Raw genomic sequence first — 48,947 nt, forward strand, 5'->3', positions numbered from 1 at the left:
CGTGGTTGTGTCAGGATCAGGAATCATGAACTTCCCGCTCTTTCACGATCCCTTCCAGGGCGCCGTCGCTGTTGACGCGCAGCCCGTTCGGGACCCCCAAATTCGCCGCCAATCGCACAACTCCAGCCGCGCGGAGCGTCCGGCAGTCCACGGATCAAAGCCGATCCGCAGTGCCCGCCAACGTGAGGTCGCCAAAGTCGCAGAGGACCTCCGGGCCCTCATGGCCAGTACCGCAGCGAAGCAGTAGCGGCTCGCGTTAGCAGGCATCCGACGCGGGTACATTTCCAGCATGGGTATCCACATAGGTACATCCGGCTGGAGTTATGACCATTGGGAGAACGTTCTCTATCCGCCCGGCCTTCCGACTGCCAAGCGTTTAGCTCACTACGTGGCGCGGTTCAACACCGTGGAACTGAATGCCAGCTTCTACCGTTGGCCCCGCGACACCTCGTTTGCCAGCTGGCGGAACCGGCTGCCTCCCGGTTTTGCCATGTCGGTCAAGGCCCCGCGAGGCCTCACGCACGCCAAGAAACTGTACAGCCCGGAAGTCTGGGTGGAGCGGATAGAGCGCTGCTGGCACGAACTGGGCGACAAGAGGGCCGTGCTGCTGGTCCAACTCCCGCCCGGTTTCGCCCGTGACGACGCCCGGCTCGACTACTTCCTGGCCGCCCTGCCCCACTGGATCCGCGTCGCCGTCGAATTCCGGCACGACAGCTGGGACCACCCCGAGGTGTATGCGCTGCTGGAACGCCATGAGGCCGCGTACTGCATCATGAGCGGAGCCAACCTCCCCTGCATACTCCGGGCCACTGCGCCGTTCGTCTATCTGCGGCTGCACGGCCCGGACCACCAGCATCTCTACGGTGGCTCGTACTCCGATGACGACCTCCGGTGGTGGGCCGACCGGATCCGGGAGTGGGGCGACGCCGGCAAGGACGTGTACGCCTACTTCAACAACGACGGCGGTGGTAACGCCGTGCGGAACGCTGAAACTTTGCGGTGGCTGCTTGAGGCGGGATGACGCTCGCTTCCGCTGCTAGCCCAGGCGGCCGCGCACGATCTCGCTGACGGTTTTACCGTCGAAGCGTCCTGCCACCTTGGCGGTAACGGGCTTCATCACGGCTCCGATGGACCGCATGGAAAGCTCCTGGCCGTCCGCTTTCAGGTCAGCAATGGCCTCATCGACGATTGTTTCCACCTCTTCGCGGGTGAGGGCCTGAGGCAGGTAGGCCTCGATGATCTCCGCTTCAGCCACCTCTGCAGCGGCACGGTCGGTTTCGCCGGCCTCAGTGTAGATGCGGGCGGTGTCGCGGCGCTTGGCAGCTTCCTTCTGCAGCAGCGAGGTGACCTGGGCGTCGTCGAGCTCCACCGGCGTTTTGCCGGACTTCTCGCGGGTGGTGATTTCGCCCAGGACGTTGCGCACGGTGGTAAGCGCGACCTTGTTGCCGGCCTTCATGTGGTCCACGACGTCGGCCTTCAAGCGTTCTTTGAGTGACATGATGCTCCTTGTTTGGGTGTCCTCCTGCTATCTTCCCAGTTCGGCGCCCAGCGGTGCACTCAGGTGTTCAGGCAGTCCCGGGTGGAGCCTGCTCAGGTGGGTCCTTCTCGACCGGTCCGCTCACCACAACCTGGGCCGGGCTATGCAGCAGGTAGCCGTTGAGCCAGGAGAACAACGCACGCGCCTTCTGCTGGAGTCCGGACAGCAGGGCGAGGTGCACCAGCAGCCAGGACAGGAAAGCGAAAGGCCCCTGCAACTGGTGGCGTTTGCGTCCGAGCTCGGCCACGGCCGCGCCGCGGCCCACCATCGCCATATACCCCTTGTCGAAGTAACTGAAGGGCTTTCGCGTGCCTCCCTGCAGGTCAGCGACGATGTTGTTGGCCGCCCACTTGCCCGCTTGTTGGGCGACGGATCCCAATTGGGGCAGCTTGGCTCCGGTGGAATCGGTGATGTTGGCGGCATCCCCCAGGACATAGACCCCGTCAACGTCGGGCGCGGTCAGGTCGGGATTAACATCGATGCGCCCTCCCCTCCCCTGGGTGAGGCCGGAGTTGGCGATCAGGTCCCCGGCTTTCAGGCCGCCGGCCCACACAACAATCTGTGCAGGCACGGTGCTGCCGTCCGCCAACGTCACACCATCCTTGCGAACTTCAGTGACCCCGACGCCCATGTGCAACTGGACCCCGATCTTGGCCAGGTGTTCCGTGGCGTAGCTTTGGGATTTGGTGGAGAACATGTTCAGGACACTCGGAACCATGTCCACCAAATGCACTTTGCACCGCGCAGCAAGGCCTGGCGAGAAGTACTTGCTGACAACGTATTTGACGTTCTCTGCCATGGCCCCGGCGGTCTCTACCCCGGTAGGGCCACCGCCCACCACTACAACGTCCACGGATCCGTCGGGGCTCCTGTCGGCCTGGTCCAGTAACCGGGTGAGGCCTGTACCGAGTCGGGTGGCATCGGTGACCGAGTACAAGGGATATGCGAACTCCTCCGCGCCGGGCGTATTGAAGAAGTTGGGGACGGCTCCGACGGCGATGACCAGGACCTCTGCGCGCAGGGTTCGGCCCTCCGCTGTGGTGACGGACCGCTCTGCCGCATCCACGGATTCCACCTTTGCTGTCAGGACCCGGACGGACTTGAAGCGTCGGAAGACCGAGCGGAGGGGCCGGGCAATGGCCGAGACTCCGATTTGCGAGGTCGCCAGCTGGTAAAGGAGCGGCTGGAACTGGTGGTAGTTGTTCGAATCGATGAGCAGGACGCGAATGCCCTTTCGGCCAAGCTCCTTGGCTGCTGCAACGCCTGCGAATCCGGCACCGACCACAATGACTTGGTATGAGTCCTCCATGCGAGCAACTTACTTCACAGGTGGCCCATGCGACAGGGGTCGACGGCGGACACCTCACGTTTAGTCTCTGGTCCGGTGGGTACGCAGTGGGTAGGGTTCTGAATTCGGCAAAGCACGCGGAAAGGTGATCTTTAGTGAAAGAGGACGGACTGACAGACGCTGTGCAGGAGGCCGGGGCTGTTGAGTTGCTGCTGATAAGGCACGGTGAGAGCGAAGGCAACGTGGCCGCAACCGAGGCGCACCTGGCCGGAGCGGAAATCATTGATGTACCTGCGAGGGACCCCGATGTGAACCTGTCCGGGACCGGGCAAGAGCAGGCCAAAGCCCTGGGTACGGCGTTGGCCAGGATCGCAGAGGAGCTGCGGCCCGATGCCGTGGTGTCCTCCCCCTACGCACGCGCCCGGCAGACAGCGGAAATTGCGGTCGAAACGGCGGGTTGGCCCGTGAAAGTGCTCACGGACGAGCGCCTGCGTGACCGTGAACTGGGAATCCTGGACAGGCTGACACGTCGTGGAGTGGAGAGCCGGTACCCGGATGAGGCCGAGCGGCGGCTCTGGCTCGGCAAGCTGTACTACCGGCCGCCGGGCGGCGAATCGTGGGCGGACGTTGCCCTGCGGCTGCGCTCGGTCTTAGACGAACTCAACACCCTCGCGGCAGGCCACCGGGTGATGTTGGTCTGCCATGACGCCGTGATCCTGCTGATCCGCTACGTCTTGGAGGGCATGTCCGAGGACGAAATCCTGGACCTTGCGGCGAGTACATCGGTACTCAATGCCTCGATCACACGCTATGTCCGTCCCAGTGGTGCGGGCCGTTGGGAATTGGAAAGCTTTAACGTGGCCGACCACCTGGCCGAGCAAGGCGTGACGGTCACAGAGCACTCCGGAGACGCCAGTGTCCACCCACAATGACCACAAAGAGCCCACTCTGGTAACCCCCTCCCTGCTGCGTGACTGGCCATTGCCGGCACCGGGCGACAGCAAGTATTCACGGGGAGCAGTGCTGGTCATAGGTGGGGCACGTGCCACCCCGGGCGCGGCTCTGCTTGCCGGCACCGCCGCCCTTCGCGCGGGTGCAGGAAAAATATCGTTGGCGGTCGCTGAATCCGTGGCTGTGCAGGTGGGCGTTGCTTTCCCGGAGTGCGGGGCGCTGGGCCTGTCGGAAACAGATGACGGATCCTTGACCGGTGAAGGCCTGGACCGGATATCTTCCTATCTGGACGGTTCGGACGCGGTTCTGATCGGTCCTGGCCTGGACGATCTCGAGCTGGCTGAGACGATGCTGCGGGCGCTGCTGGAGCGGGAGGAACTTAGCGGTGACCCGGACGGCGACGGCGGCCCCGCCGTCGTTCTTGACGCTTATGCGCTGGGGGCGCTGACCAAGCTCGAAGACCACATCGGGCCGTGGCGTGGCCGGCTGATCCTCACACCCAATCCCACGGAAGCCGGGATCCTGCTGGGCCGGGACGTGGACACTCTGGAAGGGGCCATTGTGGAGATCGCCCAACGCTTTGACGCCGTGGTCAGCTGCCAGGGCTACATTGCGGGTCCATCCACCCCGGACGCGGACACGCCCGGACTCTGGAAAATCACCACAGGCTACGGCGGGTTGGGGACATCGGGCAGCGGGGACGTCCTTGCCGGTGCCATTACCGGGTTGCGGGCCCGCGGAACCAGCGACGCTCAGGCTGCGTGCTGGGGCACGCACCTCCACGCGGCTGCGGCCGATCGCCTGGCCAGCAAGCTCGGTCCCTTGGGCTTCCTGGCCCGCGAGCTCAGCGACCAACTCCCTGCCCTCATGCTGGAGCTGAACACCTGACGCCGGTCCCGCCCCAGCCAAACTACGCCAGTCTCAGCAGCTCGTGCTCCACCACCGCAGTGCGGGACAGGGTCTTGTAGCCCTCCTGCTCGAACAGGACTGTGATGACGTCATCCTCGTGGCGCATCACCAGGCCCTGCCCCCACTCTTTGTGGATCACCGTTGATTGAAGCGGAAACGGCTCATCAGATGCGGTGGACACGTGGTCCGTACCAGCCGGAGGCTCGGCGCGGCCTGCCGCCTCGGTGCACGCATCACAATTGCCGCACGGCTGGGGCAGGTCCTCGCCGAAATATCCCAGGAGGAACTGGCGCCTGCATCCGTCCGTCTCAGCGTACGCACGCATCATGGTGAGCCGGGATTGGTCTACGCGCTGCCGGGCTTCGGCCAACTCCACCGCCCGCTCCACGAAAGCGGGCAGCTTGGCTTTGGACGTGAGCCGGACGCCACGTTTTCCGGGGGTTACGGCACTGGCCTCCTCGAGCTGGCTTACCAGCGCGGTGACTCGCCGCGGCGGGAAGCCGGTGAGCTCTGCAATGGCGCTCTTGGGAGCTGGCGACTTGGCGTTCTTCACCACGGTTAACACCGCGAGAAGAGCCTCGGGGTCCGGCGAATGGGTGCCGAAGAACTTCCGCAGCCCCAAGTCCTCCTCCCGGTAATGGAGGATGGCTGAGGCGGGCTCCCCGTCCCTGCCAGCACGTCCGATTTCCTGATAGTAAGCATCCAAGGACTCCGGGATGTCCGCGTGTACGACGAACCTAACGTTTGCCTTGTCGATGCCCATTCCAAACGCTGTCGTGGCCACCACAACGTCCAGTTCGTCATCCAGAAACTGCTGGTGGATGCGTTCGCGTTCGGAGGCATTCCTGCCCGCGTGATAGGCCTCTGCACGGAGCCCGGCCTCGGCTAGCTTGCTGCTGTACTTTTCCGTGTCCTTGCGTGTTGCGGCGTAAAGCAGCCCCAAACCGTCGGTCTTGGCCAATGCGGCGACCTGTTCCACCACGGCCTTACGCTTGCCTTTGTCGTCCTGGTGGCGGACGACGTCGAGGCTGATGTTGGGGCGGTCGAAACCGCGGACCAGGATCAGTGGGTCCGTCATGCCCAGGCGCTCCACGATCTCGTCGCGCACCGGCGGGGATGCTGTGGCGGTCAATGCCAGCACTGGCGGGTTGCCCAAGCGTTTGCGGACATTTCCAAGGTCCAGGTAGTCGGGCCGGAAATCGTGGCCCCAGGACGAAACACAATGCGCCTCATCAACGACGAACATGGTGACGTCCATCGCGGCAATCCGGTCCACCGTCTCCTGCTTGGCCAGTTGCTCCGGCGCGAGGAAGAGGAATGTGGCACGGCCTGAACCCGCCGCCTCCCATGCGGCCTCGACGTCGGCATCACTGTGGGACGAGTTGACCGCGACCGCGGCGCCCTCCCCCAGGTCCTCGGCCAGGCCGTCGAGCTGGTCCTCCTGCAAGGCAATGAGGGGAGAAATCACGACGGCGGGTCGTCCCGTTTTGTTGTGAAGGTACTGGGCCGCCACCTGGTAGGTGGCGGACTTGCCGTACCCGGTGGGCATGACGGCCAGGACATCACGGCCCTCGACCAGGGCACTCATGCCGGCCAGTTGGCCGTCGCGCAAAGTTGGGAGGGAAAAGGAAGACGCCGCAAGGGCGGCGAGGGCAAGGTCATCGGACATTAAGAGGAAAGCTCCGCATAGGTGGTTCCTGCGGCCACTTGCATCAGCCGAGGTAACCAGCCTAGCGCGAGGCGAGGGCCGCCGTCGTCCGCGTCCTTGCGTTTGTGGATAACGACGTAACCCTCGCCCCGCCGCTCCGCTAGATGGGATTCCCGAACTCGCGGATGGTTATTCCGGTGAAGGTGGCTGGGCCACCGTCGGCGTACAGCGAAACGCCGGTGTCACCTTCAGCGAAATGCACCTGCTGCGACACCACTGTGTGCCCGGAATTGACGAAGACCTCCACGCTTTGGGTGTCGACAAAAATCCGCAGGTGCACTGACCGCGCGCCGGCGTCGATGGGCGCGGCAGCACGCGTGTAAGGCGTCAACGCGTATCCGCCCTGGTCTGACGGCGCACGGTCCACGTAGAGGTCCCCACCGTATTTGCCAATATTGGTGTGCCGGGAACCGTCGGCGGAACGCCCCACGGACACCCCAACATTCGCTGCGGCATCCCAGGAAATGTCGAGCTCCAACTCGTACGCCCGGCCCGACCACGGAAGCACTGCGCTTCCGTTCACCGTGCGATCAGGAAGTTGAACGGTGGCTGTCGCGTAGGACTCGAGAGCGGCAATGGGGGCGCTCAACAGGCTGTACCAGCCACCGGACTGGCGCTCCAGCCGAAGCTCCCGGACTACCGAGTTCTGCCCGTTGTAGCCATCCGTTGCATCGGTAGGGACGTCGCGGGCAGCGTACTTCCAGTGTTCATCCAGGCGACGGCGAGCCGCTTTGTTTCGGGCGCTTCCACGGCCGGCCACGTCACCGCGGCGTACCAATCCCACCCCCAATCGAGCCACTGGGGCGTCAGGTTATCGGCTGTGAACATCGTGCCGTTCCAGGAACCAGTCCAGTAGGCGTAGGTCATGGGCCGGCCAATGCTGTAGGCATCCATGCTCGCGCCGAAGATCCAATGCCGGGTGCCGTCGTCGGCGGTCATCTCGTACAGATCGGGGCATTCGATCCCGCCGAGCGCGTGGTTCGGGTAGTCGAAGTTGGAGGTCCACTGCCAGTCGCGCAGGTTGGATGAGGTGTAGAAGGCTGCGTAGCGTGCCCGCCCGATGACACACACCCATTCGTTCCGTGCGGTGTCCCAGTGGATCTTCGGGTCACGGAACCACTCGGCATTTTCGATCTCCGCGGGCGTCGTGGCGGCGCGACCGTCGGTATTCACGATCACCGGGTCCGGCAGCGCTGTGAAGGTAAAGCCGCCATCCGTGGACCAATAGAGGTATTGCTCCTGGTACTTGCGGATCCCGTCCGTGGGCTTGGTCGCGAGGGCGATCACCGCCCCCGCGCCAAAGCCCGCCGTGTTCGCTGTATCCACCACCGCCGATCCTGACCACACAGGAAAATCGGGCTGGAGCGGCATCACCACACCGTGGTGGGTGAACGAGACGCCGTCATTGGTGGTCGCGTGGTCCCATCCGCCCTGGCCGTTGTTGATGCTGGAGTGCAGGTAATAGAGCTGGTAGGCACCGTTGGTGTGGACCGGCCGTTGGGGATCACACAGCCAACCAGACGGCGGTGTCATGTGGTAGACCGCCCTGAGGGAGGGCGCCGCTTGGGCTGTTCCGGCGGCGACGCCTCCCATGAGCAGCGCCAAAGCGCCCGCTCCCGTCCCTTGCAGGACTGTTCGGCGTGAAAATTCGAGCGTCATGAAGTGGTTCCTCTCAAGCATTCAGTGGCATGAGGGCGTGACAAAGGGTCCGGCCAGGGTGTGGCCGGGCGCGCAAAAGCTACGCAGTCATAGGGCTGGAGAACATGTTTCGATGACGGTGACCAGGTCAGCCCGCTCGGCGTCGAGGGAGCGCGGTTTGTCATCGGTAGCTAGGACCATAGTGGCTTCTCGAGGCAACGGTCAAGCGTTTTAGCATCGGAAGAATATTTTGCTAAAACGCTTGATCAATCGATGTGACCTGCGCTACCTTCATGGTGATCAAACGCTTTAGCAGAATGGACATCAGCGCAGATGAAACGCTCAGTCTTCTTCCAGCCCGCCGACGGATGGGTTGGGGACCTCATCCCCTTCGAGAAGGACGGGGAGTTCTGGCTCTTCTACCTTCATGAAGAACGCTCCCACCCCAAGCCCGGAACGGCATGGAACCTGGTCACCACCAAAGACCTCACCCAGTTCGAAAACCACGGTGTCGCCCTGCCGCACGGAACCGAGGATGAACCGGACTTCAATGCCTACACAGGCAGCGTGACAGTCGACGGTGACGGCACCCACCACCTGTTCTACACCGGCCAAAATCCACGAAACCTGGGCCCTGACGGCGCTCCCCTCCAACTGGTCATGCACGCCACCAGTACTGACGGGATGCGGAGCTGGACCAAGCACCCGGAGCTCACCTTCGGCGCACCGGAGGGGTACGAGACCGGCGACTGGCGCGACCCCTTCGTCTTTTACGATCAGGAAAGCGGACTCTGGCGCATGCTCATCGCAGCCCGGCACTCCAAGGGCCCCGAACGCCGCCGGGGTGTCATCGCCCAGTGCGTCTCCCGGGATTTGACGACCTGGGATTATGCGGATCCGTTCTGGGACCCGCGACGCTACATCACCCACGAGTGCCCGGACGTTTTCCAGTGGGGCGACTGGTGGTACATGGTGTACTCCGAGTTCTCCGAATCATTCACCACCAGGTACCGCATGGCCAAAAGTCCCACCGGTCCATGGTCGGTACCCGAGCTGGACAGCATCGACGGCCGCGCCTTCTACGCTTCGAAGAGCGCCGCCCGCGACGATCGTCGTTTCTTCTTCGGCTGGATAGCCAGCAAGGAAGGCAACGCCGACGACGGTTCGTGGCAGTGGGCGGGCACCATGTCCGTCCTGGAAGCCCGCCAGAACCCGGACGGGACACTCGGCTTCGGTTTTGCCGACGAACTCGTGGAGAGCTTCTGGGAGGACGTGCCCGTAACGCTGCCCGTTCCACTTCCGGCCACCCTGGACGTGCCCGACAACTACTCCGCCATGGTCTCGAACGAGGAACTGCCCAGCCAGTTCTACGCGAAGGCCGTGTTCGACATAGCGCCCAACACCACCGAATGCGGACTGCTGCTCCGGTCAAGCCACGACGGCGACCAGTCCTACGTGCTGCGCCTCGAACCCAAACGGGGCCGGCTGGTCCTCGATCGTTGGCCCCGTGAAGTGACCGGCGATGCCCAATGGCAGGTGTCAGGCGATGTGCCCTTCGACATCGCCTTGGAACGACCCTGCCACCTCGCCGCAGGCAAGCACACGCTCGAGGTGATGGTCGACGGCGACACGTGCGTCGCCGTCGTCGACCGCCAAGTGGCGCTGAGCGCAAGGATCTACGACCGCCCCACCGGACGGATCGGCGTCTTCGCCGGCGAAGGCGCGGTCACCGTGGCCGAACTTGAGATACGCCAACGCACCGACAACTGAATAACCCCAACCCATCATTCCGACCAATCAAGGGAGATTGTCCCCATGAAGAAACTTTTCCGAGCCGCAGCCGTTGCGGCTGCCTGCGCGCTGGCGCTGACGGCGTGTGGTGGCGGCGGCACCGCGGGCAACCCAACTGACGTGAGTCCTACCGGCGAGATCAAGCCCCGCGAAATTTCCTGGCTGCTGTCCCGGCCCGCCGACGGCGCCGTCATCAACATCATGAAGAAGCTCGCCGATGACTACGCCAAGGACCACCCTGGCTTCGCGCTGAACCTCATCACCACCCCGGACCGCCCCTCTTACATCCAAAAGCTCGAAACGTTGGCCGCCGCGAACAAGCTCCCTGAACTGTTCGACACGGACGCCACCCCCTTCGCCCAGCAGCTGGCCAAGCAGGGCAAGATGGTTGACGCCGACAAACTGCTCAAATCCTTGGGGGTCTACGACGACTACCGCCCCGGGGCCCTGGACTACCAGCGCTTCGACGACGGCTCCCTGTACATGATTCCGTTCCAGTTCGAGCTCGAATTCATGTGGTACAACAAGGCACTGCTGCAAAAGGCCGGCGTTTCCGTTCCGAAGTCCCTCGATGACATCCCTGCCATGTGCACGGCGTTGAGGAAGGCCGGCATCACCCCCATTGCTCTGGACGGACAGGACCAGTGGCCGTTGGAACGCTACGTCGCCTACCAGCCGTTCCGTGAAGCCGGGCCGGAGTTCGTGCAGAAACTGAAGAAGGGCGAGGCCTCATTCGCCGACTCGGCCGGGAAAAAGACGGTGGGGTGGCTGGCCGAACTTGGCAAGGCCAACTGCTTCCAGGACGGATTCTCGGCCCAAGGCTATTCGGACGCCCAGAACCAGTTCACCTCCGGCCAAGCAGCCATGTACAACATCGGAACCTGGGAACTCCCCAGCCTTGCCACCGACAAACTGAACCCTGCCGTGCGGAACGACATCGACTTCTTCACCCTCCCCACCACAGAAGGAGCGGTAACGGCCGCGAACGAGTACGTCTCACCGTCGGGAATCGGCATGGCCGTGAACTCCAAGACCTACGATCCGCTGGTCAGCGACTTCCTGAAGTTCGCCCTGGGGAAGTATCCGGCGGAATACGCCGCAACCGGCGCCCTGTCCCCCACCACCACCGTCCAAACCGCGGTGCCAGCGAACGCCACACCGGTGTACAAGAAGGCCCTCGACGCTGCGAACGGCCTCGGGAGCAAGCAGGCCATGCCGTGGGACACCCAACTGGACCCAACCACCAACGGCAGGTTGCAGCAGGAACTCGTCCTCCTTGTGCAGGGAAACATCACCCCTGAACAGTTCACGCAAACGATGGACGACGCCATCAAGCAGAACGCGCCCAAGTTCTTCAAGTAGACACACATGCGGGGGGCTGCAAAAGCCCCCCGCACCGAAAGGCCCACCATGCTTCCCAACAGGTCAAGGACATCAGTCCTGGTATTCCTGCTCCCGCCCCTCCTGCTCTATTGCGCAGCCGTGCTTTTCCCGATCCTCCAGTCGTTGTTCCTGAGCTTCTTCTCGTGGAACGGCATCAGCGACATGGAGTTCGTCGGACTGGCAAATTACGTCAGGATGCTCACTGCTGATGACATTTTCTGGCGCTCATTCTTCAATGCCCTGCTTTACCTGGCTATCTGCCTGGTCCTGCAACTCGGCGGCGCGCTGGTGGTCGCCAGCCTGTTGACCTCCCTGCGTCGCGGCCGGGAACTCATCAAGACCCTCTACTTGCTGCCCGCGGTCATCTCGACCGTAGCCATTGCGTTTCTCTTCGTACGCATCTACTCGATCGACCCCGTGGGCCTGCTGAACCAGTTGTTGCACTGGGTAGGCCTGGGGTCCTTGGAGCGGGCGTGGCTCTCTGATGTGAACACCGTCCTGGCAGCAGTGTCCGCGCCCGAAGGCTGGCGCTTCACGGGTCTCTACATGCTCATCATCTATGCGGCCCTCATCGCAGTTCCCAAGGAGCTCGAAGAAGCCGCGGTCCTTGACGGCGCCTCCAAGTGGACGCTTTTCACCAAGATCCGGTTCCCGTACATCCGCCCGGTATGGATCACCACCACCATCATGGCCACCACCTATGGCCTGCGCGGGTTCGACATCCCCTACCTGATGACCAACGGAGGCCCGGGTCAATCGTCCGAGCTGCTGACTACCTACATGTACAAGACAGCATTCACCAGTACCGATTTCGGGTACGCAAGCACCATCTCCGTGTTCATCGTGATCGAGTGCCTCGTCGCCGTCGGCCTCATCCTGTTCATGCTCAAGCGGAAGGCAGACTCATGATCGCCCAGACAGCCCCGGCCACTAACCGCACCGCCCCACCACCGGCACCCGTTTACAAGCCGCGGCGCCGCAAGCCCAGCCTCTACCGGACCCTGTCGCGGGTCCTGATCATGCTCATCGTGATCGTCCAGGTCTACCCTCTGGCATGGCTGTTCCTCACCAGCCTTCGCACCGAACAGGACTTCGCCACGGGAGACCCGTTCGCGCTTCCCGGTTCCCTCACCTGGGAGAACTACGCCCGCGCCTTCGAAACGGGAGACCTGGGCCGGAATATCCTCAACAGCTTCATCGTGACCATGGGCGCCAACCTGCTCATTGTCTTGTTCGGAATGATGGCCGCCTACGCCATCCAGGTTCTGGGCTTCCGTTTCAGCCGGTTTGTTCGGGGCCTGTTCCTGGTCGGGATTATTGTTCCCGTCCAAATCGCACTTGTCCCGCTCTTCATCGATTACTCAACCGTGAACCTGCTGGATACCTATCAGTCGATGATTATCCCGCTGGCCGGATTTGCCCTGCCGATGTCGGTTTACCTGTTCTCATCCTTCTTCGAATACATTCCCCGCGAAACCTATGAAGCGGCTTCCTTGGACGGCGCCGGACCATACCGGATTTTCGGTCTCATCACCCTGCCGTTGTCATTGAACACCGTGGTCACAGTGGTCCTGGTCAACAGCATCTTTATCTGGAACGACTTCATTTTCGCCAACACGTTTGTCCTTTCGGAGGAACTGAAAACTATCCCGTTGGGCCTGCAAAACTACATCGGCGCCATGGGCAAGGTTGACTGGACGGCCACCTTCGCAGCAGTGTGCGTAACCATCACGCCATTGCTCCTGGTTTTCCTGGTGCTGAACAAGGCCATGATCCAGGGCCTTGAAAGCGGGGCGACCAAGGGATGACGGCATCCACGGGCGGATATACTCCTGGTGGAGGACAGATGATTTCGCAGGAGAAAAATCCGGGCAACGCGGCCACCCCCGACGTTCCTGTCACAAGGGACCGCGTACATCCAGTGACCCTCCGCGAAGTGGCAGAAGCAGCCGGCGTTTCCACGGCCACAGTTTCCCTGGTGATCAACAAGAAAAAGAACGCGCGCATCGCAGACGAAACGCGCCGGCGCGTCAACGACGCCATTCGGCAGCTCGGATACCGTCCCAATGCGATGGCCAAGAACCTGGTCAGTGGAACCTCGAAGTTCATCGGGCTGGTAGCCGACGGAGTTGCTACCACCCCCTTCGCCGGCCAGATCATCCACGGCGCACAGGACGAAGCCTGGAAACACGGGTACGCGCTCCTGATAGCCAACACCGAGGGCAACGTGGACCTGGAAAAAGACGCAATTGCCATGATGCTGGAGTACAAGGTCCGCGGCATCCTGTATTCCACCTGGTTCCACCGGCCTACCGAGGTTCCGTCGACGTTGCGGGAATCCGATTTTGTCCTGGTCAACTGCTTTTCGCCGGATTCGCCGTCTGCCCGGGCTGTGGTTCCGGACGAGGCCCAGGGCGGGCAGTCGGCAACGGAGATCCTCCTCCGCGGAGGCCACCGCCGGATCGCCTTCATCAACACCACCACCCCTGCTCCGGCAAAGGACGGACGGCTCGCCGGCTACCGTGCAGCGCTGGATGCTGCGGGCATACCGTTCGACCCTTCACTGGTTCTGGAGGCTTACCCGGACCAGGAAGGCGGCTACGGCGCCACCGGCGAGCTCTTGGAACTCGACGTGTCCGCCGTCTACTGCTACAACGACCGGATGGCCATGGGCCTGTACGACGGCCTGCGGGAGAACGGCCTGTCCATCCCGGACGACATCGCGGTGGTGGGGTTCGACAACCAGGAAGTCATCGCAGCACACCTTCGGCCGCCGCTCTCCACCGTATCGTTGCCCCACTACGAGCTCGGGGCGGCGGGCGTCCGTATGCTGCTGGGCCTTGAGGCAGCCCCGGAAGGTGCTGCTTTGAAAATCGAATGCCCGGCTGTTGAGCGTGCCTCCGTCGCCGTTCACTCGGCGGCATAGACACGGGTATCCGCCTGCGACTTGGCACGTACACCTCCACGTGCCTAAGGTAGAAATCGTAAGCCTACTTAGCTTTTCCGTCCGAGTTCCACGATGAAGGACCAGGAGGACCACCATGACTGACCAGTACACCTTCCGAAACCCGGTCACCGCCTACGAGCACATTTCCCCGCCAAAGCAGCACCAGCCTGAGCCCGGCCTCGACGCAGAACTGACGCCGAAGGCGGACCTGGGCGAAGAAAGCTACCGGGGCACGGGGCGGCTGGAAGGACGCAAAGCGATCATCACCGGGGCCGACTCCGGCATCGGAGCCGCTACCGCCATCGCCTTCGCACGCGAGGGAGCCGACGTCGTCCTTTCCTACCTGCCCGAAGAGGAAGAAGACGCGGCCCGGATCGCCAACCTCATCGAAGCCGCAGGCCGCAAGGCCGTCAAGGTTCCCGGCGACCTCAAGGACTCAACCACCTGCCAGGAACTCGTGGACACCGCCATCGCTGTGTTGGGCGGGGTGGACATCCTGGTCAACAACGCCGGCAAGCAGGTGGCCCAGAAGGACCTCGCCGACATCACGGACGAGCAGTTCGACCACACGCTGAAGACCAACGTGTACGCGATGTTCTGGCTGACCAAGGCCGCACTCCCGCACTTGGAGCCAGGCTCAACCATCATCAACACCACCTCCATCCAGGCCTACAACCCCTCGCCGACGCTGGTGGATTACGCCACCACCAAGGCAAGCATCAACAACTTCACCAAGGGCCTGGCGCAGCAGCTTGCGCCCAAGGGAATCCGCGTGAACGCGGTGGCTCCAGGACCGATCTGGACACCGCTGCAGGTCAGCAGCGGTCAGCCGAAGGAGGAACTGCCCGAATTCGGCCATTCGACTCCCCTGGGCCGCGCCGGCCAACCCGCTGAGCTCGCCCCGGCGTATGTCTTCCTCGCCTCGCCTGAATCCAGCTACGTGGTGGGCGAAACGCTGAACGTCAACGGCGGCAACCCCACCCCGTAGGACCGCTCTAACTGAATAACGACGCCGGTGCCTCCCCCTTGCGGGGAGGCACCGTTGCGTTTGGCGCGAGTCTTGAGGTTTTCCTGAGGGACTGTTGCGGGTTTGCAGGATTGGTTCTTGAGGGTGGCCCGGCACAGTAGTTCTTGTCAGCCAGAGAGGCTGGAACGAAGAACGGCCGGCCGGTCTCACGGTGGCCTACCGAAAGGACACTGATTCCCATGGCCATCAGCCTCAAGACCACCTCCGGCAAGATCCTCGCTTCCGTCGCACTGGTCGGCACCGCAGCCGCCGTCGCCGGCATGGGAACCTACGGCGCGTTCACCTCCTCGACCTCCGCCTCACAGGCCGTCACCGCAGGAACCGTCACCATCGCCCTGGGCACCGGCGCCAACAACACCCTCAACGTCCCCGTCGCGGGCCTGCTGCCCGGGGACAAAGTCGAAAAGCTCGTCACCCTGGCCAACACCGGCAACTCCGATCTGAACAACGTCACCCTCACCACCTCCGCCGGTGCCACCGGATCCCTGCTCACCACCGACACCACCAACGGCCTGCAGCTGACCATCGAGAACTGCTCCGTTGCCTGGACCGGCACCGCCGCCCCCTACACCTGCGCCGGCACCAAGACCACCGTCCTGGCCTCGGCCCCCGTCATCACCGCGAACAAGGTCCTGAACAACCTGACCTCCCTGACCAGCACCAAGACCGACAACCTCAAAGTCACCACCGCGTTCCCCACCACCGCGGACAACACCTTCCAGGGCGCCACCTCCACCATCGCCTTCTCCTTCACCGGCACCCAACGCACCGAAACCACCAAGTAACCAACCACCGCACCACCAAGCTCCGGGGACCGGCCTGTTTGCCCTTCAGGCCGGTCCCCGGTCCACACCCGAAAGGAAGTCCAGGAATGAGCGCACCGCGAAACAACCGTGAAGGCCTCGACCTGGACCGGCTCCGCAGCCTCGCCGATGACCTCGGCGACCCTGCCCCGGCGTTGCGGTTCCTGACCAAGTACCTGTCCATGCTTACCGGCCGCGTTGAACGGATCGCACGGGCCGTGGAACAGGGAGACGAGGAAGAGACCACCAATGCTGTCCTGAGCCTGAAGATCAGCTCAGCGATGGTTGGGGCGATCGAAACCGAGCACCAATGCCGGGCCATCGAATCCATGATCAGGGAAGACCACTTCGACTACGCGGCCGACGCGCTTCCAGCCCTCCGGCAGACCGCGGACCGCTGCGTGGCAGCCCGATCTGACCTCATCAGCGCGGCCCACGCCTCCATGACGCGGCACGGTGGATTCTTCCGGGCCTGAAGGGCCTGGCACTAGTTGATGATCTCCCCCCGCTCGTCGGCAAGGATCGCGCCCAGGCGTTCCTTCCAGGCACTCAGCGCCTCCGGGGTCAGACGGGTCCAGTCGGTCACTTCGCCGATCACGCGGAGTGGAGCGGTGCTCCGATACGAACGGGTGGGGTTGCCCGGAAACTTCTTGTCCGTCACGTTCGGATCATCCTCGAAGGGTCCGGTCGGTTCCACAGCGTAGACCCGCGGCTCACCCTCCCCGGCTGCGAGCTCAGCGGCAAGTCCCGCACCGTCCCTCAGAGCAGTGAAGTAGATGTGGTTCATAATCACTTCCGGACGGTAGTTGGACCTGAAGCCCGCCCTCAGGAGGTCTCCCTCCCGGAGATCTGCCTTGGTGCCATGGAAGAAGGGGCCGTCGTCACGAGGTTGGGTCACGGGACCACCCTAACCCCGCGACACGAAGCTCCGTAGCGTTCAACCGGGCTGAGGCGGATCGGTCCGCCCTGACCACTAGGCTGGCCGTATGCCTTCGCCGTGGACATTCCTCATTGCATTGCACGCCATCGCCGCAGGCTACGCGCTGATCTTCGGCGCCGTGAACCTGCTCCGCCGCAACAAAGGCAGTGTGGCGCACAGGATTCTGGGCCGTATCTGGGCTGTGGCAATGTACGTAGTGGTGCTTACCTCCTTCGGGATCCGGACCATTGACGGCGGGTTCAACTGGCTCCATGCTCTCTCGGTTCTGACTTTCTGCACGCTGACCGTCGGCTTATGGTCGGTACGCAAAGGCAACATCCGAGCCCACCAACGCTTCATGACCGGAAGTTACTTTGGCCTTGTCGGAGCCTTTATCGGCGTGGTGGCCGTCCCGGATCGGCGGCTCCCCCAGATGGCTGTTCACGACCTCGCGGCCCTCACCCTGTGGGCTGGAGCCCTCGCACTCACCGCAGGACTCACCGTTGCCGGCCTGCTGCAATTGCGCCCAGGACCGGGGCCCAGCCCAGCATCCGGGAGCAGGGATAAAGTGGCACGGTGAACTTCGCCGAAGCGCCCGACGGCACCGGACTCGCCTGGACGTCCGAGGGCGAAGGCGAGCCACTGCTCCTCATCGCCGGACAGGCAACGGCAATGGATGGTTGGGGCCCGACGGCGGAACTCCTGTCCCGCTTTTACCGCGTCATCCGCTTCGATCACCGAGGGATTGGACGGAGTGGGCGGGGTGACGCCGATCGGTACACCACGCGGCTCCTCGCCGAAGACGCAGCAGCTGTCCTCTCCGCCGCCGGAGCGGACAACGCACATGTGTACGGCCACTCAATGGGTGGGCGCGTTGGGCAATGGTTGGCCATTGATCATCCGGAGACGGTCCGCACCTTGATCCTCGCCGCCACCAGTGGCGGCAAATGGCCGGATCCAGCAACCCAACCCGACAGGGATGCCCTCGAAGCGCTGGTGGGCGGCGACATGTCCCGGCTCGAACCGCTCTTCTTCGACGCCGACTGGGTCCAGCGCAATCCTGACGCGACGCATGCTTTCTTCAATTCCCCGGCCTCGGCATGGGCCAAAGCCCGGCATTTCAGGGCGAGCCGGGACCACGACGCGTGGAGCGCACTGGGGTCCATCAAGGCACCCACTTTGATACTTCATGGGACTGTTGACCGGCTCACCCCATTGCCCAATGCCCTGCTCCTCCGCCGGCATATTCCCCGGTCAGTGCTGGTGCGGGTGCCCGGCGCTGGTCACGGTCTCCATTTGGACCGCCCCGAAACAGTCGATTGGATCCGTCAATTCATCGCCCGCACAACGTGAACGCAAGCCTCCCTGGCTGCGCGGCTTATCCGACCGGCTGGAGTTTAGGATCCTCACCGAGTTGGCTGGTGGGCACTTTGTAGGTTTCCCTCAGGCGGACCATGGATGTTGGTTCCCTCCCATCATCCGGTTCAGGCAGAAGCGTTGGTCCGCAGCGGTCGTAGACGTTCGACTGAGCGCCGGCAACATGAGAACCAGGGACGCTGATATTCTCATTTCACACTCACTATGAGAAAATCAGGGTTAAACCTTCTCAAAGGAAACCATGGACTCCCAGGCTAGACACCCGCACGGCATCCCTGCCGGCGGACAGTTTGCCGCAAACCCGCACGCCGAACCAAGCGTCTCCCTGTTCGACGGCGCCGGGGGCTGGCCGGCAATTGGCTATGAGGAGCATCCGTGGGAAACCGACCCCAACCGTGGCGCCTCCCGACGGCAGCGGCTGCTGGCCCGCGGACCCTATGAGGCCGCAGTCGCTCCCGAGATCGCTGGCCTGGATCCGGCCATTGATTCCCGAACCCAGGCGTTGGCAGAAGCGGCGACAGTGGAGATGGTCCGCTTCGACTCTGAGCTGGGCCGGGATACCACACCGTTCGCGGCGCTGCTACTGCGCAGCGAGTCCGCCTCCAGCTCCCAGATTGAGAACCTGACCGCTGGCGCCCGCAAGATCGCCCTGGCCCAGCTTGGTGACACCTCCAGCACAAACGCCTCACTGATCGCCTCCAATGTCAGGGCCCTGCAGGCTGCGATCGACCTGTCCGAGGACCTGTCAGTGCAGAACATCGCGGTCATGCACCACGCCCTGCTGAACGCCTCAGACGAAAACATCGCCGGTGAGTACCGGGACGCGCAGAACTGGATCCGCGGCAACTCCCCACACACGGCCGAGTTCGTCCCGCCCCACCCGGATCGGGTGATGCCGGCAGTCGAGGACCTGGTGACCTTCATGCAGCGTGACGACATCCCGGCCCTGACCCAAGCGGCGATCGCGCACGCCCAGTTCGAAACCATCCACCCATTCGCCGACGGCAACGGCCGCACCGGGCGAGCCATCGTCAGCGCCCTGCTGCGTGCTAAGGGCGTCACCGAGAACGTCACCGTGCCCGTGTCCTCGGGATTGCTGACCGATACCCGCCTGTACTTCCACGCACTGGGCGCCTACCGCGAAGGGGACATCCAGCCGATCGTGGAGCGCTTTGCCGAGTCCGCTGTCCGCGCCGTCGACAACGGCCGGCAACTGACGACAGACATTGAGGCGGTAGAAGCAAGCTACAGGGAACGCCTGGCGGGTGCACCCTCATCCGTCCGTAAAGTCCTGGACCTGGTACCAAAGGAGCCGGCACTGACGGCTGAAATGGTCGCCGAACACACTGGGGCCTCCATGGCCACCGCCTACCGGGCAGTGGAACGGCTGGAACACGCGGGCGTCTTGGCATCCGCCGGAAAAATCCGCGGCACCCGGGTTTGGGTGGCTCCGGACATCATCGCAGCCCTGGACGCCTTCGCCGACCGGGCAGGACGCAGAAACAGGCATCGATAAAGACCGGACGCGTTCTACAGAGCAGCAGAAAAACCCCTCCATCCCGGCAAGCGCCGGAATGGAGGGGTTCGTGGAGCCCCCTGTCGGATTCGAACCGACGACCCCCGCTTTACAAGAGCGGTGCTCTGGCCAACTGAGCTAAGGAGGCGAAACAACACAACAGCGCCGCCGAAACAACGCTAGACAAGGTTAGCCCACACCCTCCCCCGCAACGAAATTCACACGCAGGGCGGTACCACGAGACTCAAAACAAACAGCGGCCGGTCACCCAGCAAGGGGTGACCGGCCGCCGTCGTAATTCAAGGAAGGCTTAGCCCTTTGCCGTGATGGCGGTCTGGATTTCAGCGTTCAGGTCCGTGGAGCCGTCCCACTGCTTGCCGTCGACAAAAACGGTAGGCGTACCCGTGACGCCGATCGCTGCGGCTTCCTGCGTAGCAACCTTCACCCAGGGGCGGTACTGCTTGCTGTCGACGCAGGAGTCGATGTTTGCCGCACCTACCTCGGTGGCCATGGCCTTCAGGTCCTTGTCAGAGATGCCTGCGCTGCCTTCAGCCGGCTGGCGCTCAAAGAGGAGGTTGAAGAAGTCCGCGTACTTTTCCGGGGAAGAGTTCACCACGCAGGCCGCAGCGTTGGCCGCCCGCGAGGAGTAGTTGGTGGTGGACTGCTGGTCCAGGAAGCCAAGAGCGCGGTATTCGAGGGAGATTTTTCCATCGTTGCGGAGCTTGGTCAGCGAGTCACCGTACGTGGTCTCGAAGCGCTTGCAGACGGGGCAGATGAAGTCGATGTAGGCAACTACCTTGACCGGCTTTCCGGCTTCAGCCTCGCCACCGGGAACAGTTACGGTTGCGGGCTTGCTGGCCAGCGGAGCAGGAACGTCGGCGACGTTGACGGTGGCGGGTTCGGACTTCACAACCTCGCTGTTGGCCAGCAGGGTGACGCCGCCATGGACGTTGCCGTTGGCGGGCGTGGGGCCGTTGTCGGCAATCGGCGCGTTGTTCTGGACGTTGCCAACAACCACGAACGCCACCACCGCGATGATGACAACGATGGCAACCACGATGCCCCAGCCGACCAGAAGCTTGTTGCGCTTCTCTTTCTTCAACTGCTCTTCGCGGATTGCGCGCGCTTTTTCCCGTGCCTGGGCGGTGCGCTCAGCCTTGGACAGGCGGGATTCGTTTGCGGGGCTCATCAGTTCCTCGGGTTACTCGACGTCGTAGTGAATATCTAGGGCAACGGGGACAGTTTACGGGAGCGAACTTGGAGCTCTACCGCACACCCTCCCGCCCGGTTGTTGAACGATCAACTGCCCGTGAAGATTCCACTAGTAGGCTGGGAGTTGAGTCACAGCAACCCCAGGGAGCGTTAATGCAGGAACCGGCAAGCGAAAAACTCAGTACCGAACAAGCCCCCAAGGCTTCTCCAACCAAGAAGCCTACGGCCAGCACGTTCGATTTCATGGTGGTCTCCAACAGGTTGCCTGTGGACCGTTGCAGCAGCGACGGCAACGACGACGGCGGTGACGGCTGGCGCCGTTCGCCCGGCGGCCTGGTCACGGCCCTGGCCCCCATGATGACAAAGTCCGACGGCGCGTGGGTGGGTTGGCATGGGGCCCCCGACGAGACGGTGCGGCCCTTCAGCCACGAAGGCATGGACCTGGTCCCGGTCCAGCTCAGCAGCCACGAAGTTGAACTGTATTACGAGGGCTTCTCTAACGCGACCATCTGGCCGCTCTACCATGACGTCATCGCCCCGCCGGAGTTCCACCGTACGTGGTGGGACTCCTACCGGACGGTCAACAAGAAGTTCGCCGACGCCGTCATCCGCCACGCCGCGGACGGCGCCACTGTGTGGGTCCAGGACTACCAGCTCCAGCTGGTGCCCCGCCTGCTGCGTCAGGCGCGGCCGGACCTGAAGATCGGCTTCTTCAACCACATCCCGTTCCCTCCGCCGGAAATTTTCGCGCAACTGCCCTGGCGCCGCGAGATCATCGACGGCCTGCTGGGGGCGGACCTTCTGGGCTTCCAGCGTCCCAGCGATGCCGGCAACTTCATGCGCTCCGCACGCCGGTTCCTGGGCGCCAGCGTCAAGCAGCAGCAGGTCCACGTGAAGGGCCCCGACGGCGAAGTCACCCACATCGCCCGGGCCCAGGCCTTCCCGATCTCCATCGACGTGGACCAGATCCGGCAGCTGGCAAGCAATCCGGACATTATTGAGCGTGCCAAGCAGATCCGCCGGGACCTCGGCAACCCCAAGACCATCCTCCTGGGCGTCGACCGGCTCGACTACACCAAGGGAATCGGGCACCGGCTCAAGGCTTTCGAGGAACTCCTCGCTGACGGGCAGATCAAAGTCGAGGACGCCACGCTCATCCAGGTGGCCAGCCCCAGCCGCGAGCGCGTGGAACAGTACAGGCTGCTTCGCGAGGAAATTGAAGGCACCGTCGGTCACATCAACGGCACCTACGACACCATCCAGAACACAGCCGTCCGCTACCTGCACCACAGCTACCCGGTGGAGGAGATGGTGGCGCTGTACCTGGCCGCCGACGTCATGTTGGTGACCGCGCTGCGCGATGGCATGAACCTGGTGGCCAAGGAGTATGTGACCGCCCGCGCCGATGACAACGGGGCGTTGGTGCTGAGCGAATTCGCCGGCGCCGCGGACCAGCTCAAGCAGGCGTTCCTCATCAATCCGCACGACATCGATGGCCTCAAATCAGCCATCCTCCGCGCGGTCAACCTCGAGCCCAAAGAGGCCCGCCGTCGCATGAAACTGATGCGGAAGCAGATCCTGGATCACGACGTCGATCACTGGTCGGCCGAGTTCCTGGCCGCACTTGAGGAAAAGGTGGTCCGCGATGACAGCTGAAAAACTGTCCTTGAAGCCCGAACTGCTAGACGCCATCCGCCGCATCGCCAACACCGAGCAGCTCCTGGTGGCCCTCGACTTCGACGGCACGCTCTCCCCTCTCGTGGACCGGGCAAAGGACGCCCGGCCACTCCCGCGGTCCGCCGCCGCTTTGGCGGAACTCGCCGAACTTCCACGCACGACGACGGCACTCATCTCGGGCCGGGCACTGGACAGCTTGCGGCTGGTCGCCTCCCCTCCGGCCGCCACGCTGCTGGTTGGGAGCCACGGGGCCGAGGTCTGGTTGGGCGAAGGCTCCCACGGTTTGGAACTGGACGACGAACAGCGCACAACGCTGGCTGCAGTTCGTGATGTGCTCGAGGAAATCGTGGAGACGGCTCCCGGGACGGTGCTCGAAGACAAGCCTGCCGGTGTCGTCCTCCATACGAGGATGGCAGAGGACGACGTTGCCGAGGACGCTGTGGAAGCCGCTACGCGCGTGCTCCGCGAATATGCAGGTGTCTATTTGAAGACGGGCAAGCGGGTGCTGGAAACCTCGGTAGTCCACGCTTCAAAGGGTGAGGCTGTGGAGTTCCTCCGGCAGGCAACCGGCGCGACGGCCATACTGTTCGCCGGGGATGACGTCACGGATGAGGATGCTCTGGGCCGGCTGATGGGTGATGACGTAGGGATCAAAGTCGGCTTGGACTTCACCCAGGCGCAGTACCGCGTGGAGGCTCCAGTCCACATGGCGGAGCTGTTGGAGGCGCTACTGAGGGAGCGTCGCCGTGTGGTCGCTAGGCCCGACCGGTGACCAACGGCACATGTGACCTTTGTAACATTTAGGTCTTTCATCCAAAAGTCTGACATACTCTTGGATGTGATGTGACGCACAGTACCGTGCGACGTCACACGATCCTCCCCGGCCAATGGCCGGGGAGTTCAACTGAAGAAAATGAACCATTCACAACGGATCGTCCGGCACGTACCTGCCGGTGAAGGGATTGATAACTGTGGCTACAGTTACTTTTGATAACGCTACGCGTCTGTACCCGGGCACAGATAAGCCCGCCGTCGATAAGCTCAACATCGACATCGCCGATGGCGAATTCCTGGTCCTCGTTGGACCCTCCGGTTGCGGTAAGTCCACCTCGCTGCGCATGCTCGCAGGTCTTGAGGACGTCAACGCAGGCCGCATCCTCATCGGCGACCGCGACGTCACGGACGTTCCGCCGAAGGACCGCGACATCGCAATGGTCTTCCAGAACTACGCCCTCTACCCGCACATGACTGTTGCGGACAACATGGGCTTCGCCCTGAAGATCGCCGGCGTTTCCAAGGAAGAGCGCGCAGAGCGCGTCCGCGAAGCCGCCAAGCTCCTCGACCTCGAGCAGTACTTGGACCGCAAGCCAAAGGCACTCTCCGGCGGTCAGCGCCAGCGTGTTGCCATGGGTCGCGCAATCGTCCGAAACCCCCAGGTCTTCCTCATGGATGAGCCGCTTTCCAACCTTGACGCCAAGCTCCGCGTCCAGACCCGTACGCAGATCGCGTCCCTGACCCGCCGCCTGGGCGTCACCACGGTTTACGTGACGCACGACCAGGTCGAGGCCATGACCATGGGTGACCGCGTGGCTGTGCTGAAGGACGGCCTGCTGCAGCAGGTTGACACCCCGCGCAACCTGTACGACCGCCCGCAAAACGTCTTTGTTGCAGGCTTCATTGGCTCCCCGGCCATGAACCTGCTGGAACTGCCGGTAGTCGACGGCGGCGTTCAGTTCGGTGGAACGGTCTACCCCGTGCCGCGCGACGTCCTCCAGGAAGCACACGGCCAGACGGTTACCGTTGGCTCGCGTCCGGAAGACCTGGAGACCGTCGGCAACGGCGAAGGCCTCCAGGTCGAGGTTGACGTCGTTGAAGAACTCGGCGCCGACGCTTACGTCTACGGCCACACCATCCTTGATGGCAAGAGCCACGACATCGTCGCCCGCGTCGATGGCCGTCGCCCCCCGATGAAGGGCGAGTCCATCTTTGTTCGTCCGCAGTCCGGCCACGTCCACCTGTTCGACACCAAGACCGGCCTCCGCCTGGGCGACTAAGTCCCCACCGGCGCTGACGCGTCTGTACGTTCCGCATTGTGATAGCGGCCCGACCCCTCACGGTCGGGCCGCTCTCGCGTTAACCTTTCTCCCAGGAAGAACGGCATGAACACGACAGATACCCTGATCCCCCGCCCCTCGCACGTCGAACACCTGGACAGCCCTGCCTTCACGCTCTCCCCCAAAGCCCGGATTGCGGCAAGCGATCCTGCCGTGCCCGTCGCTGAGCAGCTTGCCTCGCTCCTGCGTCGCGGCACCGGTTTCGAGCTGCCCATAACGGAGGACGCCCGCCCCGGTGACATCGTCCTCGAGCTGGTGGACATGTTCGACGGCGGCCCGGAAGCGTACTCGCTCACTGTCACCAGCGATGCCATCCGGCTTTCGTCCTCCACTGATGCCGGCCTGTTCAACGGAGTGCAGACACTGCGGCAGCTTTTCCCCGCATCCATCGAGGGTACGGAGTCGGGCGCCGATGGCGCCTCGGTGATTCCCGCCGTCGAAATCGCTGACGCGCCGCGTTTCGCCTACCGTGGCCTCATGCTGGACGTTGCCCGCAACTTCTTCACTGTGGAGGAGGTGAAGGAGCAGATCGATGTCATGACCCAGTTCAAGCTGAACGCACTGCACCTGCACCTTACCGATGACCAGGCGTGGCGCATCGAAATCCTGGAGCCCAAGGAGAATCCGTCCGGGCTGGACTACGCCAACCTCACCCGGCTGGGCGGCACGGGCGCCGTCGAGGTCCCCACGGCCGTGCCTGCGCGCGGCAACTCCGGCTTCTACACCCAGCAGGATTTCCGGGACATCCAGGCGTACGCCGCCAGCAAGAATGTGCTCGTGGTGCCGGAGATCGACCTTCCCGGGCACGTCAACGCCGCCCTCGCAGCCATCCCGCAGCTCAACCCGGACGGCAAGGCCAAACCCATGAGCACCACGGCCGAGGTTGGCTGGTCAACCCTGAGCGCGGACGTGCCCGCCACCTACGAGTTCGCCCGCGAAGTCCTCGGACAGCTCGCCGACATCACAGTAGGCCCGTACCTGCACATCGGTGGAGACGAAGCCCACGTCACGGCCCACGAGGACTACGTCGCCATGGTGCAGCAGTTTGTCCAGATAGCCGCCGCGACGGGCAAGGCCGTGGTGGGTTGGAACGAATTTGCCGCCGTCGAGCTTCCGGAAGGTGCGGTGATCCAGTACTGGCACGGCGATCTGGAGGCCACCGTGCGACAGGCCCACAACAGCGGAACACCGGTCATCATGTCCCCCGCAGCGAACACCTACCTGGACCAGAAATATGATCCGGAAAGTCCTGTTGGGTTGTCGTGGGTGGAAGGCGGCCCCTTTACCTGGTCCGAGTATTACAACTGGGACCCTGCCCAGGGCGGCCTGCACGACGAACAGATCCTCGGCGTCGAAGGCCCCCTGTGGTCTGAGACGGTACGGAACAACAAACAGGCCCAGTGGCTCCTGTACCCACGGGCGGTCTCACTGGCGGAAGTGGCCTGGTCCGGTCAGGAAGTCCGCAACGCCGGTGACTTCCGACGTCGGCTCGGCGCCTTGGGTGAGCGGCTCACGCGGCAAGGCGTCGTCTTCCAGGAAGCGCCCGACGTCGAATGGTCGGCGAAGCCGGAGTATCCCTTTTCAGGCGCGATGACCGCCAGCGACCCCAAGTACGGAACAATTGAGGCATGAGCGAGCAAAACGGAGCCCAGTGGCACGACGAACCCACCGACTACGGGCAGATCGGCAAGCTCCCCAGGACTGAGGCAGCCAGCGCGCAGGACACCGCACCGCCGGCCAGCGTGATCGGTTCGCTGAACATCACTGCTGCGGCAGCCGATCCCGAGCTGCTGGACCTGCCGTGGCACATCGCCCTGGAGGACTGGCCAACCGAGAACCTCGCCGCCCTGCCCCGCGGTATTTCCCGGCACATCGTCCGCTTTGCCCACCTTGGCGGCTCGGTCATTGCCATCAAGGAAACCTCAGAACACGTCGCCCGCCACGAGTACCACATGCTCCGTAAGCTGGCACGGCTGGACGTTCCCTGCGTGGAACCGGTGGCCGTCATCACCGGCCGCACCACCGCGGACGGGCGTCCGCTGAACCCGGTGCTGGTCACCCGGCACCTGAAATTCTCCATGCCCTACCGCGCGTTGTTCTCCCAGATGCTGCGGAAGGACACGCTGACCCGCCTCATTGACGCGCAGGCGCTGTTGCTGGTGCGACTGCACCTGGTGGGTTTCTATTGGGGTGACGTGTCACTGTCCAACACGCTGTTCCGCCGCGACGCCGGCGCTTTCGCCGCTTACCTGGTGGACGCGGAAACGGGTGAGCTTTACCCGGACCTTTCCATGGGCCAGCGTGAATATGACCTCGAAATCGCCCGGGTGAACATTGCCGGTGAACTGATGGATCTGTTGGACGGTGGGCTGATCGAGGAAAAGGTTGACCCGGTAGCCACCAGCGAGCTGATCATGGACAGCTACCGCCGGCTCTGGACCGAGCTCACGGAGAAGGAGTCCTTTGAGCTCGGCGAGCGTTGGCGCGTGGGTGCGCGCATCCGCCGCCTCAACGAGCTGGGCTTCGACGTCGAGGAATACGCCATCAAGACCACGGCGGATGGCTCCACCATCCAGCTCCAGCCCAAAGTGGTCGACGCCGGCCATCACCAGCGGCGGTTGCTCCGCCTCACGGGCCTGGACGCCCAGGAGAACCAAGCCCGCAGGCTGTTGAACGACATGGACCAGTTCCGCGCCGACAACAACCCGGAACTGGATGAGGAAATCAGCGCCCACATTTGGGTCAGCCAGATCTTCGAACCCATTGTCCGTTCCATTCCCCGCCACCTGGCCGGGAAGCTGGAGCCGGCAGAGGTGGTCCATGAGGTCCTGGAGCACCGCTGGTACATGAGCCAAAAGCAGGACAGGTACGTTCCGCTGGCGGAGACGGTGCAGTCCTACCTGGACACCGTGCTGCAGCACCGCCGCGACGAGGCAGCCATCATGCTGAACCCGGATACTGAGTTGTTGAAGATCCTCGAGGTCGAAGTGGAGGAATCAGGCCGCTACGACGACGAGGATGAAGACGAATACCCGGACGCCGACGACTAGTGAAGCTTTAGGGCTCCAACGTCTCGGCGAGCCCTGACAGGACCGGTTCGCGGCCCAGTTCGATGTGCGAGTACGCCAGGGAGTAGGCCAGGTCCGGCCGGCCTTTCAAGATGGCGTTGCAGAGCTCGGTGTGCTCGTCGCGTTGGAGTTCGTTGCTGCGGTTGTGCGCCAGCCCGAAAATCCACCGCATCCTGCCGAACAACGGCTTCACGGACTCGATCAGAAGGCGGTTTCCGGACAAACGGACAATTTCGGCGTGGAGTTCGGCACTGATCACGGCGACGTCTTCGGTCCGGTCCTCATCGATGGCCGCCGTGGAGGCCTCCATCAGCTCCTCCAACCGGCCGCCGTCGGCACCTTCTGCCACCCGGGTGGCAGCCATCCGGGCGGCGAACGTTTCCAGGCACAGCCGGATGTCGAACAGTTCGTTGACGTCGGTGAGGGTCAGCTGCCGGACCACGGCACCGCGACGAGGGAACGTCTGGACGAAACCGTCCTGTTCCAGGCGTTGGATGGCTTCGCGCACCGGAATACGCGAGACGTTGTAAACCTCGGAGAGTTCGCGTTCGCGTAAACGCACGCCCTGGGCATACGTGCCTGTGACTATGCCCTCGAGCACCAGTTGATAGACGTTCTCGGCACGGGCCTCATCGTCGCGGCCAGTTCCGGTTTCCGGCATCGCCTCAGCCACTGTCAAACCTTCCTTCACACCCTTGCACGCCTCGTGTGCCGGACGGCGCCGGTCAGCGTTCCAACCGAGCATACACGGGAGGAAACAGCTCATTGGCCGGGCGGTTCAGGGTGTCCCGAACGGTGTAGGCCTGGCGCATCTTGTCGAACAATTCCTGGCCCTTCAGGCGCCAATAGTCCAGGTCCACCCCGTCGATCACACCGTCAGCCATGATGGTTCGACCAGCCACCACGGACAGCACAGCCTGGCGGGCTGTTCCGTTCAGGATAAGCGTCCGGAGTGGATCGTCGTGGACGCCGTCACGGATGTCTCCCAAGGAGAAGGCCACCAGGTCCGCCTGGGCTCCGGGCTCCAACCGGCCCAGGTCCGGGCGGCGGAGGGCATGCGCACCACCGAGCGTGGCTGCGTCGAAGTATCCCGCAACGTCACCGGCGTCGTTGGCTCCGGCGAGGATTTTCGCGAGCTGCACCCCGGCGTCGATTCCGCGGATCATGTCCGGCGGGAAGGAGTCCGTGCCCAGCGAAATGTTGATGCCCGCTTCCGTGTAGGCATTGAAGGAGTCCAGTGCGCTGCCGTAACGCATGGACGTGAGCGGGCAGTGGATGATGCTTGCACCGCTGTCGGCAAGCGTTGCGAGGTCGCCGCGGTCCTCGCCGAACACGGCCGGGTTGCGGTCTGTGTAGGTGGCATGCGGAATCAGCAGCCGTTCGCCCAACAGACCCACCTGTTCAAGGAGCTCCAAGGGCGCCACTCCATGCCGGTCCAGGATGAGTTGGCGTTCCATCAGGCCCTGCAGGGAGTGAAGGCGCACCAGGATATCCCTGTCCGCGGATACCGCCGCCGTTTCCTTCAGCAGCCCTACGTCCAGTGTTTCGATCCGGCACGGGAGCAGGACGCCAGTCACCAGAGGGTCGTTAAGTTCCGTCGCATGGTCGATGAAGCGCAACGCATCGGCAAAACCCTCACGGCTACGCTCGACGTCGAACATCACCGAACGTTCGCCGCTCGCCAGGACGACGTTCACGCCCGAGCGGTACGCAGGACCCAGGAAGCCGCGCAAGCCCAGGCGTCGGCTGGTGTCGGCCATTCCCACCAGCTCATCGAAGGGCTCGGCCCATTCGGAGTGTACTTCGGAGGCGATGGGCATGTAGGTGGTGATGCCGTGCAGGATGAGCTGGATCAGCGCGTACTCGCGGATTTGCTGGCGCTCTTCGGGAGTAAAGACGTCTGCGCGGCGGTTCCGGAAGTAGTCCTCCGACCACTGGTGCCCTTTGGCGTGTTCCGGTCCGGCCCAGCTGTCCAGGATGAGGTGGTCGATGTCCGTGAGCGCGTCGAGGTCGATCAGGCCGGGCATCAGCACGGCGTCACCGAGCTGACGCTCTTCGTCCACGGGTCCGGTGTAGTCATGGCCGACGTACTCAATGGTGGAGCCGTCATACACAACGCAGGCGTCTTCAAGGAGGACGTGGTGTCCGTTGTGATAACCCAGCACGTAGCGGGCGGTGACCTTGGTTGGCACGGGCGGCTCCTCGTTGTTCCTGTCCTCTGCGTACTCAGCGCGAGGATCTCTCTGGTATTCCAAACAGTACATTATTTGTGATTTACATCGCATGAATCCTGCTCTAATCTATTTTGGTATACAAGAACTCCGGAGCACGCTCCTCGGATGATGAAACGAGCAGAACCGTTGACCCAGTTACAGTCCATCGAACCGAACACCGGCAGCCCGCCGCTTCCTCGGGCAGCGGCGGGCGAGTCCAAAGCGCCTGCCGAGGCGCGCTCATTGCTCGCCACTGCTTGGATGCGGATCCGCCGCAGCAAGATCGCGCTCCTCAGCCTGTGCGTCGTAGTGGCCATCATGGTGTTCGCCATCCTGGCTCCCGTGTTGAGCGCGATGTCGGGAAACGACCCCTTTACGTCGAACACCAGCCCCGAGGTGCTGGATGACTTCCAAACACCCGGGCTTCCGCTTCCCGGCTACATGTACCCCTCGGCACAGCACTGGTTGGGCGTGGAGCCTGGCCTGGGCCGCGATCTCTTCGCCAGGCTTGCCTACGGCGGCCAGGTTTCCCTGACCATCGCCTTGCTCTCCACCGCTGTCTCGGTCGTGCTCGGAACGGTCCTGGGCGCGGCGGCCGGCTACTTCGGTGGCAAAACGGACGCGATCATCAGCCGCATCATGGACCTGTTCCTCGCTTTTCCCCATCTTCTCCTGGTGCTGTCGCTGACGCCCATCCTTCAGTCACGGCTCCGGGATACCCCGCTGGGCGAAGGGAGCTTCCTGCCCATGGCCTCGCTGGTGATCATCCTTGGCTTCTTCGGCTGGGCCTACCTCGCCCGCATCGTCCGGGGCCAGGTACTCAGCCTCCGCGAGCGCGAATTCGTGGAAGCCGCCAGGTCCTTCGGCGCCTCGCACGTGAGTGTCCTGTTCCGGCAGATCATCCCCAACGTCATGGGAGTCGTGCTGGTCTACGCCACCATGCTGATCCCCACCAACATCTCAGCCGAAGCGGCACTGTCCTTCCTGGGCGTCGGCGTCAAGGACCCCACACCTTCGTGGGGCCAGATGCTGAACGCTGCCCAATCCGGTAACTGGTACCTCAGCGATCCATGGTTCCTGGCCGTTCCCGGCGTCATGCTCATCGTCACCGTCCTGGCGTTCAATCTCCTGGGTGACGCCGTCAGGGACGCACTGGACCCTAAAGCTTCCCGCCACTGAATCCCGCATTCATCCCCGCATCACCACACCCCTCAAGGAGCATCATGAAAACCCCTGCAAGAGCCTTGGCTCTTTCCGTGCTGATCGCCGTAGCCGCCACCGGCTGTGGCGCCGGACAGAACCAGCCCACCAACTCCAACCAGGCCCAGTCAGTCACGGAACTTGCCCCGGTTGTGGTCAAGTCCGGTTTCAACGGCAAGGGCGGAAACATCAACGTCCTGATGTCCTCCGACTTCCAGACACTTGATCCTGGCAACAGCAACTACGTACAGACGGCCAACGTCGGCCAGCTGTACTACCGCACGCTGACGATGGCCAAGGAAACAGCCGGCCAGCCGCCCACTGTGGTGCCGGACCTCGCAACGGACACCGGTAAAGTCTCCGACGACGGCCTCAGCTGGACGTTCACCCTGAAGGAAGGCGTGAAGTTCGAGGACGGTACGCCCATCACCTCCGCCGATATCAAATACGGCGTGGAGCGCACTTTCGCGCAGGACGTCTTCACCCAGGCGCCGCAGGAGTTGAATGCAGCACTCGACGCCGGCGGGTACAAGGGGCCGTACAAGGATCCTTCCGCTGAACTCAAGGCAGTTGAAACACCCGACGAGCGGACCGTGGTCTTCCATCTGAAGAAGCCATTCGCGGAGTTCCCCGCACTGGCTTCCCGTTCCAACACGGCCCCTGTTCCCAGGGCCAAGGACACCAAGCTGGACTACACCAACCACCCGGTATCCTCCGGTCCGTACATGGTGGAGTCCTACAATCGCGGCAAATCCCTGAAACTGGTCCGCAACCCGCACTGGGATGCTGCCACGGACCCCAACCGCTCGGCCCTGCCGGACACCTTCAGCTTCTCGCTGTCGACCTCCCAGGCCACCATCAGCCAGCAGTTGCTGGCCGACTCGGACCCCAATGCCATCACCCTGGACTCCAATGGCGCATTGCAGACCTCGGATTCCGCCAAGCTCGCAGACGCAAAAGTGAAGGATCGCGTGGCCTCCGGGCTGCTGGGCTGCAACGATGTGCTGAGCCTGAACACCCAGAAGATCAAGGACCCCGATGTCCGCAAGGCGATCGCACTGGCTTTGGATCGGCAGTCCATCCTGGTCCAGTACGGTGGCCGACGCTTCGGGGAGCTCACCCAAAGCCCACTGAACGCGAAGATGCGCGGGTACGTGGAGACTGAGCTGGAGCTCGACCCCACCGGCAAGCCGAAGCTCGAGGAAGCCAAGAAGCTCCTGGAGGGCAAGGACTACCCCAAGACCCTCACGTACGGTTACGCGAACAACCGCGACGCTTTCAAGAACACCGGCACCGTTGTCCAGCAGAACCTCAAGGCTTTGGGAATCGACGTGGAACTGGTGCCGATTCCGGCCCCGAACTACTACTCGGTCCTGGCCAGCGAGCAGCTTCCGGATATGGGACGGTCCGGCTGGTGCGGCGGTGCCGACCCTGCATCGGTGCGCACCTCGGCCGATCCGCTCCTGGGGCCGAACAATGACGGCACCAGCTATGGCTTCTCCAACACTTCCCGGTACTTCGACCCCGTAGTGTCCAAGGCGATGTTCGAGCTGCGCAACACTGACGGAACCTCGGAGGAACTCGGTAAGAAGTGGTCCGAGGCCTTCGGCTCAGCTTTGAAGACCTACCCGATCGTGCCGCTCATCCGCACCCACACCAACAGCGTGGTGGGCTCCAATGTCCGCAATGCCCAGGTGGGCTACTTCTTCGGCGGCATCGACCTTTCGATCGTCGGCGTCGAGCAATAACCGGACTTCGAGAAACCAATCGGGCATAGTCCAGAAGGAGAAGCGGGCCGCCTGCATCAGCGGGCGGCCCGCAACCACCACCATGACGACTTTTATTATTCGCCGGACCGGATCGCTGGTATTGCTCCTGGCAGCGGTCAGTTTCATCACCTTTACGCTCTTCCAATTGGGCCCGTCTGATCCTGCCGCGGCTGCCTGCGGCCAGGAATGCACCCCCGAACGCATATCCGAGGCACGGGTCGCGCTGGGCATGGATCAGCCGTTCTTCGTCCAGTACTTCGACTACATCCGCGGCCTCTTCTCGTCACGGATGATCGGTGCCCCCGGCGCCCAGACGCTGTGCGAATGGCCGTGCCTGGGCAAATCGTTCCAAACCAACGAGAACGTAGCCGACATCATTGCCCGTTCCCTCCCCTACACCTTCTCGATGGCCATCGGTGCGCTTGTCCTGTGGACCATCACCGGCGTCGGGCTCGGCCTCCTGGCGGCCCTCCGCAAGGGTTCGCCGGTGGACAAGTTCATTGTGGGCGCAGCCTCTGTTGGCGTTTCCCTTCCCATCCCGGTCACGGGCCTGTTCCTGCTGCTCCTGTTCGTCAACCAACTGCACCTGCTGCCGTTCACCACCAACGAGATCAACAGCCCCTTCGGTCCGCACGGTCCCGGGGCCTGGGTGGCCAACTACCTGCTGCCCTGGATCGCGTTGGCCGTCCTCTTCAGTGCTTCCTACATCCGTGTCACCCGCACCAACATGATTGAGACATTCGGTGAGGACTTCATCCGGACCGCCCGTGCCAAAGGCCTGGCGCCCCGCACCGTGACTTTCAAACACGGTGTCCGTGCAGGCATCACCCCTGTGGTCACCATGCTGGGCATGGACATCGGCCTGCTGCTCGGCGGAGCAGTGCTCACCGAACAGATCTTCTCCGTCCCCGGCCTCGGCTTCACGGCAGTGCACGCTGCCATCGCCGGGGACCTCCCGGTCACCATGGCCATCACCATGCTCGCCGCATTCTTCGTCATCGTCGCCAACGTGGCGGTGGACCTTGCCTATGCCGCCATCGACCCCCGAGTGAGGCTCCAATGATGCAGTTGAACACCGCCCCCGCGAGCGCTCCCGCCAGCGGTACGGCCACCGCGCCGTTCCTGGAGGTCCGGGACCTCAGCGTGAAATTCCCTACGGACGACGGCGTTGTCTCCGCAGTGAACGGCATGGACTTCACCTTGGAACGCGGCCAGACCCTGGGAATTGTGGGCGAATCCGGATCCGGAAAATCCGTCACAAGCCAAGCGCTCATGGGCTTGCTCAAAGGCACGTCCGCGCAGGTCACCGGGCAGGCCATGTTCCAGGGCAAGGACCTGGTGGCGCTCCCCGAATCCGCCATGCGCCAGTTGCGTGGCCGCAATATCGGCATGATCTTCCAAGATCCCCTGTCGGCGCTGCACCCGTTCTATACCGTGGGGCACCAGATTGCCGAGGCGTACCTGGTCCACAACAAGGAGAGCAAAAAGCAGGCCCGGACGGCCGCCGTCGACATGCTGGGAAGGGTGGGCATCCCCAGCCCGGAGCAACGCTATGACGAGTACCCACACCACTTCTCCGGGGGCATGCGGCAGCGGGCCATGATCGCGATGGCGTTGATCTGCGAACCCGAACTGTTGATCGCGGACGAGCCCACCACGGCGCTGGACGTGACGGTCCAGGCCCAAATCCTGGACCTGATGTCCGGACTCCAGGAAGAAATAAACTCGGCGCTCATCCTCATTACCCACGATCTCGGAGTGGTGGCGGAAGTCTGTGACGACGTGCTGGTCATGTATGGGGGCCAATGCGTCGAGTCGGGGCCAGTGGACGGGATCTTCTACGACACCCGGCACCCCTACACCCTCGGCCTGCTCAACTCGATGCCCACCCTCAACAGTGCCCAAAGCCGGCTGAACCCCATTCCGGGCCAGCCGCCGTCGCTCCTTGACCTGCCCAAGGGCTGCATCTTCAGCGCGCGATGCCAATACGCCGAACTCGCCGGCGACGGCGTCTGCGCCAGCCAGCGTCCCGAACTGCGGATCGAGGACGGGCACGGCAAGCGCTGCCATTTGAGCGGCCCGCAGATCATCAGCATCCGGAATTCGCGTTAGGACCCGTCATGGAACATCAGCCAATTCTCCAGGTGGAGAACCTGCAAAAGCACTTCGCGCTGAAAGGCGGCCTCCTTCCCGGCTCCACCAAGGGCTCGGTTAAAGCGGTCGACGGCGTGTCGTTCAGCCTTGCCCGCGGCCAGACTTTGGGGCTCGTGGGTGAGTCCGGGTGCGGTAAGTCGACCACCGGACGGATGGTGGCGCGGTTGCTGGACCCGACCGGCGGCCGGATCGTCGTGGATGGCGAGGACATCAGTGAACTGCACGGAAGGGGCTTGTACAACTTCCGGCGGAAGGTCCAAATGATCTTCCAGGACCCGTTTGCCTCGTTGAATCCCCGCCAAACCGTCGGGACGGCGATCGCGGCTCCCATGGTGGCGCAGAAGATCAACCCGCAAGGTGGCCTGAAGAACCGGGTCAAGGAACTCCTGGACCAAGTGGGTTTGAAGCCTGAGCATTACAACCGTTTCCCCCATGAGTTCTCCGGGGGTCAGCGGCAACGGGTAGGTATCGCACGGGCCATTTCCCTGAACCCTTCGGTTATTGTCTGCGACGAACCCGTCTCCGCGCTGGACGTCTCGGTGCAGGCGCAGGTAGTGAACCTCCTGCAACAGATTCAGCGTGACACAGGCGTTTCTTACATCTTCATCGCCCACGATCTCTCAGTGGTCCGTCACATTTCCCACGACGTTGCCGTGATGTACCTCGGAAAGATCGTGGAGCAGGGACCCCGCGACGCCTTGTTCAGCAACCCCTTGCACCCTTACACCAAGGCCCTGTTGTCAGCTGTGCCATTGCCGGATCCGCGTGCCGCCCGTGAACAGGTGAAGATCCGCCTTCGCGGCGACCTTCCTTCGCCGGCCAATCCACCCAGCGGCTGCGTCTTCCGCACCCGCTGCCCGCTGATCGGCACGCTTCCCGAGGAACAACGCCAGCGCTGTATCAACCAGATTCCCACACCAGCCACACCGGACGCACCCGCCTGCCACCACGCAGGTATGGCTGCCACGGTGCTGTCCGGTGTGCAATAGATTCACTACCAAAGGAGTAAACATTGAACACCCTGATCCGCGCCGTTCGCCCGTGGGGGCATGAGCTCAGCGACGTCAGCATTGATTCGGGCCCAATGGGCGGCCAGATCACCGCCGTCGAACCTCACGACCCTGCCCGCGCAGTTCCGGAAGGCGTCACAGTGGTGGAGGGCCGGGGACGGCTACTCCTCCCGTCCTTTTCCGATGTCCATGTGCACCTCGATTCGACCCGGATAGGCTTGCCGTTCCGCGAGCACACCGGCGGTCCGGGCGTGTGGACCATGATGATGAACGACCGCCTCAACTGGCGCAACGCCGAGGTCCCCCTGCAGGACCGCGTCAACGACACCCTGGGCCGGATGATCGCGCGCGGCACCACCCGCGTGCGCTCATACGCGCAGGTGGATGTGGACTGCAGGCTCGAACGATTCGAGGCGGTGGCAGCGGCCAAGGAGAAGTTTGCGGGTCAGGCATCCGTGGACATCATCGCTTTCCCCCAGGCCGGGTTGTTGTTGGAAGAAGGCACAGTGGAACTCATGGAGGAAGCACTGAAGGCCGGTGCCGACGTCATGGGCGGCATCGATCCCTGTACTCTGGACCGGGATCCGGCCAAGCATCTGGACATCGTGTTCGGCCTGGCCGAGAAGTATCAGGTGCCCATCGATATCCATCTCCACGAGCCCGGCGAGCTGGGCGTGTTCAGCACGGACCTGGTACTCGAGCGCACCCGGGCCCTGGGCATGCAAGGCAAAGTGACCATGTCCCACGCCTACCAACTGGGCAGCGTCGACGAGGCCACTACCCGCCGGCTCATTGACGCCTTCGCGGAGCTGGACGTCTCCTTGGCCTCGGTGGCTCCCGCTGCCGCAGGACAATTGCCCATCCCGCTTCTCACCGAAGCCGGCGTCCGTTTGGGCCTGGGCGAAGACGGCCAACGCGATTACTGGTCCCCTTACGGCAACACGGACATGCTGGACCGTACATGGCAGCTGGCGTTCACGCACGGTTTCCGCAAGGACGAGCTGATCGAGCACTGCCTGGCCATTGCCACCATCGGCGGCGCAAGCATCCTTGACCCCAGCGCTACCCGGCTCAAGGACACGGCTCACCGTCCCGGCGTCGAAGTCGGCGATCCTGCCGAACTGCTCCTGGTGGACGGCGAAACGGTGGCCTCCACGGTGATGGACCGCGGCAAGGACCGTACCGTGATCCATGCAGGCCGTGTGGTGGCTGACCAGTTGGAACTGGTCTAGCCGCTACGAAACCCGCCCTGGTTGGTTCTCCTCACCGTTGAGCGTGAGGAGTGCCGAACCAGGGCGGGTTTCGTTGTTAACGGCTACTCGCTTCGCGCAGTTGGCGCATCATCCAGCGGCGTCCACCACGTCACAGCCGGAGTGACTGTGAAGCGACGGCCTGTGACTTTGCTGGGTGTGATGCGGATGAACTGGTCCTTCTGGCCGGCTTCCCACGGAAACAGCAGGAGCCCGATCGTGTCCAGCACGTCCTGGGTCAGCTTCACCGCGGACGCCCGGCCCCTGACCACGACGCTCCACGCCACGCCGGTTTCGGCGTTGACCCCGTCGGCCTCGATGGCCACCGGGGTGTCGCCAAGGGCCGCGTGGAGCTTGGTTCCTTCGCCGGTCCTGAAGACCAGGGTTCCGTGGTCCACTTTGTAATTCACGGGGAAAATATCGGGGTGGTCGTCCACCCACACAGCCAGCCTGCCAACTGATACGCCGCGCAAGAGCTCCCAACACTCGTTGGTTTCAAGGATTTCCGTAGCGGGGGTGGCTGGCTGATTCGTCCCTGATGCTGAGGTCGTCATATCGCCGAGGATACGCCGCAGAGTGACCCCCCGAAAGGCCCAGCCTGCCACCGGAAAGGCTGTCTTCAGCGCCAGGTGGTTCCACCGACGTCGGACAACGCCTCAGCGAAGAGATCCAGCCTTCGACGCGGGTTGCAGGGACGCCTCGGCCGGTTCGACGCTCACCAGGGGCCCACGAATGGCAAGGAAGCCTGCCCCGGCCAGCACCAGCGCCTCAGCCGCGAGCGCCCAGAACGTCACTTCCCAACCGCCCGTCATGGTGTGAAGCAATCCGGCGCCCAAGGGGCCCAGCGAAGCAAGCGCAAAGCCGAACCCTTGACTCATGGCCGAGAGCCGGCCCGCTGATTGCGGCCCCGCCGAGCGGATCACCACCAGTGCCATGGCCAGGCCAAAACCAGCGCTTTGCACAACCCCGAGTATGCCGACCATGAGGAACTGCAGCCCTACAGGTGCAACCAGCACTCCCACGAGTGCGAGGGCCACGGATATTCCAAGTCCGGGCGCCATGACCCGCAGTATCCTGGGCCGGCCCGCCAGGACAGGAGCAAGGAGGCTGGCCGGCAATCCAGCGAGGCTGAACCATGCCAGCAATGCCGCAGCTTCCGAAGGCGAGAGCCCCCGGGATACCAGGTACACAGCCAGCCATGAGGTGATGGCGAAGTAGAGCATGGCCTGCAAACCGAAGAACGCCGTGACCGCCCATGCTGTGCGCTGCTTCCTGAGTGGGCTGGCCGAGCCAGATACTGGGCTGGCTGGACCAGGCACCTGGCTGGCTGTTCCGGGCGACGGGGGTGTCGACGTCGTGCGTCCTCCGGAGCGGTGGATCAGGAAGGCCCCCAGCAGGGCCGGCACGGCCCAGGCGGCAAGTGCCGACGGCAGGCTTCCGCCGAAGGCCTGCTCCAGTGGCTGGACCAATCCGGCCCCAAGTGCTGCACCCAGTCCAAATCCCATGGTGCAAAGGCCAGTCCACCACCCCGTGCCCCTGTTGGATTTGACGATCTGCGGAACCAACACGCTGGCGCTCATGATCGCCATGCCGGCCAGGAAAGTGCCCGGGAGCAAGAGCGCTGGCACGGTCGCACGGAGGATCAGCGCTGCAGCCAACGCCAGGAGTGCCACGGCTACGGCCCGTCCGGTTCCCAGTCGGCGAGCCAGCCACGGCCCAACGGGTCCCGAAATCCCGAAAGCCAACACCGGCAACGTTCCCAAGAGCGCAAGCAGCGAAGGATCGAGTCCATAAACCCCGTGCACCTGGTTCATCACCCCGGCCACCGTAGTAATAGCCGGCCGAAGATTGATGGACACCATCACAAGTGCGAGCAAGATCAGGCCCGTCGTCGCCCTCGAACCCAGACCCGGTCCACCCACCCGGTTTTCACGCACGCAATCCTCCTCATAACGCCCTTGGTATACCAAATAAGAATATGAGCAGAATCAACGAATGTAAATGCCAGAAACGATGTGACCAAAAGATGAGAAGCACAACTTTGGAATACCAGAGCGGGGGTGTGATGTGGCGGCAACGCTGCCGGCGCACCCCCAAGGGGCCCGAAGGCCCGGAACGCGGCAGCGCGCGTCTAAGGGAGGAACGACCGAGCGCGCAGAGCGTTCCGGGCCTTCGGGCCCGGCCCGCCCGGTACGCTCCGCCCGGCCGGTACGCGCCGCCAGCCGGTTCCTAGATAGCCTTCCCCGGGTTCAGGATCCCCTGCGGATCGAACAGCTCCTTGATCCGCCGCTGCAGCTCCCGCACGGACTCCGGCTGCTCAAGTCCCAGCCAGCGCAGCTTGTATTGCCCTACGCCGTGCTCACCGGTGATGGTTCCACCCATCTGGAGCCCCACCCGAATGGACTCGTCCAAGGCTGCGTTCAGGCGCTGCAGGGCGTCGGTGTCGGTGGCGGGGTCCACCCGGTCCATCCAGAAGGTGGGGTGCAGGTTACCGTCGCCGGCGTGGGCCACTACCTTGAGCCGGACCTGGAACCGCTCGGCCATCGCTTCAAGGGCGGCTACGAAGTCCACCAGCCGCGATCGTGGGACGGCAATGTCTTCGCCTACCCGGAATTCGTCGTCCACCTCGACGCCGCGGCTGTTGCGTCGCAGTTCCACCAGCATTTCGGCTTCGGCGCTGGCTTCGGTGGTCACGGTGGCGCCGCCCTCGGCGAGGACCTGCCGTACGACGTCGGCCTCCGCAGCAGCACCGAAACCGTCGGTCTGGATGAGCAGCAGGGATTTGCCGCGTTTCTGGAGGTCTCCCCCGTGCAGTTCGTCCAGTTGCACCAGCGTGCCGTTGTCCAGAAGTTCCATGATCGCTGGCTGGACCCGTGCCCGGCCTACAGCGAGGACGCCCGCGGCGGCGCTGCGGAAGTCCTGGTAGAAGGCGGCGATGGTGTGGATTTCGCGCGGCAGGTATTTCAGTCGTACTGTCACGCCCACCACGATTCCCAGTGTTCCTTCGGAGCCCACCAGCAGGGCGGTCAGGTCGTAGCCCGCGACGCCCTTGAAGGTCTGGTGGCCGGTGTGCATCAGGGAGCCGTCAGCCATGACGACATCCAGTGCCAACACGGAATCACGCGTTACACCGTATTTGGCGCAGCGCAGCCCGCCCGCGTTCGTGGCCACGTTGCCACCGATGGTAGACATTTTGTAGCTGGCGGGGTCCGGCGCGTACATCAGTCCGTGTTCGGCGGCGGCGGCGTTCAGGTCGGCATTGATGACGCCGGGTTCGACGACGGCGGTCTCGTCGTCGGGGTTCAGGTCCAGGATGCGGTTCATCCGTTCGAGGCTCAGGACGATGCACCCTTCGGTGGCGTGCGCACCCCCGGAGACACCCGTTCCGGCGCCTCGGGCGACGATCGGAACCCGGTGTGCGGCGCAGGTGCGGACGACGTGTTGCACGTCCGCCACGGACTCAGCCCAAACGACGGTAAGAGGCAGGTGCCGTTCCAGGAGGGGACCCTGGTCGGCTGAGTAGGTGCTGAGGGTTTCAACGTCCTGGGCCAGATTGCCGGCGCCCAGGCCTTCTGCGAGGTCGCGCAGGAAAGCCCGCTGCGCTGGTGATGGCTGGGCTGCTTCGCCTTGGCCGTGTGTGCGTTTCTGTGGTGTACCGGCCATGGCCATTTCGTCAGACAAGGTGTTCCCTTCACACGAGCACCGCGGACACGCCAACCCGGCAGTCTTCGCAGTGTTTTCTGTGCTCATAGTCTAGCCAGCGGACCCGTGGCCTTTTTGGCACAGCCAGGCTAAATCCCTCGGCCTCCCACGATGACATCTGTAAGCGTTTCCATACATAGCCCCGAACTTACTCCTTCGAAAATCCGCACCACTGCGCCTTGCTGTGGGTGACGCGTTCATAAAAGTGGAAGCGCTTTCAATATTCCGGGCTGTCTCCTACGATGTGTCCATGTCCGTTGATTCATTGCTCTCAGTTGAGGCCTACGAGCCCACTGCTGCATTCACGCAGATAACCCCAGTCCACAACGCCTCCGACGCCCACGGTTGGTGGCGTTCCGCCGTCATCTACCAGATCTATCCGCGGTCCTTCCGCGACCTCAACGGGGACGGCGTAGGAGACCTGGCTGGCATCACGGAAGAACTGGGGAAGCTTGCAGCTTTGGGAGTGGACGCCGTGTGGCTGTCGCCGTTCTACCGTTCGCCCCAGAGGGACGCAGGTTACGACGTGAGCGACTACTGCGACGTCGACCCGCTGTTTGGCACCCTGACGGACTTTGACGCACTGATTGCCGAAGCCAACAGGCTGAACCTGCGCGTCATTGCGGACCTGGTTCCCAACCATTGCTCCGACCAGCACGTAGCGTTCCAGGCGGCACTCCAGGCCGGACCTCATAGCCCCGAGCGCAACATGTTCATCTTCAGGGACGGGCTTGGTCCCGACGGCAACGAGCCGCCCAACAACTGGCAGTCGCATTTTGGCGGCTCGGCCTGGACCCGCATCATCGAAGCGGACGGGCGGCCAGGACAGTGGTTCCTGCATCTTTTCGACTCCTCGCAGCCGGACTTCAACTGGGACAACCCTGCGGTCCACGCAGAGTTTGAACGCGTGCTCCGTTTTTGGCTGGACCGCGGTATTTCCGGCTTCCGTGTTGATGTTGCCCACGCCTTGGTCAAAGCCGCAGGCCTTCCCAACTGGGGCGGCCGCGCTGATGGCAACAGCTCGGACGGCTTCCCGGGCCAGGATGCTCCCATGTTCGGCCAGCCCGCACTGCACGACATCTACCGGCGCTGGCGCTCCATCCTGGAGGAATACGGGCCGGACCGCATCCTCTGCGCCGAAGCCAATGTGGACCCGCTTCCGCGGCTGGCGCTGTGGGTCCGCCCCGACGAGATGCACCAAGCCTTCAACTTCCCGTACCTGCATGCCGGCTTGGACGTCTACCGCCTTCGCCACACCATCACTGACTCCCTGGTCTCGCTGGATGCTGTCGGGGCCCCGAGTACTTGGGTTCTCTCCAACCACGATGTTGTCCGGCACGTTTCCCGGTTCGGATACGACGGACCCGGCCCCCGCGATGGTGATGGCATAGGGCCTGACGACGTACAGCCCAACGAGGAACTCGGACGACGGCGGGCTGCCGCGGCCACCATGTTCATGCTCGGCCTTCCGGGCGGCGCCTACCTTTACCAGGGTGAGGAGCTGGGCCTCCCCGATTCCATCACCATCCCCGCCGCGCTTCGGCAGGACCCCACGTTCAGCCGGACAGGCGGGGCCCGCATCGGCCGCGACGGCTGCCGTGTGCCGCTGCCGTGGCGAGCGGCGAACGCCAACGCCGGCTTCGGGGACGGCAAGGATCCTTGGCTGCCCCAGCCCGAGTCCTGGCCCACACTGGCGAGGGACAAGCAGGAGTCCGATCCGGCGTCGCACCTTAACCTGTACCGTGCATTACTGGCCGAAAGGGCCGCACTCCGACTCGGTGAAGGATCTTTGGCCTGGGTGGAGGATTACTGCAGCGGCTCGTCACTCGCGTACCTCAACGGAAACATCCTGGTGGTCATGAATACGGCACACCAGCCCATGCCGATGCCGCCCGGAGAGCTAATCCTGCGCAGCTCCCGGCATGTAGGCGCGGAACCACAGGCTGCTGATCAAATAAGCTCGGGAGAGACAGTCTGGCTCAAAGTCAGCTAAATCTTTTTCAAGGAGCGGGATGACCGGTATCAAGGACGTTGCCGAGCGCGCAGGTTTGTCCGTGGCAACAGTTTCCCGGGCCCTGAGCGGTAAAGGCAGCGTATCCCCTGCCAGCCGCGAACGTGCCCGGGCCGCCGCCTGCGAGCTGGGTTTCGTTTTGTCCTATCCCGCGTCCAGCCTGGCGTCCGGCCGGACCCACAACGTTGGCCTGGTGGTGCCCTCCGTCCATCGCTGGTTCTTTTCAGCGGTGGTGGAGGGCGCATCAGCAGCCCTGTTGGAGGCGGGCTACGACCTCACGCTCTACAACATCGGCGAGAATGCGGCCCACCGGCAGAGTGTCTTCAACGATTTCCTTCTGCGCAAGCGTGTGGACGCGGTCATTGCGGTCTCCTTGGAACTGAGCGAGAACGAACTCCGGCAACTGCATGCCGTGCACCGCCCGATCGTTGGCATCGGCGGGCCATTGCCTGGAGCCTCCACCATCAGGATCGACGACACGGCCATTGCGCGCCAGGCCACCAACCACCTTCTAGGCTTGGGGCACACCAGGATCGCCCACATCACCGGTCATGAAGCCTACGATCAGGACTTCCATCTGCCGGGAACCCGCCGCACCGGTTTCGAAAAAGCAATGAACGACGCCGGATGTCCGGTCAGGCCCGAATGGATCGTTTCTGCGGACTTCACCATAGAAGGCGCCTATGCGGCCGCCCGGCAGTTGCTTGCCGGCGCGCCGGAACGGCCAACCGCCGTCTTCGCAGCATCTGACGAAATGGCGATCGGCACCATCCTGGCTGCACGCGACTTCGGTTTGCGCGTCCCGGATGACATCTCGGTCATGGGCATCGACGGACACGACCTTGGGAACGTCCTGGGACTGACTACCATCGACCAGGATGCCAAGGGTCAAGGGGCACTTGCAGTCCGTACCCTCCTTGGGGCGATCACCAACGGCACCCCTCTCGTCGCAGCGGACACGCAGCACCCCACCAGGCTCGTTGTGCGCACCAGCACCGCTGTTCCACCGGCCGACACGAACTAGCTGTACTTGCCCTCTGTCCCGCCGTCTACAGCAGCCGTTCCATCACGAGCTCCAGCTTGGCCGGATCCTGCGGATAGGGCCGGCTGGCACCCGTCAACTCGAATCCATGGCGGCTGTAGAACGCTTGAGCCCGGGCATTGTCCTCATGGACTCCCAGCTCAAGACGATCGGCCCCCAAGGACTCCCCTGCGACCCTGCACGCCGCATTCAAAAGCTCATCAGCCAATCCCAAGCCGCGATGTTCAGGGGCCACGTAAACGCTGATGAGCATAGCTACCGGCGCCAACCCAGGATCCTGCGGGTGCTTCAACACCACCCTCATCAGCCCGTAAAGCCTGCGATCGTCTTTGCCCCCATCCGCAACCAGCGTGACGTTGCCATCCCCGCACATTGAGGCCGCTCGTTGCTGCCATTGGGTATCCGTCTGCCGACGTGCCGCATCCAGGTTTTCGACGTAAGCCATGGGGGTGTCAGCAAGCATCTCCAAGCGAATGTTCTTCAGCAACAACCAGTCATCGGCGCGGAGCCGGCGGACCCTAGGCAACGGCTCCGCCCATGAATCTCACGTAGCGCTGCAGCACGCGAGGCCAACCCTCAGCATAGGAAGCCCGTGAAGCCGCAGGGTCCTCGGCGCCTTCCCAACCGTCGTGGACCAGACGGACCTCTGTCCCGTCATCAACGGCACGGAACGCAACACGGATCTCCGTGGACCACAAGGGTGTGCTCGCCGGATACCAGCTGGCATGGAAGGAGAGGGGAGGCTGCCAGTCGTCAATGGTGCCCCAGACAGAGGTGCGGCCGTCCTCGGCTGTCTCCAGGATCAGGTTCTCCTCGAACTCCACATGGGAACCGAGCCCAAAGACGCTCTCCTCCTCCATGGGCCACCACAGGTGGGGGTGGTCAGTGAAGCCTTGGAAAGCATGCGATACGTTCGATGGGACCACCACGGTCACCACCAGGGGCTCAAGCTCATTGCCGGACTGCTCGGAGGGCTCGGGTTCGGACGCGGGATGGCTGAAGAGATTTTCCATGACCACCTACTTTACCGGCGGCTCGAACCGGGGTGTTAAATGGGGGGAGCCCCGACCGTCGTGGTCGGGGCTCCCCTTAATGTGTGTCCGGCGGTGTCCTACTCTCCCACACCCTCCCGGGTGCAGTACCATCGGCGCTGTGGGTCTTAGCTTCCGGGTTCGGAATGGGACCGGGCGTTTCCCCCACGCTATGACCGCCGTAACCTTGTTACCCGTCCCGCCCCCTGGTGGGGGTGGGTGGGAAGTTTTGTGGTTACAACTGTGGTGCTTGGTTGTTATTTTGTTGTGGTTTTGTTCCCGGGGTTGTTGTTCGGGAACCACATAGTGGACGCGTGCAGTGTGTTGTGTGTGGTGTAAGTTGTTGGCCTATTAGTACCGGTCAGCTTCACGAGTCTTTAGTCCTCGCTTCCACATCCGGCCTATCAACCCAGTGGTCTGGCTGGGGGCCTCTCACACATAAATGTGTATGGAAATCTCATCTTGAAGCGAGCTTCCCGCTTAGATGCTTTCAGCGGTTATCCCATCCGAACGTAGCTAATCAGCGATGCACTTGGCAGTACAACTGACACACCAGAGGTTCGTCCGTCCCGGTCCTCTCGTACTAAGGACAGCCCTTCTCAAATTTCCTGCGCGCGCAGCGGATAGGGACCGAACTGTCTCACGACGTTCTAAACCCAGCTCGCGTACCGCTTTAATGGGCGAACAGCCCAACCCTTGGGACCTACTCCAGCCCCAGGATGCGACGAGCCGACATCGAGGTGCCAAACCATGCCGTCGATATGGACTCTTGGGCAAGATCAGCCTGTTATCCCCGAGGTACCTTTTATCCGTTGAGCGACGGCCATTCCACAATGTACCGCCGGATCACTAGTCCCGACTTTCGTCCCTGCTTGAGATGTCTCTCTCACAGTCAAGCTCCCTTGTGCACTTACACTCGACACCTGATTGCCAACCAGGCTGAGGGAACCTTTGGGCGCCTCCGTTACTTTTTAGGAGGCAACCGCCCCAGTTAAACTACCCATCAGGCACTGTCCCTGACCCGGATCACGGGCCGAAGTTAGATGTCCAAAGTGACCAGAGTGGTATTTCAACGATGACTCCACCCGAACTGGCGTCCGGGTTTCAACGTCTCCCACCTATCCTACACAAGCCACTCCGAACACCAATACCAAACTATAGTAAAGGTCTCGGGGTCTTTCCGTCCTGCTGCGCGTAACGAGCATCTTTACTCGTACTGCAATTTCGCCGAGTTTATGGTTGAGACAGCGGGGAAGTCGTTACTCCATTCGTGCAGGTCGGAACTTACCCGACAAGGAATTTCGCTACCTTAGGATGGTTATAGTTACCACCGCCGTTTACTGGGGCTTAAATTCTCAGCTTCGCCACAAGTGGCTAACCGGTCCTCTTAACCTTCCAGCACCGGGCAGGAGTCAGTCCGTATACATCGTCTTGCGACTTCGCACGGACCTGTGTTTTTAGTAAACAGTCGCTTCCCCCTGGTCTCTGCGGCCCACACCCGCTCACGGAGAGCAAGTCTCCATCACGGGGCAGGCCCCCCTTCTCCCGAAGTTACGGGGGCATTTTGCCGAGTTCCTTAACCATAATTCTCTCGATCGCCTTGGTATTCTCTACCTGATCACCTGTGTCGGTTTGGGGTACGGGCGGCTAAAACCTCGCGTCGATGCTTTTCTTGGCAGCATAGGATCACCGGATCCCCCCTTACGGGAGTCCCATCAGATCTCAGGATCGTGCTCGAAACACACAGGAACGGATTTGCCTATCCCTGACCCTACATCCTTAGACCGGGGCAACCATCGCCCGGCCCGGCTACCTTCCTGCGTCACACCTGTTAATACGCTTACCTCCCGGGATCAGGTCCCGCGCTCGGCCAAAACCCGGCACACCACAAGGGTGTACGGGCAGGCTCCGGGCGGTTAGTATCCCCCGCTTGGCATGGGCGGTTTTTCGCCGGTACGGGAATATCAACCCGTTGTCCATCGACTACGCCTGTCGGCCTCGCCTTAGGTCCCGACTTACCCAGGGCAGATTAGCTTGACCCTGGAACCCTTGATCATTCGGCGGACGGGTTTCTCACCCGTCTTTCGCTACTCATGCCTGCATTCTCACTCGTGTAGGCTCCACCGCTGGTTTCCACCGCGACTTCACTGCCCACACGACGCTCCCCTACCACTCCACACCCCTGAACCACGAAGGCTAGGGTACTGTGTGAAATCCACAACTTCGGCGGTGTACTTGAGCCCCGCTACATTGTCGGCGCGGAATCACTTGACCAGTGAGCTATTACGCACTCTTTCAAGGATGGCTGCTTCTAAGCCAACCTCCTGGTTGTCTTCGCAACTCCACATCCTTTCCCACTTAGCACACGCTTAGGGGCCTTAGTTGGTGGTCTGGGCTGTTTCCCTCTCGACTATGAAGCTTATCCCCCACAGTCTCACTGCTGCGCTCTGACTTACCGGCATTCGGAGTTTGGCTGACGTCAGTAACCTTGTAGGGCCCATCGGCCATCCAGTAGCTCTACCTCCGGCAAGAAACACGCAACGCTGCACCTAAATGCATTTCGGGGAGAACCAGCTATCACGGAGTTTGATTGGCCTTTCACCCCTACCCACAGCTCATCCCCTCCATTTTCAACTGAAGTGGGTTCGGTCCTCCACGACGTCTTACCGTCGCTTCAACCTGGCCATGGGTAGATCACTCCGCTTCGGGTCTAGATCACGCCACTACACTCGCCCTGTTCAGACTCGCTTTCGCTACGGCTACCCCACACGGGTTAACCTCGCGACGTAACACTAACTCGCAGGCTCATTCTTCAAAAGGCACGCCGTCACAACTACAAGGCTGCTCCGACGGATTGTAAGCACACGGTTTCAGGTACTGTTTCACTCCCCTCCCGGGGTACTTTTCACCTTTCCCTCACGGTACTGGTCCGCTATCGGTCATTAGGAAGTATTTAGGCTTATCAGGTGGTCCTGACAGATTCGCACGGGATTTCTCGGGCCCCGTGCTACTTGGGATACTCTCCAGGCGGCACAAAACATTACGGTTACGGGGCTCACACCCTCTCTGGCCGGCCTTTCAAGACCGTTCACCTATGCCTGCACATCACACCTCACCGGTCCGGCAGAACCAGCACGGAAAGTCCCACAACCCCGCCCATGCAACGCCCGCCGGCTATCACACATGGAACGGTTTAGCCTGATCCGCGTTCGCTCGCCACTACTAACGGAATCACTCTTGTTTTCTCTTCCTGCGGGTACTGAGATGTTTCACTTCCCCGCGTTCCCCCCACGCACCCTATGTGTTCAGATGCGGGTCACACAATCACCTTGCAGCGTTGTGCGGGGTTTCCCCATTCGGACATCCTGGGATCAACGCTCGGTTATCAACTCCCCCAGGCTTATCGCAGATTCCTACGTCCTTCTTCGGCTCCTAATGCCAAGGCATCCACCGTGTGCCCTTAAAAACTTGACCACACACAAACCGACAAACCCCACAGGGGCCCGCCGGTCTACGATGCATCATTCATATCGAGAGAACCATGACCACAAGGGCCAGGTTCATTCATAAGAAATTGCTGTATAGAAACACACGCATGCGTGTGTCCCTAGATGCTCGCGTCCACTATGTAGTTCTCAAACAACAACCCCATCAACCAGACCCCCCACCACCACAACCCCAAAGGAGCCGCACACGCGGA

Annotated in this window: 40 protein-coding genes, 1 tRNA gene, 2 rRNA genes and 1 pseudogene; 28 read left to right on the forward strand and 16 right to left on the reverse strand. The window is 62.9% G+C overall.

The genetic code is table 11. From position 1 onward, the window contains the following. The first annotated feature begins 25 nt into the window (after window positions 1–25). A complete protein-coding gene (locus ACNQOP_RS16865; protein ID WP_235518821.1) occupies window positions 26–247 on the forward strand; it encodes a hypothetical protein in 222 nt (73 codons plus the stop codon). Window positions 248–289: 42 nt separating this feature from the next. Continuing rightward, complete coding sequence (locus ACNQOP_RS16870; protein ID WP_416405206.1) at window positions 290–1,021, forward strand: DUF72 domain-containing protein; 732 nt, start codon at window positions 290–292, stop codon at window positions 1,019–1,021. A gap of 15 nt (window positions 1,022–1,036) precedes the next feature. Here the strand turns inward: ACNQOP_RS16870 and ACNQOP_RS16875 are convergent, their stop codons facing one another. Then, complete coding sequence (locus ACNQOP_RS16875) at window positions 1,037–1,498, reverse strand: GatB/YqeY domain-containing protein (RefSeq protein WP_416405207.1); 462 nt, start codon at window positions 1,496–1,498, stop codon at window positions 1,037–1,039. A gap of 67 nt (window positions 1,499–1,565) precedes the next feature. Continuing rightward, on the reverse strand, window positions 1,566–2,846 hold the full coding sequence (locus tag ACNQOP_RS16880) for an NAD(P)/FAD-dependent oxidoreductase (protein WP_416405208.1): 1,281 nt from the start codon (window positions 2,844–2,846) through the stop codon (window positions 1,566–1,568). Between the two features lie 134 nt (window positions 2,847–2,980). Between ACNQOP_RS16880 and ACNQOP_RS16885 the strand changes: the two genes are divergently transcribed. After that, entirely contained in the window at window positions 2,981–3,757 is a 777-nt protein-coding gene (locus ACNQOP_RS16885) for a histidine phosphatase family protein (RefSeq protein WP_416405209.1), read from the forward strand. Then, window positions 3,741–4,664: an NAD(P)H-hydrate dehydratase gene (locus ACNQOP_RS16890; protein WP_416405210.1), complete on the forward strand. Its 924-nt coding sequence runs from the start codon at window positions 3,741–3,743 to the stop codon at window positions 4,662–4,664. Before ACNQOP_RS16885 ends, ACNQOP_RS16890 begins: the two co-directional genes overlap by 17 nt. Before the next feature lie 22 nt (window positions 4,665–4,686). On the opposite strand, the gene ACNQOP_RS16895 is transcribed toward ACNQOP_RS16890, so the two are convergent. Next, window positions 4,687–6,354 (reverse strand): RecQ family ATP-dependent DNA helicase, encoded by a 1,668-nt coding sequence (locus ACNQOP_RS16895; protein ID WP_416405211.1) that lies wholly within the window; start codon window positions 6,352–6,354, stop codon window positions 4,687–4,689. Between the two features lie 139 nt (window positions 6,355–6,493). After that, window positions 6,494–8,052 (reverse strand): annotated as a pseudogene (locus tag ACNQOP_RS16900) (glycoside hydrolase family 32 protein). 312 nt (window positions 8,053–8,364) lie between these two features. Here ACNQOP_RS16900 and ACNQOP_RS16905 point away from each other — a divergent pair. The 8 genes from ACNQOP_RS16905 (at window position 8,365) to ACNQOP_RS16940 (ending at window position 16,458) form a co-directional block, all read left to right on the forward strand. Further along, the gene (locus tag ACNQOP_RS16905; RefSeq protein ID WP_416405212.1) at window positions 8,365–9,801 is read left to right on the forward strand and encodes a family 43 glycosylhydrolase; all 1,437 of its coding nucleotides are present in this window, start codon (window positions 8,365–8,367) and stop codon (window positions 9,799–9,801) included. Window positions 9,802–9,846: 45 nt separating this feature from the next. After that, window positions 9,847–11,184, forward strand: coding sequence for an ABC transporter substrate-binding protein (locus tag ACNQOP_RS16910; RefSeq protein ID WP_416405213.1), 1,338 nt, complete (start codon window positions 9,847–9,849; stop codon window positions 11,182–11,184). A 48-nt stretch (window positions 11,185–11,232) separates the two neighbouring features. Next, a complete protein-coding gene (locus tag ACNQOP_RS16915; protein WP_309990001.1) occupies window positions 11,233–12,114 on the forward strand; it encodes a sugar ABC transporter permease in 882 nt (293 codons plus the stop codon). Continuing rightward, on the forward strand, window positions 12,111–13,013 hold the full coding sequence (locus tag ACNQOP_RS16920) for a carbohydrate ABC transporter permease (RefSeq protein WP_416405214.1): 903 nt from the start codon (window positions 12,111–12,113) through the stop codon (window positions 13,011–13,013). The genes ACNQOP_RS16915 and ACNQOP_RS16920 overlap by 4 nt, the downstream gene beginning before the upstream one ends. 38 nt (window positions 13,014–13,051) lie before the next feature. Continuing rightward, window positions 13,052–14,131, forward strand: a complete 1,080-nt coding sequence (locus ACNQOP_RS16925; RefSeq protein WP_416405215.1) for a LacI family DNA-binding transcriptional regulator — start codon at window positions 13,052–13,054, stop codon at window positions 14,129–14,131. Window positions 14,132–14,246: 115 nt separating this feature from the next. Next, window positions 14,247–15,140 carry a glucose 1-dehydrogenase gene (locus ACNQOP_RS16930; RefSeq protein ID WP_416405216.1) on the forward strand — a complete coding sequence of 298 codons (894 nt, stop codon included), beginning with the start codon at window positions 14,247–14,249 and terminating at the stop codon, window positions 15,138–15,140. A gap of 218 nt (window positions 15,141–15,358) precedes the next feature. Further along, on the forward strand, window positions 15,359–15,964 hold the full coding sequence (locus ACNQOP_RS16935) for a CalY family protein (protein ID WP_257368994.1): 606 nt from the start codon (window positions 15,359–15,361) through the stop codon (window positions 15,962–15,964). Between the two features lie 86 nt (window positions 15,965–16,050). Then, on the forward strand, window positions 16,051–16,458 hold the full coding sequence (locus ACNQOP_RS16940; RefSeq protein ID WP_284985867.1) for an Hpt domain-containing protein: 408 nt from the start codon (window positions 16,051–16,053) through the stop codon (window positions 16,456–16,458). A gap of 11 nt (window positions 16,459–16,469) precedes the next feature. Here the strand turns inward: ACNQOP_RS16940 and arr are convergent, their stop codons facing one another. After that, complete coding sequence (gene arr / locus ACNQOP_RS16945) at window positions 16,470–16,880, reverse strand: NAD(+)--rifampin ADP-ribosyltransferase (protein WP_284985866.1); 411 nt, start codon at window positions 16,878–16,880, stop codon at window positions 16,470–16,472. Between the two features lie 88 nt (window positions 16,881–16,968). Here arr and ACNQOP_RS16950 point away from each other — a divergent pair, with 88 nt between their 5' ends. The 3 genes from ACNQOP_RS16950 (at window position 16,969) to ACNQOP_RS16960 (ending at window position 19,794) form a co-directional block, all read left to right on the forward strand. Beyond that, window positions 16,969–17,481, forward strand: a complete 513-nt coding sequence (locus ACNQOP_RS16950) for a DUF2306 domain-containing protein (protein ID WP_416405217.1) — start codon at window positions 16,969–16,971, stop codon at window positions 17,479–17,481. Further along, complete coding sequence (locus ACNQOP_RS16955; protein WP_349471951.1) at window positions 17,478–18,254, forward strand: alpha/beta fold hydrolase; 777 nt, start codon at window positions 17,478–17,480, stop codon at window positions 18,252–18,254. Before ACNQOP_RS16950 ends, ACNQOP_RS16955 begins: the two co-directional genes overlap by 4 nt. 265 nt (window positions 18,255–18,519) lie before the next feature. Next, a complete protein-coding gene (locus tag ACNQOP_RS16960; RefSeq protein WP_257368999.1) occupies window positions 18,520–19,794 on the forward strand; it encodes a Fic family protein in 1,275 nt (424 codons plus the stop codon). Window positions 19,795–19,865: 71 nt separating this feature from the next. Here the strand turns inward: ACNQOP_RS16960 and ACNQOP_RS16965 are convergent. Together ACNQOP_RS16965 and ACNQOP_RS16970 are read right to left on the reverse strand one after the other, a co-directional pair. Next, a tRNA-Thr gene (locus ACNQOP_RS16965) sits at window positions 19,866–19,942 on the reverse strand. 162 nt (window positions 19,943–20,104) lie between these two features. Beyond that, the gene (locus tag ACNQOP_RS16970) at window positions 20,105–20,983 is read right to left on the reverse strand and encodes a DsbA family protein (RefSeq protein WP_235518784.1); all 879 of its coding nucleotides are present in this window, start codon (window positions 20,981–20,983) and stop codon (window positions 20,105–20,107) included. Window positions 20,984–21,159: 176 nt separating this feature from the next. On the opposite strand from ACNQOP_RS16970, the gene ACNQOP_RS16975 reads away from it, so the two are divergent. The 5 genes from ACNQOP_RS16975 (at window position 21,160) to ACNQOP_RS16995 (ending at window position 27,847) form a co-directional block, all read left to right on the forward strand. Then, window positions 21,160–22,662 carry an alpha,alpha-trehalose-phosphate synthase (UDP-forming) gene (locus tag ACNQOP_RS16975; protein ID WP_305082600.1) on the forward strand — a complete coding sequence of 501 codons (1,503 nt, stop codon included), beginning with the start codon at window positions 21,160–21,162 and terminating at the stop codon, window positions 22,660–22,662. Then, window positions 22,652–23,455 (forward strand): trehalose-phosphatase, encoded by an 804-nt coding sequence (gene otsB, locus ACNQOP_RS16980; protein WP_416405218.1) that lies wholly within the window; start codon window positions 22,652–22,654, stop codon window positions 23,453–23,455. Before ACNQOP_RS16975 ends, otsB begins: the two co-directional genes overlap by 11 nt. A 199-nt stretch (window positions 23,456–23,654) precedes the next feature. Then, on the forward strand, window positions 23,655–24,737 hold the full coding sequence (locus ACNQOP_RS16985; protein ID WP_142936539.1) for an ABC transporter ATP-binding protein: 1,083 nt from the start codon (window positions 23,655–23,657) through the stop codon (window positions 24,735–24,737). Window positions 24,738–24,842: 105 nt separating this feature from the next. Then, window positions 24,843–26,429: a beta-N-acetylhexosaminidase gene (locus ACNQOP_RS16990; protein WP_416405219.1), complete on the forward strand. Its 1,587-nt coding sequence runs from the start codon at window positions 24,843–24,845 to the stop codon at window positions 26,427–26,429. Further along, a complete protein-coding gene (locus ACNQOP_RS16995; RefSeq protein WP_284985860.1) occupies window positions 26,426–27,847 on the forward strand; it encodes a DUF4032 domain-containing protein in 1,422 nt (473 codons plus the stop codon). The genes ACNQOP_RS16990 and ACNQOP_RS16995 overlap by 4 nt, the downstream gene beginning before the upstream one ends. Window positions 27,848–27,854: 7 nt before the next feature. On the opposite strand, the gene ACNQOP_RS17000 is transcribed toward ACNQOP_RS16995, so the two are convergent. Then, complete coding sequence (locus ACNQOP_RS17000; protein ID WP_416405220.1) at window positions 27,855–28,538, reverse strand: GntR family transcriptional regulator; 684 nt, start codon at window positions 28,536–28,538, stop codon at window positions 27,855–27,857. A 52-nt stretch (window positions 28,539–28,590) separates the two neighbouring features. Continuing rightward, window positions 28,591–30,057: a chlorohydrolase family protein gene (locus ACNQOP_RS17005; RefSeq protein WP_416405221.1), complete on the reverse strand. Its 1,467-nt coding sequence runs from the start codon at window positions 30,055–30,057 to the stop codon at window positions 28,591–28,593. Window positions 30,058–30,204: 147 nt separating this feature from the next. On the opposite strand from ACNQOP_RS17005, the gene ACNQOP_RS17010 reads away from it, so the two are divergent. From ACNQOP_RS17010 to ACNQOP_RS17035, 6 genes are all read left to right on the forward strand, one after another. Beyond that, window positions 30,205–31,257: an ABC transporter permease gene (locus tag ACNQOP_RS17010; RefSeq protein ID WP_349471945.1), complete on the forward strand. Its 1,053-nt coding sequence runs from the start codon at window positions 30,205–30,207 to the stop codon at window positions 31,255–31,257. A gap of 44 nt (window positions 31,258–31,301) precedes the next feature. Continuing rightward, window positions 31,302–33,026, forward strand: coding sequence for an ABC transporter substrate-binding protein (locus ACNQOP_RS17015; protein WP_416405222.1), 1,725 nt, complete (start codon window positions 31,302–31,304; stop codon window positions 33,024–33,026). An 82-nt stretch (window positions 33,027–33,108) separates the two neighbouring features. Beyond that, window positions 33,109–34,110: an ABC transporter permease gene (locus ACNQOP_RS17020; RefSeq protein ID WP_235518772.1), complete on the forward strand. Its 1,002-nt coding sequence runs from the start codon at window positions 33,109–33,111 to the stop codon at window positions 34,108–34,110. Continuing rightward, a complete protein-coding gene (locus ACNQOP_RS17025) occupies window positions 34,107–35,159 on the forward strand; it encodes an ABC transporter ATP-binding protein (RefSeq protein ID WP_416405223.1) in 1,053 nt (350 codons plus the stop codon). Before ACNQOP_RS17020 ends, ACNQOP_RS17025 begins: the two co-directional genes overlap by 4 nt. An 8-nt stretch (window positions 35,160–35,167) precedes the next feature. Next, window positions 35,168–36,190: an ABC transporter ATP-binding protein gene (locus tag ACNQOP_RS17030; RefSeq protein WP_416405224.1), complete on the forward strand. Its 1,023-nt coding sequence runs from the start codon at window positions 35,168–35,170 to the stop codon at window positions 36,188–36,190. 23 nt (window positions 36,191–36,213) lie between these two features. Next, a complete protein-coding gene (locus ACNQOP_RS17035; RefSeq protein ID WP_416405225.1) occupies window positions 36,214–37,443 on the forward strand; it encodes an amidohydrolase family protein in 1,230 nt (409 codons plus the stop codon). An 83-nt stretch (window positions 37,444–37,526) separates the two neighbouring features. Here ACNQOP_RS17035 and ACNQOP_RS17040 read toward each other — a convergent pair whose 3' ends face one another. The 3 genes from ACNQOP_RS17040 to ACNQOP_RS17050 form a co-directional block, all read right to left on the reverse strand. Beyond that, window positions 37,527–38,015: a pyridoxamine 5'-phosphate oxidase family protein gene (locus ACNQOP_RS17040; RefSeq protein ID WP_416405226.1), complete on the reverse strand. Its 489-nt coding sequence runs from the start codon at window positions 38,013–38,015 to the stop codon at window positions 37,527–37,529. Between the two features lie 102 nt (window positions 38,016–38,117). Further along, a complete protein-coding gene (locus tag ACNQOP_RS17045) occupies window positions 38,118–39,398 on the reverse strand; it encodes an MFS transporter (RefSeq protein ID WP_416405227.1) in 1,281 nt (426 codons plus the stop codon). Between the two features lie 292 nt (window positions 39,399–39,690). Then, window positions 39,691–41,124, reverse strand: coding sequence for an FAD-binding oxidoreductase (locus ACNQOP_RS17050; protein WP_416405235.1), 1,434 nt, complete (start codon window positions 41,122–41,124; stop codon window positions 39,691–39,693). Window positions 41,125–41,413: 289 nt separating this feature from the next. Between ACNQOP_RS17050 and ACNQOP_RS17055 the strand changes: the two genes are divergently transcribed. Further along, window positions 41,414–43,156 (forward strand): glycoside hydrolase family 13 protein, encoded by a 1,743-nt coding sequence (locus ACNQOP_RS17055; protein WP_416405228.1) that lies wholly within the window; start codon window positions 41,414–41,416, stop codon window positions 43,154–43,156. Window positions 43,157–43,175: 19 nt separating this feature from the next. Beyond that, the gene (locus ACNQOP_RS17060; RefSeq protein WP_416405229.1) at window positions 43,176–44,198 is read left to right on the forward strand and encodes a LacI family DNA-binding transcriptional regulator; all 1,023 of its coding nucleotides are present in this window, start codon (window positions 43,176–43,178) and stop codon (window positions 44,196–44,198) included. A 25-nt stretch (window positions 44,199–44,223) separates the two neighbouring features. Here ACNQOP_RS17060 and ACNQOP_RS17065 read toward each other — a convergent pair whose 3' ends face one another. The 4 genes from ACNQOP_RS17065 to ACNQOP_RS17080 form a co-directional block, all read right to left on the reverse strand. Further along, a complete protein-coding gene (locus ACNQOP_RS17065; RefSeq protein WP_416405230.1) occupies window positions 44,224–44,742 on the reverse strand; it encodes a GNAT family N-acetyltransferase in 519 nt (172 codons plus the stop codon). After that, window positions 44,735–45,229: an SRPBCC domain-containing protein gene (locus ACNQOP_RS17070; protein WP_257369012.1), complete on the reverse strand. Its 495-nt coding sequence runs from the start codon at window positions 45,227–45,229 to the stop codon at window positions 44,735–44,737. Before ACNQOP_RS17070 ends, ACNQOP_RS17065 begins: the two co-directional genes overlap by 8 nt. Window positions 45,230–45,314: 85 nt before the next feature. Next, a 5S ribosomal RNA gene (gene rrf / locus ACNQOP_RS17075) occupies window positions 45,315–45,431 on the reverse strand. 146 nt (window positions 45,432–45,577) lie between these two features. Next, window positions 45,578–48,721: ribosomal RNA gene (locus ACNQOP_RS17080) — 23S ribosomal RNA — on the reverse strand. Window positions 48,722–48,947: the final 226 nt, after the last annotated feature.

The organism is Arthrobacter sp. LFS091, from assembly GCF_047977885.1.
Classification (GTDB): Bacteria; Actinomycetota; Actinomycetes; order Actinomycetales; family Micrococcaceae; genus Arthrobacter.

What these genes read in the sequence shown, in the direction of transcription:
- ACNQOP_RS16865 (WP_235518821.1), top strand. Translation starts at nt 26, where the DNA reads ATGAACTTCCCGCTCTTTCACGATCCCTTCCAGGGCGCCGTCGCTGTT.
- ACNQOP_RS16870 (WP_416405206.1), top strand. Translation starts at nt 290, where the DNA reads ATGGGTATCCACATAGGTACATCCGGCTGGAGTTATGACCATTGGGAG.
- ACNQOP_RS16875 (WP_416405207.1), bottom strand. Translation starts at nt 1,498, where the DNA reads ATGTCACTCAAAGAACGCTTGAAGGCCGACGTCGTGGACCACATGAAG.
- ACNQOP_RS16880 (WP_416405208.1), bottom strand. Translation starts at nt 2,846, where the DNA reads ATGGAGGACTCATACCAAGTCATTGTGGTCGGTGCCGGATTCGCAGGC.
- ACNQOP_RS16895 (WP_416405211.1), bottom strand. Translation starts at nt 6,354, where the DNA reads ATGTCCGATGACCTTGCCCTCGCCGCCCTTGCGGCGTCTTCCTTTTCC.
- ACNQOP_RS16905 (WP_416405212.1), top strand. Translation starts at nt 8,365, where the DNA reads ATGAAACGCTCAGTCTTCTTCCAGCCCGCCGACGGATGGGTTGGGGAC.
- ACNQOP_RS16910 (WP_416405213.1), top strand. Translation starts at nt 9,847, where the DNA reads ATGAAGAAACTTTTCCGAGCCGCAGCCGTTGCGGCTGCCTGCGCGCTG.
- ACNQOP_RS16915 (WP_309990001.1), top strand. Translation starts at nt 11,233, where the DNA reads ATGCTTCCCAACAGGTCAAGGACATCAGTCCTGGTATTCCTGCTCCCG.
- ACNQOP_RS16920 (WP_416405214.1), top strand. Translation starts at nt 12,111, where the DNA reads ATGATCGCCCAGACAGCCCCGGCCACTAACCGCACCGCCCCACCACCG.
- ACNQOP_RS16925 (WP_416405215.1), top strand. Translation starts at nt 13,052, where the DNA reads ATGATTTCGCAGGAGAAAAATCCGGGCAACGCGGCCACCCCCGACGTT.
- ACNQOP_RS16930 (WP_416405216.1), top strand. Translation starts at nt 14,247, where the DNA reads ATGACTGACCAGTACACCTTCCGAAACCCGGTCACCGCCTACGAGCAC.
- ACNQOP_RS16935 (WP_257368994.1), top strand. Translation starts at nt 15,359, where the DNA reads ATGGCCATCAGCCTCAAGACCACCTCCGGCAAGATCCTCGCTTCCGTC.
- ACNQOP_RS16940 (WP_284985867.1), top strand. Translation starts at nt 16,051, where the DNA reads ATGAGCGCACCGCGAAACAACCGTGAAGGCCTCGACCTGGACCGGCTC.
- ACNQOP_RS16950 (WP_416405217.1), top strand. Translation starts at nt 16,969, where the DNA reads ATGCCTTCGCCGTGGACATTCCTCATTGCATTGCACGCCATCGCCGCA.
- ACNQOP_RS16960 (WP_257368999.1), top strand. Translation starts at nt 18,520, where the DNA reads ATGGACTCCCAGGCTAGACACCCGCACGGCATCCCTGCCGGCGGACAG.
- ACNQOP_RS16970 (WP_235518784.1), bottom strand. Translation starts at nt 20,983, where the DNA reads ATGAGCCCCGCAAACGAATCCCGCCTGTCCAAGGCTGAGCGCACCGCC.
- ACNQOP_RS16975 (WP_305082600.1), top strand. Translation starts at nt 21,160, where the DNA reads ATGCAGGAACCGGCAAGCGAAAAACTCAGTACCGAACAAGCCCCCAAG.
- otsB (WP_416405218.1), top strand. Translation starts at nt 22,652, where the DNA reads ATGACAGCTGAAAAACTGTCCTTGAAGCCCGAACTGCTAGACGCCATC.
- ACNQOP_RS16990 (WP_416405219.1), top strand. Translation starts at nt 24,843, where the DNA reads ATGAACACGACAGATACCCTGATCCCCCGCCCCTCGCACGTCGAACAC.
- ACNQOP_RS16995 (WP_284985860.1), top strand. Translation starts at nt 26,426, where the DNA reads ATGAGCGAGCAAAACGGAGCCCAGTGGCACGACGAACCCACCGACTAC.
- ACNQOP_RS17010 (WP_349471945.1), top strand. Translation starts at nt 30,205, where the DNA reads ATGATGAAACGAGCAGAACCGTTGACCCAGTTACAGTCCATCGAACCG.
- ACNQOP_RS17015 (WP_416405222.1), top strand. Translation starts at nt 31,302, where the DNA reads ATGAAAACCCCTGCAAGAGCCTTGGCTCTTTCCGTGCTGATCGCCGTA.
- ACNQOP_RS17020 (WP_235518772.1), top strand. Translation starts at nt 33,109, where the DNA reads ATGACGACTTTTATTATTCGCCGGACCGGATCGCTGGTATTGCTCCTG.
- ACNQOP_RS17025 (WP_416405223.1), top strand. Translation starts at nt 34,107, where the DNA reads ATGATGCAGTTGAACACCGCCCCCGCGAGCGCTCCCGCCAGCGGTACG.
- ACNQOP_RS17030 (WP_416405224.1), top strand. Translation starts at nt 35,168, where the DNA reads ATGGAACATCAGCCAATTCTCCAGGTGGAGAACCTGCAAAAGCACTTC.
- ACNQOP_RS17040 (WP_416405226.1), bottom strand. Translation starts at nt 38,015, where the DNA reads ATGACGACCTCAGCATCAGGGACGAATCAGCCAGCCACCCCCGCTACG.
- ACNQOP_RS17050 (WP_416405235.1), bottom strand. Translation starts at nt 41,124, where the DNA reads ATGGCCGGTACACCACAGAAACGCACACACGGCCAAGGCGAAGCAGCC.
- ACNQOP_RS17055 (WP_416405228.1), top strand. Translation starts at nt 41,414, where the DNA reads ATGTCCGTTGATTCATTGCTCTCAGTTGAGGCCTACGAGCCCACTGCT.
- ACNQOP_RS17060 (WP_416405229.1), top strand. Translation starts at nt 43,176, where the DNA reads ATGACCGGTATCAAGGACGTTGCCGAGCGCGCAGGTTTGTCCGTGGCA.
- ACNQOP_RS17070 (WP_257369012.1), bottom strand. Translation starts at nt 45,229, where the DNA reads ATGGAAAATCTCTTCAGCCATCCCGCGTCCGAACCCGAGCCCTCCGAG.